Raw genomic sequence first — 56441 nt, 5'->3', positions numbered from 1 at the left:
GAAGCGCCGCCACAGCGCGCTGGTGGGCACTGGGCTGGATGTGTGGCTGACCGAGCGCGGCATTGGCCGCCTTATCGTCAGCGGCATCCGCACCGAGCAGTGCTGCGAAACCACCACGCGCCATGCGTCTGACTTGGGCTGGAGCGTGGACTACCTGCTAGATGCCACCCTCACCTTTGACATGCAGACCCCAGACGGGCGTCCTTTGAGCGCCAGCGATTTGGCCGAACGCACCGCTGCAGCCCTGCACCAGCGCTTTGCCCACGTGAGCGATGTGGCAACATGGTGCCAAACCCCACTGACCGAACGATCCAGCTACCTATGACACCGCGCCAATGCCTGATGGCCCTTGCCATCGTTCTCACCTGGGGGGTGAACTTCGTCGTCATCAAAGTGGGCCTGCAAGGCGGCATACCGCCCCTGCTGCTGGGGGCACTGCGCTTTGCGCTGGTGGCTTTTCCTGCGGCGCTGCTGGTGCCCCGCCCCCAAGTGCCGCTGCGCTGGCTGGTGGCCTATGGGTTGACCATTAGCCTGGGGCAGTTTGCCTTCTTGTTCTGGGGCATGGCCGTGGGCTTGCCGGCAGGGCTGGCCTCGGTGGTGCTGCAGTCGCAGGTGCTGTTCACCATTGGTTTGTCGGTGCTGCTGTTTGGCGAGCGGCTGCGCCTGCCCAATGTGGTGGGCGTGCTGGTGGCCATGGCGGGCTTGGGCCTGCTGGGCTGGCACAGCCTGAACCAATCGCAAACACCCAGCGGCACCGGCGCCCTGCTCGGCTTTGGCCTGTGCCTGCTGGCCGCGCTGTGCTGGGCCAGTGGCAACCTCATCAACAAACGCATGCAGGCCGCACCGACCGACCTGATGGGCGTAGTGGTGTGGAGCGCCATGGTGCCGGTGCTGCCCTTTGTCCTGCTGTCGTATGCGCTGGAGGGGCCAGAGCGCATCAACACCGCGCTCAGTGGCCTGCACTGGAGCGGTGTGCTTGCCGTGCTCTATTTGGCCTACGCCGCCACCATCTTGGGCTACACGCTGTGGGGCAAGCTGCTCACCCAACTGCCCACCAGCACCGTCGCCCCGCTCACCCTGCTGGTGCCCGTGGTAGGCCTGTCCAGCGCCTGGCTGCTGCTGGGTGAACAACTGGCTGCACTGCAATTGGCAGGGGCTGCCACCATCTTGCTGGGGCTTAGCATCCACGTGCTGGGCGGGCGGTGGATCAAACCATGATGCCAAGCCCCACCCACGTCCACTTCCTCCTGCTGCCCGGCAGCATCTTGCTGGACTGGGCGGGCCCGGCGGAGGCGCTGCGCATTGCCAACCAGTTGCACATGGCGCAGGGGCAGCCAGCGCTGTGGGAGCTGCATTTTTGCGGGGCCAGCGGCCAGGCCAGTAGCTCGGTGGGGGCTGTCATTCAGTCGCTGGAGCCGCTGCCCAGTGCGGCCACGCTGGCGTGGGGGGTGCACTGGCTGGTGCTGGTGGGCCAACCGGGTGGCAACGTGGTGCTAGACCACCCGGACGCGCAAACCCTGCTGCGCTGGCTGCGGGCACTGCCTGTGCCTTTGGCAGCAGGTCGCGTGGAGCTGCTGTGCGTGTGTGCGGGCGCGGTCATAGCGGCGCACGCCGGGCTGCTGCACCAGCGCCACGCCACCACGCACCACCAGCATTTGGACGAGTTGCGCACCGTGGCCCCCACCTGCCATGTGCAGGACAACCGGGTGTTTGTGCAAGACGATGGCATCTACACCAGCGCGGGCATGACGACGGGCATTGATTTGTTTTTGCACCGCATTGCCGCACAGGGCGGCGCGGCACTGGCGGCGCAGGTGGCGCAGACCATGGTGGTGGCGCTGCGGCGTGGCCCGCACGACCCGGAGCTGTCGCCGTTCCTGAGCTACCGCCAGCACATCCACCCCACGGTGCACCGACTGCAAGACGCCATCAGCCAGCAGCCGCACCTGAACTGGTCGCTGCCGCGCATGGCCGAGCTGGCGCACAGCTCTACCCGCCACGTGGCGCGCTTGTTCAATGTGCATGCAGGCATTTCGCCACTGGAGTATGTGCAACGCATCCGGCTGGCCACGGCACAAGCGGCGCTGCAGGCGGGCTACAGCGTGACCAAGGCGGCAGAGATAGCGGGCTTTAGCTCCGATGGGCAACTGCGCCGTAGCTGGCATGCGCTGGGCATGGCGGGCGCGCCGTCTAGCGTCACATCACACGCCAAAAGCAGCTAGCAAACGGGCCCGGTCTACTGGGCCGTTTTGCAGCAACAGCGTGAGCAATATCTTGGCTTTTTGCGGGCTCAAGTCCCCAGCCATCACGGCCCCAGCGTCAAACGTGGTTTTGCCACCGCCCTCAAAGGCGTACAGCGGGTAGGTGCGGCCATTGGGCACACGGCTGGCCACCACCACGGGCACGCCCTTGTCCAAGGCGTAGCGCACCGCCTCGAACATGGACACATTCATATTGCCCATGCCCACGGCCTGCACCACGATGCCCTGCGTGCCTGTGTCCACCGCGTGGCGGATGAACATGCCATCGGCCCCGGCGTACATGGGAAAAATGTGCACCACCGGGAACTGGCTGGCCGTGATGGGGATGTGCATGCGCCGCAGCGGGCTGCGCGAGAAAACCACCTTGTCGTCCCACACTTCACCGAGCCAGCCGTAGTTGCCACTTTGGAAGGTTTCCACATGGGCGGTGTGCATTTTGGTGACGCTGCGGGCGGCGTTGATTTGCCCATTCATGGCCACCACCACGCCCATGCCATGTGCTTGGGGCGCTACGGCAATGCGGATGGCGTTGAGCAGGTTGCGCGGGCCGTCAAAGTCGGGCGCAGAGGCATTGCGCTGCGCGCCCACCAGCACCACGGGTTTGTCGGACTGCACGGTCAAGTCCAGCCAGTAGGCGGTTTCTTCCATGGTGTCGGTGCCCTGGGCGATGACGACGCCCGCCACCTCGGGCCGGGCCAGCGCCGCTTGCACCGCTTGGGTGAGGCGCGCCCACCAGTCGTTGGTGATGTAGTTGGCACTGGTTTTGGAGAAGTTGTTCACCTCGATCTGCGCGTAGCGCGCTGCATCGGGCACGCTGTGCAGCAAGTCGTCGCCGGTGATGGCGGGCACTACGCCGCCAGTGTGGGGATCCACCTTCATGGCAATGGTGCCGCCGGTGGCAATGAAATGGACAACAGGGTGTGGAGCAGTCATACCCCAAGTATGTACCAGCTAAACCCGCTAGGACTGGGTAGAGGCTAGAGTGCGCCCAAGATTGGAGCTTGCGTCTGATGCCTGCACTAAGCCACTGGATTGCGAGGGGCTGCATCGCCCATCCCATCCCCATCGGGCAAGTCCATCAAATGGGCCAACACCAGCACGCGGTCGGGGGCATCGGGCATTTCGTGCAGGTAGCGCTCCCAGTCGGCCTTGGCTTGCGGGCTCTGCCCCAAGGCGGCGTAGACCTCGGCACGGTCGCGGTACTCTTCCCATGCTTGAGGCTGCAAGATGAGCAAGCGCTGCTGCACGGCCAAAGCCTTGCCCCAGCTATTGTTGCTGCGGTAAATCTCCTTGAGGTTGCGCAGCATGCGCACCAGCATGTCGCGTGCCGTAGCGGGTCGCAAATGCAACCCCAGCGAAGGCTCCTCGGGCTCAGGCAAGCCCATGCGCTTGCGCCAAGGCTCCAGCATTTCGTTGAGTTCTTCGGCGTTGAAGCTGTTGCCCGAGAGCGGATCCATCACCACCTGTCCCACAGGCAAGTACACCGTCACCATGAAATGCCCGGGAAAGCTCACGCCTTGCGCATCGAGTTTGATGGCGCGGGCCAAATCCAGCCAAATGACAGCCAGCGAGATAGGGATGCCGCGCCGCGTTTCCACCACACGGTGCAAAAAGCTGTTGTCCGGGTCGTAGTAGTTATTGGCATTGCCCGACATGCCCAGCTCCTGAAAAAAGAACTGGTTGAGCATGCGCAGGCGGTGCAGCACCGGGGCGTCGGCGGGCAAACGGCGTTTGATGGTGTCGGCCCAGCGGTCTATCTGGTACTGCACAGCCTGTATATCCACATCCTCGTACACGTCTTGGGCCAAGGAAATGGCGGCCTCGGTCAACGGTATGGCGTCATCCTCCAACACCAAACTGGCGAAATACTCCAGTGGTGAGGGCAAGTGGTATTGCAAGCTAGCCATGGCTTAACTCTTGCGCAAGAAGCGCCGCATGTCCATACCCGCAGCCCAGGCCGCGCCGAAATACAACAAGGCTGCGCCTGCCAGCATCAGTGCCATGTAGGCCACACGCAGCAGTTTTTGGCCATGCATGTGGGTCCAATCCACCAAGCCTTGCACCCACAGCAAATACACCACCAGCAAAGCCGATGCCGCCAATACCTGCAACACAAAGCGTCCCCAGCCTGGCAAGGGATGGTAAGCACCACGGCGCACCAGCCCCCACAGCAGCCAGCCCGCATTGAGCAAAGCCCCCAAGCCAATGGACAGCGACAGGCCCGCTTGCTTGAACACGGGAACCAACACCAGATTAAGCAACTGCGTTACCACCAGCACCACAATGGCAATGCGCACTGGGGTGCGGATGTCTTGACTGGCGTAGTAACCGGGTGCCAGCACCTTGACGGCGATGATGCCCAACAAGCCCACGCCCCAGCCCATGAGAGCCTGACTCGTTTCCAGCACATCGCGCTCGCTGAACGCGCCATAGTGGTACAGCACGGCCACCACTGGCTTGGCAAACACCAACAAACCGATGGCACACGGTATAGCCAGTAACACCACCAAACGCAGGCCCCAGTCGAGCAAGGAGCCGTAGCGATCCGTGTCTTTAGCGGCATTGGCGGCTGCCAGTTGCGGCATCAGCACCACACCCAAAGCCACCCCCAGCAGGGCGGTGGGGAACTCCATCAGGCGGTCGGCATAGGTGAGCCAACTCACACTCCCACTGGGCAGATGAGAAGCAATTTGGGTGTTGATGAGCAAGGATAGCTGCGACACGCTCACCCCCAACAAGGCTGGCAACATGAGTTTGGCGATATGGCGGGTTTCCGGGTCTGCCGACGCATTTTGCAAGGCTTTCCAAGTGAGTCCAATGCGCGGCAGCAGCCCCATGCGCAGCAAACTGGGCACTTGCACCAAGAGCTGCAGCACGCCACCGGCCATCACCCCCCCGGCCATGGCGTAAATGGGTTCGATGCCGTGCGCGCGCAGCCAAGGAACGCCCAGCCATGCCGCACCAATCATGCAGACATTGAGCATGACCGGCGTGGCTGCGGGTACGGCAAACTCTTTCCACGTATTGAGCACGCCCGACGTGAAAGCCACCAGCGACATGAAGCCGATGTAGGGGAACATCCAGCGCGTCATGACTACAGCAGCGTCGTAGCCCGCGGGGTTTTGCGCCAAACCACTGGCCATGGCCCACACCATGAGGGGGGCCGCCAGCATGCCGAGCACACAGGTAATCAAGAGCACCCATGCCAACACAGTGGCCACGTCGTCGATGAGCCGCTTGGTTGTTTCTTCGCTTTGCTTGGCCTTGCTGGCAGCCAGCACCGGCACAAAGGCTTGGCTGAACGCCCCTTCGGCAAACAAGCGCCGAAACAGGTTGGGAATGCGAAAAGCCACATTGAAGGCATCGGTCATGGCGCTGGCACCAAAAGCCGATGCCACCAACAACTCGCGTACCAAACCAGTCACGCGCGAGGCCAATGTCCACAAGGACACAGTAGATACAGATTTCAATAAGGTCACAGCCCAAGTGTAGTGCCTAGCGCAGCCATGGGTGCGGTGTTACAATGCTCGGCTTTGCTGACAACATCCTCAGACATTTAAGGACACTATCATGGCTTCTGGAAAACCAAAGAAAAAGAACCCCCGCCTGGCATCTGGCCGTAAACGCGCCCGCCAGGACGTGAAACTGAACGCAGCGAACTCTTCCCTGCGCTCCAAATACCGCACTGCGGTGAAAAACGTTGAAAAAGCTGTTTTGGCTGGCGACAAGTCCAAAGCAGGTGAACTGTTTGTGAAGATGCAAGCCATTGTGGACACAGTGGCTGACAAAGGCATCTTCCACAAGAACAAAGCAGCTCGCGACAAGAGCCGCTTGGCTTCCAAGGTCAAGGCCTTGGCACTGGCTGCGTAAGCAGTCATTACCCGCACAGCCTGTACCAACAGGCTGCCGTTTGTAACGGGTGCGCTGTCAGTAAAAGCAAAAAAGAGAAAGCCGCTTCAGTCGAAGCGGCTTTTTTCTTGGGCACTGCGCAGTACGCAGTGCTTTTATTGCATCCGATGCTCAGGCCTCGATCAAATCAAACCCTGTGGTGATCTCAGCGGTTTTGCCCATCATGATGCTGGCCGAGCAGTATTTTTCATGGCTCAGCGCAATAGCACGCTCTACCGCTGCGGCGGGAATGCCCTTGCCAGTGACCGTGAACTGCATGTGGATGCGGGTGAACACCTTGGGGTCGGCATCAGCACGCTCGGCGCTGAGTTTGACGGTGCAACCCCGCACGTCGTGGCGACCGCGTTTGAGGATGAGCACCACGTCGTAGGCCGTGCAGCCGCCCGTGCCCGCCAACACCATCTCCATCGGGCGTGGTGCCAGGTTTTGGCCGCCGTTTTCCGGCTTGGCGGCATCGGGCGCACCATCCATGGCAAAGGCATGGCCCGTGCCTGTTTCAGCGATAAATCCCATGTTCGACCGGGTGTTCAAGCCCCCCGTCCAGCTCACTGTGCATTCCATGTGCAGTCCTCAACAGCCCCGCGCGGGGCAAAAAAATAGGGTTAGAATGAACAAAATGCCCCGCGCGGGGCAAATTTCATTCACCCTAACAGTGTAGCCGCATGAACAAGACCACTTCGCCCTCCTCTGCATTAAGCCCTGCAGACTATCTGCAAAAGATACTCACTGCGCGCGTTTACGACGTAGCGCAAGAAACTGCACTGGAACCCGCGCGCAACCTGAGCCGCCGTTTGCACAACACCATTTTGTTCAAGCGCGAGGATCAGCAACCTGTGCGCAGCTTCAAACTGCGTGGGGCGTACAACAAGATGGCCCAGATGCCGGCCGAGCAAATCGCCAAGGGCGTGATTTGCGCTTCAGCAGGCAACCACGCACAGGGGGTAGCGCTGTCGGCCAACCGCATGGGGGTGCGCGCCGTGATCGTGATGCCCACCACCACACCGCAGGTGAAAGTGGATGCCGTGCGTGGTTTCGGCGGCGAAGTGGTGCTGCATGGGGAGAGCTATTCGGACGCCTACCAACACGCGGTCGCGCTGCAGGCAGAGCAAGGCCTGACCTTTGTGCACCCATTTGACGATCCGGATGTGATCGCCGGACAAGGCACGGTGGCCATGGAAATGATGCGCCAAGCCCAAACCTTGGGGGCCGACAAAGCAGCCAAATCGGGCAACAAAGGGGCCGACAAGTCCGGCCCCGTACTCGATGCGGTGTTTGTCGCCATCGGTGGTGGTGGCCTTATCTCGGGCGTGGCCAATTACATCAAGGCGGTGGATCCACGCATCAAGGTCATTGGTGTGCAAATGAGCGACTCCGACGCCATGATCCAGTCGGTGCAAGCACAAGAGCGCGTGACCTTGGCCGATGTCGGCTTGTTCTCCGATGGCACGGCCGTGAAATTGGTGGGCGAAGAAACTTTCCGCATCAGCAGCGCCTTGGTCGATGACTACATTCGCGTCGACACCGATGCGGTGTGCGCAGCCATCAAAGACATTTTTGCCGACACCCGTTCCATCGTCGAGCCAGCAGGCGCTTTGGCCGTGGCCGCCATCAAAGAGTACGTGCAGCAACACCGCTGTAAAGGACAGACTTTTGCCGCCATTTTGTGTGGCGCGAACATGAATTTTGACCGCCTGCGCTTTGTGGCCGAGCGGGCCGAAGTGGGCGAGGAGCGCGAAGCCCTGTTTGCCATCACCATGCCCGAAGAACGCGGCAGTTTCCGCCGTTTTTGCGAGTTGATTGGTCAATTGCCCGGCGGGCCGCGCAGCGTGACCGAGTTCAACTACCGCATCAGCGACGCCAAGCAAGCCCACGTGTTTGTGGGTTTGAGTACCCACAGCAAGGGCGAATCGGAAAAGCTAGCACGCCAGTTTGACAAGCAGGGCTTCAAAACCTTGGATTTAACCCACGATGAATTGGCCAAAGAGCACGTCCGCCACATGGTAGGCGGGATTTCCAGCCTAGCAGCCAACGAACGCTTACTGCGTTTTGTATTCCCCGAGCGCCCCGGTGCGCTGCTCAAATTCTTGAGCCTGCTGGATCCGGGCTGGAACATCAGCCTGTTCCACTACCGCAACCAAGGGGCCGACTATGGCCGTATTTTGATTGGCATCCAAGTGCCCGCCAGCGACGACGCCGCTTTTGAGCACTTTTTGCAAACGCTCAATTACCCGTACGTGGAGGAGACACAGAATCCTGTGTACCAACTCTTTCTGAAGACATGATGGGAGCCCCATTGGGGCTTTGCACCGCATTCATGGGAGCCGATGGCGGGGGTTGCATTGCCCCCTGCATACCCACATCGCGGGCGGGATATCCACTTGGCATGGAGGCTTGCTGCGGCGACAACAGTACCAACACGCTGTCTTGACCCGAGCGGGATAGCACCACCTTCCTCGATTCAACGGTTTTAACTGTCCAACCATCCATGACAGTCGCGCCAACACCATAGGTTTTGGCCATACCCGATGGCCCTGCGGCAATAAGAGCAGCCCCGCTTTGTCCTTGTCGCAACACACCTAGCAAACGCCAATCGGACAACGGGCTGCTCTCCACCCCCACTGGACTCTGCCCTCCTAGTCCCAATGCAGTAGCTACCTGCGCCGGATCGATAGCTGCACTGTTACTGCTAGCAGGCATCGCTGGCGGTGCAACAGAGAGACCTTGCATGGTCAGTCCCCAATACACTGCACTAGCGGCCGCCAAAGAAGCTACCGCAAATGTGGCCACCTTGGGCCATACTGTGGAAATGAAGGTTGGGCGAATTAACATCATTCAAACATTATGATGTAAAGTCAAACTTTCTTTACAAGATTACCAAATGCAAGTTCAGATGCTGCGAACCTTTACATCCTCAGCCCGAAGCCAGCAACGCGGTTTTACTTTAATCGAATTGATGGTGGTTCTGGTCATCATTGGTCTCTTGGCCGCTTTGATTGTGCCCAATGTGCTCAACCGGGCAGACGATGCCCGAGTTACCGCCGCCAAAACAGATATCGCCAACATTGGACAAGCACTCAAACTGTACAAGCTGGACAACATGCGCTACCCCACTTCGGAGCAAGGCTTGCTGGCATTGGTGAACAAACCGACCTCAGGCCCCATTCCCGGCAACTGGCGTCCTTATTTGGAGAAGCTGCCCAACGACCCCTGGGGCCATCCTTATCTGTACGTGCAACCCGGCATCCATGCCGAAGTAGACGTCATGTCACTGGGGGCAGATGGTCAGCCTGGTGGTGAAGGCAAAGATGCCGACATTGGCAACTAACACGAGCATTGGCTGCACATCGTCAGGTCGTCCTGTACCGAAGCGTAAGCAAGCCCTAGGTTTTTCATTGCTGGAAATGCTGCTGGTTGTCAGTATTGTGGGCTTCGCATCGACGCTGGTTGTACTGGCATTGCGAGATGCTGGACAAAACAGACTCAGCCAGCTTGGCCTGCAAGTGGCCGCCAGCATTGAAAAGGCGCGCGCGCAAAGCCGTGCGCAAAACACCCCATTGTGGTGGCGCACGACCAGCACGGGTTACGCCATCAGCGCTACTGCCAAGCCCGCCAACCGCTGGAACCAAGATAAAGATGCCGTGCCATGGCCTGACCCCGACTTACAAAGCGATAGCGAACCTGTGCTGCTAGGGCCAGAACCCGTTTTGCAGCCCACGCGCATACGCCTGTGGCTGCGCAGCGACCCTGCGCACAGCGTTGAACTCAGCACCGATGGATTGCTGCCGTTTGCACTGCAAAGCAACGCCCCCTGAGCCAACTGCCATGCCCAAATCCACCGGTTTTACGCTCATCGAAGTCTTAGTGGCGCTGGCAATTGTCAGCATTACCTTGATTGCGGGTCTGCAAGCCAGTGCGGCCCTGACTCGCAATGCGCAGCGGCAAAGCCAATTGCTATTGGCGCAAATTTGCGCAGACAACGTCATCAACACCTATCGACTGCGCAGAACCTTGCCCGATACGGGCAATAGCACCCAAACCTGCGAACAAGCTGGTCATGCATTGGCGGTGCAGTTGAACATCACCCGTTCCCCCAACCCCAACTTCAACCTGGTTCAAGTGCGCGTGCAAGATGACGGCATCGGCATCTTGCAACTGATCACTGTGATTGGGCGTTACTGATGCGCAAAGCGGCTGGCTTCACTCTGCTGGAAGTATTGGTAGCGCTCAGCATCATGGCGCTGCTCACGGCCATGGGCTGGCGCACCTTGAGCAACCTGTTTCAAACCCTCCAATACACACGCAGTCATGACCAATCTGCACAAGCACTGCACATGGGCTTTATGCAGTGGCGTGCTGACCTGCAAGCCATGAGTGGACAAAGCGGTTTATTGCCACTGGAGTGGAATGGCAAAACACTTTTCATTACCCGGCGCAGCGCCAACCAAAGCGGGTGGAACGTTGTCGCATGGAGCGCTCTCAACAGTCCTGAAGGCACGCGCTGGGAGCGCTGGAGCAGCCCCCCATTTAGCCAACATGCCGGCTGGCAAGCCGCATGGCAAGACGCCCATAGCTGGGCCAATGGCTCCAGTTCAGTCACGATACGGTCGGTCGCTATAGCGCCCCTAGTCAACTGGCAGGTGTACTTCTATCGTGGCAATAGCTGGAGTAATGCCATGTCCAGCATTGGGGATGAAAGCCTGATACCCGATGGCATACGCTTGCAACTGGATTTGCCAGCTCAGCAAGCCCTGCAAGGGGCCGTCACCCTGGACTGGGTGAGGCCACAAATCAACCCGGCCCTAACCGACACCACGCCATGATGCGCCGCACCATTTCTTTGCGATCACGCGTGCAAGGCGCAGCGCTATTGACTGCCATGCTACTGGTCATGCTGGTAGCCACCGTCACGGCCACAGCCATGTGGCAACAACGCCGCGCCATAGATGTAGAAAGCGCCGAGCGACAAGCGATACAAGCGCGCTGGCTGATGCTCGCTGCCACTGATTGGGCACGCCTCATCCTGCGTGAAGATGCTCGTGGCTCCAATTCAGACAACCTGACCGAGCCATGGGCCATCCCGCTCAAACCAGCACCACTGCACCAACTGCTGGCCAACTATCTGCCCAACCAGAAGGACATCAGCCTGCCGCCCGCCACGGTGGCAGGTTACATAGAGGATGCGCAGTCCAAGTTCAACTTATTCAACATCATCAAAGACAACAAGATCAACCCAGAGAACGTGCAAATCCTGCAAAGACTCTGGCGCTCGCTCGCTCTGTCGGGCAACGACTTGGGCATTGTTCTGCTCAAACTCAATCAAGCCATTAGCAGCGGTGACGACCAAGCACCACTCAAACCACTGCTGCCACAAAGACTGGATGACCTGCAAGCATGGGGTGTCAGTCAGAGCACACTAGAGACCTTGTCTCGCTATGCCATGTGGCTGCCAGAAGAGACCGTTCTCAATGTCAACACGGCAGCATCCGTTGTGCTGTCGGCGGTGCTGAATTTGGATGCCAGCAGAAGCATGCAAATCGTCGCCCAACGCAATCGCAAACCCTACAAAAGTCTTGCCGAACTCAAAGAGTTGGTGGGGGTGAACAACAGCCAGCTCAGCACCACTTACTGCGGGGTAGGCAGCCGTTATTTTTCCGTCCATGTGCAACTCATAATGGACGATCTGCGCACCGAGCAAATCACCCTAGTGCGCCGTGAAGGTGATTTAGTACGGGTTGTGCGCGTGGACTACCAGCCTCCCACAGCCCAAGCAACCGAATAACCACAGAGTGACCACCAGCCGTGCATCCAACCCAGGTACTCATACTCCCCCCCGCGCCTGCACCCACCGCTGCAGAAGCCAACAGCCCCATGCCTTGGAGCTGGATAGCGCTGCACCACCAAAGCGTGGTGTCACAGCAGCAAGGCGAACAACTCGCGCCAGCCCCCAAACTGCACACCCGCTGCACTGTGATGGTTCCTGCACCAGCGCTGTCCTGGCACTTGGTCAGCTTGCCGCCTAAAACACTGCTCAAAGGTGCGCCGTGGCTCAAAGGCCCCCAACCCCGCTTGCGCAACGTACTGGAAGGCTTGCTGGAAGACCATTTGCTAGAAGACCCTGCACAACTGCACTTTGCCCTCCAGCCCGACGCGCAAGATGGGCACCCGGTGTGGATAGCCGCCTGCCACAAAGAATGGTTGAGCGACACATTGGCACACATCCGCGCAGCGGGCTACACGGTGGATGCGGTAGTGCCAGAAATAGCGCCCGCAGCGACTGACGCCGCCAGCAAAGCATGGCTGTGTGGCACAGCGCAAGCGCCCTATTGGTTGTGGAGCGACACCAGCGGTGTGCACCAACGCCCTTGGCAAGCCCACCAATCTGCCCCGTGGACACGGGGGCTGCAAAGCCCCATCGCCAGTATCCAAGCCGAAGCCGCCGTTGCAGAGCAAGCAGCCACCTGCCTGGGCAACGCACCCGATGTGCAAAGCCATGCCCAGCGTTTGCAGGAACAAAGCCAAACCGATTGGACTTTGGCACAGCTGGACTTCGCACTAGACACCAACTGGGATCAGCGACTCCAAGCCCAGTTGCGCCTGTGGTGGCAAGCCCCCCAGTGGCGTCCGCTGCGCTGGTCACTAGTGGCCGTGCTGCTCATCCAGCTACTGGGCTTGCAGTTGTATGCATGGCGCAGCGAAAAAATCCTCGAACAACAGCGTGCAGCCATCAATCGCGTGCTGCTTGAGACCTTCCCCAAAACGGTGGTCATTGTCAATGCACCGGCACAAATGCAAAAAGCCGTGCAAGGCTTGCAGCAATCCTCTGGCCAAGCCAGCGCCAACGACTTCGAAAACCTGCTCAGTGTCTGGGGACAAGTGCTACAGCAAGTCCCCCAAGCCAAAGCCAATTACAGCCCTGTGGCGCTGCGCTTTACCAGCGGGCAGCTGGAAATCATCAACGGCAGACCGTGGGGCCCAGACACGCAAACCCAGTTGCAACAAATTCTGCGCAGCATGGGCATCAGCACCGAATTCCAAAACGCAGGCATTCGACTGCGCGCCGCCAAGACCTCTAACGCTTCAGCTCCATGAACACCACACGACTGCCTACCCTGCCTCCTGCTGTTCAGGAAGCCATCGCCAAAAGCCAAACTTGGTGGCGGCAACGCCCACCCCGTGAACGCCAATTGCTCAGCGCTGCAGCCCTCTTGTTGGTGTGTTGCATCGCTTGGTACGGTTTCTTGGCGCCCACGCTCAAGACACTGCGCACCTTCGAGACGCGCTACAACGCCCAGCAAGCCCAATGGCAAACCATGCTGTTGCTGCAAGAGCAAGCCCGCCAACTGCAGAAAAACCCTGCTATGGATAGCAACGCTAACCCGCAGCAATTTTTGCAAGCTCTGACGCAATCGGATTTGGGCGCTAGCGCCAACCTGACGCAACAAGGCTCCATGGCCGTGGTCACCCTCACAGGTACAGCCAACACCATGCTCTACACATGGCTGCGCGAGGTGCGAGAGCAAGCCCGCCTGCTACCACACGAAGTACAGATTCAGTACAGCCCCGAAGGATGGCACGGCCGCATCACTTTCGCGCTGAACGGAAACGGATAAGCCATGCGCCGCCCCTCCCCTTTACTGCAAAGCAGCGGCGATACACCGCCACACGCCCCATGGGCCTGGATGGTGGGGGGCTTGCTGTGCGGGGCCTTGTGCACCACGCTGTGGATGGCACCCGCACGCTGGTTGGCCTCTGGCGTAGCGCAAATCACGGCTGACCGCCTGCAGTTGCAAGCACCGCAAGGCTCCATCTGGCACGGCTCTGCCCAATGGGTATTGGGAGCGGGCAAAGACTCAGGCATCAGCGAAACCTTATCCCTTCCCGGTCGTATGGGGTGGGCATGGCAGTTGGGCTGGGCCGCTGGCCCCACAGTGGGGGTGACGCTGCACCCGGACTGCTGCCGACGTGCTCCCATTACGCTGCAAGTGGGCTGGAACAACGGCAAACCACGTCTGACCGTCCATGAAATTGCAGAAACAGACAGCTTGCGCATCCCCGCCAAGCTGCTCACCGCTTTGGGTGCTCCATGGAACTCTTTGCAGCTCAATGGAACGATCGCTTTCTCGGGCAGCACCTTGCAACTGCCCCTACAGCCCTCCAAGGTCCTGTGGGACGGCCGCTGGCAACTCGACATACTCAACCTCGAATCGAGTATTTCTACGCTGCGCCCTTTGGGCAGCTACCGCATCAGCAGTGACGGCAGCACCAGCAACCAAGTGCAAATCAATACCCTCAACGGTGCCTTGCTCATTGAAGGCCAAGGCCAGTTTGTATCCAACCGCCTGCGCTTTCGGGGCTATGCCGAAGCAGCTCCGGGCAATGAGGATGCACTCAACAATTTACTCAACATCATTGGTCGCCGCCAAGGCCCCCGTACCCTTCTCCAAATAGGTTGAATCCGCATGACTATTCCTACTCTGAGCCCCATTCCAGCCATGCACACCATGTTCAGAACCACCTGCACGCCACGCACATTGGCAGTGGCCATCAGCTTGGCTTTGAGCGCCTTGGCTGCCACAGCCCAAAACCAATCCACTGTGGGTGTTGTACCCATAGGTCCCAATGGGCCAAACGGCCCCGTGGGCCCAGCAGGCATGACCGCGCCGCCCCCACCCAATGTCACCATGCCCAGCTTCAAACGCGGCGAGTCCATCACCTTGAATTTTGTTGGCGCAGAAATCGATGCTGTGGCGCGGGCTATCTCCATCCTCACTGGCCGCAACGTGGTGCTAGACCCCCGCGTGCGCGGCACCATGACGCTCAACACCGAAGCCCCCGTTCCCCCCATGACGGCCTACAACCTGTTTTTGGGCCAATTGCGCTTGCAAGGCTTTGCCGTGGTGCAAACCGAAGGGCTGGACAAGGTTGTTCCAGAGGCCGATGCCAAGCTGCAAGGCGGCAACGTCACCAGCACCGACGCCAGTAACGGCAAAGGCACCAACGCCGCAGGCAACCAGATGCTCACGCAGATCATCCGCCTGCAGTACGAGAATGCCTCCAACCTGATCCCCATCCTGCGTCCGCTGATCAACCCCAACAACCCGATCAACGTCAACAGCGGCTCCAACGCGCTCATCATCACCGACTACGCCGACAACCTGCGCCGCATCAGCAAAATCATCGAATCGCTGGACACACCCAACGCCACTGATTTGGACATAGTGCCCCTGCAATACGGCAATGCCACCGAAATGCAAAGCCTGCTACAGCGCTTGGTGGACAACAGCGTCAGTGGCGGTGCGGCCAATCCAGCGGCAGGCAATGCGGCCACGGCCGACGGCGGCAAAACCACCATCTTGGCCGAAGCGCGCACCAACAGCATCATCCTGCGCGCCCCCAACCAAGCCAAACTGGCCTTGGCGCGCTCGCTCATCAAACGCCTAGACCAGCCCACCAACACCAGCAATGGCGCCATGGGCAACATCTATGTGGTTTATCTGAAAAACGCCAGCGCCGTGCAGCTAGCTGCCACCTTGCGCGCAGCCATTGCCGCCACAGCGGGAGGCGGTAGCGGTGCAGCTGCCGCCAGCGCGGGCGCTGGCAGTGGCGGTTCTGGCATGGCAAGCAATGGTCTGAGCGCCACCGCCAGCAGCGGATCGAGCACCAGCAGCGGCGCATCATCCGGCACCAGCAGCTCAGGGGGATCGAGCAGCGGAAGTGGCAACCAACCCAGCACGGGTGGGCAAATCCAGGCCGATCCCTCCACCAACTCCCTCATCATCACCGCCAGCGAACCGCAATACCGCCAGCTCAAAGCCGTGATCGACAAGCTCGACACCCGCCGAGCCCAGGTGTTTGTGGAGAGCTTGATTGCCGAAGTCAGCGATGAAAAAGCGGCTGAATTTGGTATCCAGTGGCAAGGCGGCATTGGCAACACAGGCGATGCGGCCGTGGGCATTTTGGGCACCAACTTTGGCAGTGGTGGCAGCAACATCGTGACACTGGCATCGGCCATCTCCTCCGGTTCGACCAGCACCACCGTGGGCAAAGGCCTCAACCTTGGTATCGGTCAAAAATACGGAGACACCTATGTGCTGGGCTTCTTGGGCCGCTTCTTGCAGACCAACGCTCTGGGCAACGTGCTCTCGACACCCAATTTGCTGACGCTGGACAACGAAGAGGCCAAGATCGTGGTCGGCCAAAACGTGCCCTTTGTGACTGGTCAATACACGGGCAGCTCCGGCTCTAGCAGCGCATTCCAAACCGTGGAGCGCAAAGACGTGGGCCTGACCCTCAAGGTCAAACCGCAGATCAGCGAAAACGGCAGCATCCGCATGGCCATCTACCAAGAGGTGTCGTCGGTGGACTCCACCACCCTGACCAATACCAACGGCCCCACCACCAACAAACGCACCATCGAATCGAGTGTGGTGGTGGAAGACGGTGCCATCATCGTGCTGGGTGGCTTGCTATCTGACACCTACAGCGGCAGCAAAGAAAGCGTGCCCGGCTTGGCCGACATTCCGCTACTGGGTGGCTTGTTCCGCAGCGAGAGCAAGAGTCGCAAAAAGACCAACCTGATGGTGTTCTTGCGTCCTGTTATCTTGCGCGATGCCGAAAGCAGCGAAAAACTCAGCTCAGAACGCTACGAAAGCATGCGCAGCCACCAAAAAGTCATCCAGCCCACACCCAGCACAGGCACCAACAGCGTGAGCGGTGCCCCCGCGCTGCCCAACAGGCCCACCGATGCCATGACGCTGCGTTGGACGGACATTGACAAATTGGAAGACGACAAAACCCCTGCCACCCCGGCCACACCTGCCGCCCCTGCGACCACAACCCCCTGATTGCCATGCGCTACCCCCTGCCCTACGCCTTTGCCCGCAGCCAGCAACTGCTGCTGCAGGATGACGGCACGCTCACGCTGTGGATACATGCGCAAACCGCGCCCTCTGCCATATCCGAGGTGATGCGCAAATACCGCGTCACCGAGGTGGAAACCGAAGCGCCCGACACCCTGGCCCAGCGCATCAGCGCGGCCTACGCGCAAGGCGAATCCAGCGCAGCGGCAGTGGTCAGTGAAGTGCAAGGCGAGGCCGATCTCTCGCGAATGCTGCAAGACCTGCCCGCCGTAGAAGACTTGCTGGAAACCGCCGACGATGCGCCCATCATCCGCATGCTCAACGCCTTGCTGACGCAAGCTGCACGCGATGGCGCCAGCGACATCCACATCGAGCCCTATGAGCGCAACAGCAGCGTGCGCTTTCGCGTCGATGGCTCGCTGCGCGAAGTGGTGCAAACCCCGCGCGCGCTGCATGCGGCGCTGATTTCGCGCCTGAAAATCATGGCCGATCTCGATATCTCCGAAAAACGCCTGCCCCAAGACGGCCGCATCAGCCTGCGCATGGGCACCCGCGCCGTGGACGTGCGCGTCTCCACCCTGCCCAACAACCACGGCGAGCGCGCCGTGCTGCGTTTGCTGGACAAGAGCCAAGACCAAAAAAGCCTCGAATCCGTGGGCATGCAAGGTGTGGTGCTCAAACAGTTCGTCGACCTGATTGCCCAACCCCACGGCATTTTGCTGGTCACCGGCCCCACCGGCTCGGGCAAGACCACCACGCTGTACGCAGCCCTGTCGCGCTTGGACTCCACGCAAAACAACATCCTCACCGTGGAAGACCCGATCGAATACGAGCTACCCGGCGTAGGCCAAACCCAGGTCAACGCCAAGATCGATCTGACCTTTGCCAAAGCCCTGCGCGCCATCCTGCGGCAAGACCCGGACGTGGTGATGATCGGGGAAATCCGCGACTTTGAAACCGCCCAAATCGCCATCCAAGCTTCGCTCACCGGCCACTTGGTGCTGGCCACCTTGCACACCAACGACGCCCCCAGCGCCGTCACGCGCTTGGTGGACATGGGCGTGGAGCCCTTCTTGCTCAGTTCCACCCTGCGCGGGGTGCTGGCCCAGCGCTTGGTGCGCAAGCTGTGCAGCCACTGCCACGGCAAAGGCTGCGACCACTGCGCCGACTTGGGCTACGCCGGGCGCACTGGCGTGTTCGAGCTGCTGACCGTGGACGAGCACATTGCCGACTTGGTGCACCGCAGCGCGCCCGAGGCCGAGATTCGCCAAGCGGCCATGGACAGGGGCATGCGCACCCTGCGCCAAGACGGCCAACGCCTGGTGGACTCAGGCCTGACAACGCTGGAAGAACTGCTGCGCGTGGTGCGCGACTAAAGCCCTCCCAGAATAAAGCCAGAGACACACCGCCATGCCCGCCTTTTCCTACCAAGCTGTAGACGCCGACGGCAAAACCCGCACTGGCACCCTGGAAGCCGACACCGCCCGCGCCGCCCGCAGCCAACTGCGTGCCCAGCAACTGGTGCCACTGCAGGTGGAGCCATTGGGGGCTGCCGTCAACCCACAAGCCCCCGTGAGCACGGCCCGGCGCGCTTTTCGCAGCAGCCAGCGTGCTGTATGGCTGCGCCAGCTCTCGGGCTTGGTCGCTGCGGGCCTGCCCATTGAGCGCGCCTTGGCCACGCTGGCCGAAGAAGCCGAGACCCCCGCCCAGCGCGCCGTGATCGCCACGCTGCGCGCCGAAGTCAATGGCGGCTCATCGCTGTCGCGCGCCATGGCCATGCACCCGCGCGAGTTCAGCGCGGTGTCCGTCGCCGTGGTGGGCGCGGGCGAGCACAGCGGCCAACTGGGCGCCGTGCTGCAGCGCTTGGCCGACGAGCAAGAGGAACAAGACAACCTGCGCTCCAAAATCGTGGGTGCCGCCCTCTACCCCATGATCGTCAGCGCCGTGGCCATCTGCATCGTGGTGTTTTTGCTGGCCTACGTGGTGCCACAGGTGGCCAATGTGTTTGCCAGCAGCAAACAAGCCCTGCCCCTGCTCACCCGCGTCATGCTGGGCCTGAGCAGCTTGGTGCGCGAAAACTGGTGGCTGCTCTTATCTGCTATAGGTTTGATAGCGGTCGCAGCTTATTCCATGCGCTCTAACGAGCAATTTCTTCTCAAAATTGACGAAACCCTGCTGCGCCTGCCCTTGGTTGGTAAGCTGGCCCGCCAGTACAACGCCGCCCGCTTTGCCAGCACGCTGGCCATGCTGGCAGCAGCGGGGGTGCCCATCCTCAAAGCCATCCAGGCCGCTGCTGAAACGCTGTCCAATCGTTCGCTGCGCGCCGCTGCGCTCAATGCGCTCACCCTGGTACGCGAGGGCGCGCCCTTGGCCAGCGCCTTGGCACACGAAAAATGCTTCCCCCCGCTGCTTACCATGTTCACGCGCTTGGGCGAACAAACCGGCCAGCTCAGCGACATGCTTGAGCGTGCCGCCACCCAACTGCGTGCCGAGGTACAGCGCCGCGCCATGAACTTGGCTACGCTGCTCGAACCGCTGCTCATCGTCGCCATGGGGGGCATCGTCATGCTCATCGTGCTGGCGGTTATGCTGCCCATCATCCAAATCAACCAACTGGTGAAATAAACGCCCATGGCACTTTCCTTGGACGACAAGCTGGTCGTGGCCATTTCCAGCCGTGCGCTGTTTGACTTTGAGGAAGAAAACCGCGTTTTCGAGCAGACCGATGACCGCGCCTACATGGAGCTGCAACGCCAGCGCCTGGACGTGCCCGCCAAACCCGGTGTGGCGTTTTCTTTGGTGAAAAAACTGCTGGCCTTCAACGATGCCAACTCGCAGCGCGTGGAGGTGGTCATCCTCTCGCGCAACGACCCGGTATCGGGCATGCGCGTGTTCCGCTCTGCAGCGCACTATGGCCTGAACCTGCAACGCGGCTGCTTTGTGCGCGGGCAGTCGCCATGGCGCTACCTGCAACCGCTGCGCGCCAACTTGTTCCTGAGCACCCACATGAGCGATGTGCGGGCTGCACTGGCCGCGGGTGTTCCGGCAGCCCAGGTCTACCCGCACAGCGCGCTGGCCAGCGACGCCCACCCCCACGAAGTGCGCATCGCGTTTGACGGTGACGCGGTGCTCTTTAGCGACGAGGCCGAGCGCGTGTACCAAGAAGGCGGCATCAAAGCCTTTCAGCAGCACGAAATGGAAAAGGTGCGCCAGCCCCTGCCCGACGGCCCGTTCAAACCCCTGCTCATGGCACTGCACCAGCTGCAGCAAGCGGGCAACGAGCGCATGCGCATCCACACCGCACTGGTAACAGCCCGCAGCGCTCCCTCCCACGAGCGCGCCATCCGCACCCTGATGGACTGGAACATCGAGGTCGATGAAGCCCTGTTCTTGGGTGGCTTGGATAAAGGCGAATTTCTGCGCGAGCTGGAACCAGATTTCTTTTTTGACGATCAAACCGGCCACATCGAATCGGCCGCGCGCCATGTGCCTTCGGGGCATGTGGCCAGCGGTGTGCGCAACTAAACCCTGTACAGCCAGTCCCCTATGAACGAGACCACATCTGCACCCCGCAGCCCGGGCGCCAAACTGCACGCGCTGGGCACTTTTCTGCGCCAAGCGTGGCACCTGACCAAACCCTATTTCTGGCACAGCCAAGACCGCTGGAAAGGCCGCGCCCTGCTCGTCGCCATTGTGGCGTTGAACCTCGCGCTGGTTTACATGTCGGTGCTGTTCAACGACTGGTATGGCGTGTTTTACAACGCACTGCAAGAGAAAAACGCCGAGGTGTTTTGGACCCAACTGGGGCGCTTTAGCTACCTGGCTTTCGGTGCCATCATCTTGGCGGTGTACAAGTTTTACCTGACCCAGTTGCTGGAAATGCGCTGGCGACAGTGGATGACCACCACCTACTTGCAGCGCTGGCTCACAGGTCACACCTTTTACCGGCTGGAGCTGGCCCGCTTTACCGGCCAGCAGCAAGCGGGCACCGACAACCCCGACCAGCGTATCCAAGACGACATCAATGGCTTTACCAGCCAGACCATTGGCCTGTCCATGGGCTTGCTCAACTCCTGCGTCACATTGGTCAGCTTTGTCGGCATTCTGTGGGGCTTGTCGGGCGACTTCAGCTTCCACCTAGGGGGCAGCGAATACTTTATTCCCGGCTTCATGGTCTGGATGGCCGTGCTTTACTGCGGCGTGGGCAGCGTGCTCACCCACTACATTGGCCGCCGCCAAATACCGCTCAACTTTGAGCAACAGCGCGTGGAGGCCGACTTTCGCCACCACATGGTGCGCGTGCGCGAGTACAGCGAATCCATCGCCTTGGACCAAGGCGAAACCGTGGCCCAGCGCCACTTGGGCCAACGCTTTGAGCGCGTGCTGGACAACACGCTGCGCCTGATCAAGGCGCAGAAAAACCTGGTCTGGTTCACCAGTTTCTTTGGCCAAGCGGCGGTGGTGTTTCCCTTCGTCGTAGCGGCACCACGCTTTTTCAGCGGTGCCATCCAAATGGGCACTTTGATGCAAATCGCCAGCGCCTTTGGCCGCGTGCAAGATGCTCTGAGCTGGTTTGTGGACAGTTACCAGAGCCTGGCCGCTTGGCGCGCCACGACTGACCGCTTGACCGGTTTTGAAGCATCTTTTCTGGCTGCAGAGCACGCCAGCATTGCTGAAGCAGCTATCAAAACTATAGCAAACACATCCCTAACCCGCACCGCTGGCGACACCCTGCAAGCGCAGCCACTGCAGGTGCACCTGCCCGATGGCAGCCTGCTGCTGGCAGTGGATGCACTCACCACCACTGCGGGCGAGCATGTGCTGCTGCAGGGCCCCTCGGGCTCGGGCAAGTCCACGCTGTTCAGAGCACTGAGCGGCATTTGGCCCCACGCCAGTGGCCAGGTGCAATGGCCTGCCCACGCCATGGTGCTGCCGCAAAAGCCCTACTTTCCCAACGGGGCACTGCGCGATGCACTGGCCTACCCCGAACTGCCTGAACGCTACACCGATGCCCAACTGCAAACCGCCCTGCGCGAAGCAGAACTAGGCCATCTGTGCGCCTCCTTGGACACACTGGATGCGTGGAACCAAAAGCTCTCTGGCGGCGAGCAGCAACGCTTGGCTATTGCCCGCGCCCTGCTGCACAAGCCGCAGTGGTTGCTGGCCGATGAGGCCACCAGCGCGCTGGACATCCAGACCGAAGAAACGCTGTACCAGCGCCTCTTGGACATGCTGCAAGCGCAAGGCGGCACGCTCATCTCCATTGCCCACCGGCCTACGCTGGCCCGTTTTCACCGCCGCACGTGGGAGCTGCAAGCCACGAACGACTCGACCAACGCAGCCTTTGCGCTGCACAGCCGCTTGCTGTAAACGGCTAGGGGACTGGTTGGCTGGGCTGATGGCTTAGGCCTTGGCGGCCACAAACTGCTGGTAGCCCTTGGCGCGCAACTCGCACGCCGGGCACGTGCCGCAGCCGTAGCCCCACGCATGGCGGTGCTCACGGTCCCCGGCGTAGCAGGTGTGGCTGTGCTCCAAAATCACCTCCACCAGTTTGTCGCCACCCAGCTCGTGGGCCAATGCCCAAGTTTGGGCTTTGTCTATCCACATCAGCGGGGTGCTGATGCGAAAGCGCTGCTCCATACCCAGGTTCAGCGCCACTTGCAGCGCCTTCATGGTGTCGTCGCGGCAGTCGGGGTAGCCCGAAAAATCGGTCTCGCACACGCCCGTGACCAGCACCTGCAAGCCACGGCGGTAGGCCAGTGCTGCCGCCAGCGTGATAAAGAGCAGATTGCGCCCGGGCACAAAGGTGTTGGGCAAGCCATTGGCCTGCATGGCAAAAGCCGTGTCGCGCGTGAGGGATGTCTCACTGACCTGCCCCAGCACACCCAAGTCCAGCATGTGGTCTTCGCCCAGTTTGGGCGCCCAATGGGGAAATTCGTCGCGGATGGCCTGCAGCACGTGCACGCGGGCTTGCAGCTCTATGGAGTGGCGTTGGCCGTAGTCAAAGCCCACCGTTTCCACGCGGTCGTAATGCGCCAGCGCGTGGGCCAAACAAGTGGTGGAATCTTGTCCACCGGAAAAAAGTACCAGTGCGGATGTATGCATGGCCGCAATGGTAGTGGCTTACCCGCTTGGGGATGCAAGCCTCACTCGGGTTTTTCGGTTTTGCGCACTTTCTGGATGTCGTAACCCTGGGGTTGTTGACCTGCTAAGCGACCATCATCCTTCTCAGGCTGCACCTGCACCGCCGCGGCACTGGCCATCCACACGATGCGCAAGTTTTCAATGAGCAGTTCAGCGATAGGTGGATCAGGCGGGTCTTTGGGTTTATCGCCAGCGGCGCGTTTGGTCGCCCAATCTCGCTCACCGGGCTCCCCATGCGGGCCTTTCATGGCACTGTGTTCGCTCGGGTTGGGGTAGGTCACATCCTCTCGCGGGGGCTGGCTGACCTTGATTTCATAGATCACACTGGGCTCTGGCGTGGATTGATTGACAGGCGCGACAGGGACTACCCGGTTGGCGCCGTGTGCAGCGGCATCTGCACTGGTGGGGCGCAGGGTCGAGTTCCGATCCAATGGTGTAAGTGGCATGGTCTCAAGGCTTGGGGCCCCCTCCGGTTACTTTGCGGGTTGAACGTACGTCCAATAACGGCAACTGTAGGCGTAACTTAAGCATTTTTTGCGCTGGCGCACCAGCAGCCCAAAAACCTCACGGACAATTTGGTCTATGGTTACCGCTCGCACGTCCACCCCCTCGGCTTCTACCGCCTCTCCCCGCCGCCCAGACGCCCACAGCGCTTGGGTGCGCATGCCTTCTGGGCGCTACATCAATTTGTTCGATCCCACGTTTGCCGACATCGACGACGAGGACGTGGCCATTGGCCTGTCACGCACCTTTCGCTGGGGTGGCCACTCCAAGTGGTCCTTACCCATGTCGGTCGCGCAGCATAGCCTGCTGGTACTGGAAATTCGCCGCAACCAAAGCACACTGGACACAGCCACTGCACTGCGTGAACTGCTGCACGATGCGGAAGAGGGCCTGGTTGGGTTCGATCCCATTTCCCCGCTCAAGCCCGTGCTGGGCACGGACTTTTTGCAGCTCATGGAGCGCATGCAAAAAATGCTGTTTGCCAAATATGGCATTAGCTGGTGGACCAGCAGCGGCAAAAGCCAACACAAAAAAGCCGACATCTTGGCCGCCGCCAGTGAAGCCATCCACATCGCAGGCTGGAGCGTGGAGGAAGTGCGGCGCATTTTGGGTATCACCGTCACACCATTGCAAGACGATCCTTTGACAGCCCGCTACGGTGGCACGCCGTGGGAACCGTGGCCCATGGAAGTGGCCGCACAACGCTTTTTGGAAACCCTGCACCAACTGCTGGATCAACACCACCAGCGCTAGAGCCCCCTTTAGTGCTTAAGACCATGGCCCACACCACCGTTTTACACCTGCGCCGCCAACTGTTTCACATCCTGCACAAACCATCGCCCGAGAACCCGATGGCGCGCTACGTCAACTACTTGCTGGCGCTGCTGATTGTGAGCAACGCCACTCTGGTAGCAGTGGAGTCCATGCCAGGGTGGTCAGCCAGTGCACGCATGCTGTTTCGCAGCTTCGAATGGGTATCCACCAGCATCTTCGCAGTGGAATACATCGCCCGCTTGTGGACTTGCGTGGAACAAGGGCATTTTTACCGCCCTGTGTGGGGGCGCGTGCGCTATGCCTTCACGCCACTGGCAGTACTGGATCTGATCGTCATCGCGACCATTTGGGGACGCGTAGACCTGCGCTTTTTGCGGGTGGCGCGCATGATCCGCCTGCTCAAAGTACTGCACCTCGAACATTTGCACGAAGCATTGGACAAAGTGGGCACCGCCTTGGCCCGACGCCGCGAGTTGCTGATAGTCTCCCTGCTCATGATGGTGCTGTGCATATACGTATCGGCGGCACTGCTCTACCTAGTGGAGCGCCAAGCGCAACCGACTGTGTTTTCCAGCATTCCTGCCACCTTGTGGTGGGCCATGACCACCCTCACCACCATCGGTTATGGCGACATGGTGCCCATCACGGTACTGGGTAAAGTGTGTGCAGGCATGGTCTCGGTTTTTGGCATTGGTGTGTTTGCACTGCCTGTAGCCATCGTTACAGCCGCCATCGTTGAAGCAGGTGCTAGCGATCCAACAACCGTTAGCCATTCGTCGCTTTGTACCCATTGCCAACAAAAAATACATACCCCAAATGAAAAACCATAAAAGCAAACATGGCGTGAAACTTCTACTAATGTGGCAGAATCCAACCCGCTATGCCGCAAAGGCATATTCCAGAATACGTTTCACACTCTCTACAAACTGCGAAGGAAGACGCATGACAAAGATGAACAAAGTTGCCATCATGGTTGCAGCCTTGGCCATGGCCACAGTGGCTGGCGCTCAAGAAATCCACAACTGGCGCAATGCTGGCGGCGAAGTCTGGAAAAACGCATCTGGCGAATGCTGGCGCGATGCCAGCTGGACTCCAGCCACTGCTGCTCCTGGTTGCGGTGGTGAAGCCACTGCTGCAGCGCCTGCTCCCGCTGCAACAGCCGCTGCCCCTGCCGCAGCAGCCGCTGCTCCTGCTGCCAAGCCCGCTGCAACAGCCGCTGCCCCTGCCGCAGCAGCCGCTGCTCCTGCCAACAAAGTCAGCTACAAAGCTGACACATTCTTTGACTTCGACAAGGCTGTTCTCAAGCCCGAAGGCAAGGCAGCACTGGACAAACTGGTTGCCGAAATCAAGAAAATTGAATTGGAAGTCGTTATCGCAGTGGGTCACACCGACTCCGTGGGTACTGACGAATACAACCAAAAACTGTCCATCCAGCGCGCTGAAGCCGTGAAGGCTTACTTGGTGTCCAAGGGCGTGGAAAAGAACCGCATCTACACCGAAGGCAAGGGCGAGAAGCAACCTGTTGCTGACAACAAAACTTCTGCTGGCCGTGCCAAGAACCGCCACGTAGAAGTGGAAGTGGTTGGCACCAGCAAGTAATTTGCACCCAACCGGCAAAACCCGCTTCGGCGGGTTTTTTTATGGATTTTGCAAACCGCCATGACCACACACGCTACCCACTCTGACGCCGCCACATCCAGCAACGCATCGCCTGCCGAGCTGGCCAAATTCGCCGCCCATGCCCATCACTGGTGGGATCCCCAAGGGCCGCTGCACACACTGCATGCCATCAATCCCTTGCGCTTGGGCTGGATTCAAAAAGTCAGCCAAGGGCTGCACGGCAAAACCGTGCTGGACATTGGTTGCGGTGGTGGTTTGCTCAGCGAAGCCATGGCCAAGGCTGGCGCAGCATCGGTTACGGGTATTGATCTGGCCCACAAATCCATTAAAGTGGCCCAACTGCATGCCATGGAAGCTGGGCTGAACCATCTGCACTTCCAAACTGTGGCTGCTGAAGACATGGCCCAGCAGCAGCCCGCTAGTTTTGACGTGGTGACTTGCATGGAAATGCTCGAGCACGTGCCCGATCCGCTATCCATCGTCAAAGCCTGCGCCGACTTGGTTCGCCCCGGTGGTTGGGTCTTCCTCTCCACCATCAACCAATCGCCCAAGGCATTTTTTCAAGCTGTTTTGGCAGCGGAATACATCATGGGCATGGTGCCCAGAGGCACCCACGACTACGGCAAATTCATCCAACCTACGGTGCTGGCTGCCATGTGCCGTCAAGCCGATTTGGACGTACAAGAATTCACTGGCTTGACCTACAACCCACTGACCCGCCGCTACAAACTCACCCCATCCGTGGACGTGAACTACTTCTTGGCGGCACGCAAACCAGGACTGGCTGCATGAGCACACACCACCCTATCCGCGCCGTCTTGTTCGACCTAGACGGCACCTTGGTGGACAGCGCCCCCGACTTAGCAGGGGCAGCCAATCAAATGCGCCTGAACCGGGGCCTGAGCGCCCTACCACTGGATGACTATCGCCACATGGCCGGAGCCGGGGCCCGCGGCCTGCTGGGCATTGCCTTTGGGGTCAAACCCGACGATGCCCACTTCATCGCCATGCGCGATGAGTTTTTGACCCTCTACCGGGCGCGCTTGTCCCTACTCACCCGCCCTTTTGACGGCATAGCCACCTTGCTAGCGGCATTGCAAACCCGCTCTATACCGTGGGGTATTGTCACCAACAAGGTGGAACGGCTCGCCGCCCCACTGGCGCAGCAAATAGACTGCCTGCGCCCCTGCCCCGTGGTAATTGGGGGCGACACCACCGGCTTTGCCAAACCGCACCCCCAACCCTTGCTGGAAGCGGCCAAACGCTTGGGCGTTGACCCCACGCACTGCCTGTATGTGGGCGACGACGAGCGCGACATCGTGGCCGGCAAAGCCGCAGGCATGCGTACTGCTGCAGCCACCTATGGCTACATAGGCCAATGCCACTGGCAAGAATGGAACGCCGACAGCGTGATTCATTCCCCTGCCGAACTGCTGGACATGCTCGATATCGCCTAGAATCCTTTCTTTCGGGGCTGCACTGGTTTCGACGAGGGTGCGGAATCGATGTGGTGCATGTCGAGCTGAATGTGCTCGTAAAACAGATTCAAACAAACTAACTGCAAACGACGAACGTTTCGCACTCGCTGCTTAATAACCAGTGAGCCTTACAACGGCAGGCCGATGGGCCGGGCAAGGGTGGCGCAAGCTGTCCAGGCTGTAAGGTCATTTTCATCGGCTGGCTCGCGTCCGGGTACCTTGGACGAGGGTGAGACAAAAGGGTACTGGCCCAATGTGCAGCGTGCGACTGCGCGGCACACTGGGTAAGACTCAAATCAGACCGCTACGCATGTAGATCCGCTCGAAGATGGCTTTCGGACGGGGGTTCAAATCCCCCCAGCTCCACCAAATCCACTAAACCAACCGCACGCGGTTGGTTTTTTTATGCCGTCACGCGGATGGACTAGCCCTGCGCGTGAACTGCTGCTCGATGACGGAACTACCCCACTGGCTACCCTGCTCCTCGTGCATGAGCACAAAGCCCCATTCCTCGTACAGCTTGCGTGCCGCATCGAGCCCCTTGAAAGTCCATAGCTGGGTAGCGGCAAAGCCTTGGCGGTCACAAAAAGCCAATGCCTCGGCCAGCAGGCGGCGTCCCACCCCTACACCGCGACAGCCATCCTCCACAATGAACCAGCGCAAATGGGCTTGCTGCTGGCCAAGGTCTTGTCCATCTATGGCCACCGCGCCCACCACTCTGTCATGGTATGTAGCCACCCAAATGCCATTGCATGGCTGATCCAGCCTAGCGACGAATTCGGCCATGCCGGTGGCCACCTGACTCTCAAAAAACTGTCCAAAGCCTGCGTGCTTGGCGTAAAAGCTGGCATGCATCTCGGTCACACGCCCCACCAAGCCAGGACGGTATCCCGCGCTCACCGCGATGGCATCGGGCTTCTTGGCTGGTGCGTCAGCACTGCGGCCTACTTGAAGGGCCTGGGCATAGGCTGCAAGGCCTTGCGCCACGGTCTGCTGCTGGACCCCATTTAGCTGTTGCATCGCACGGTGAACTTGGCTTTGCCCATAGGCATGAATAGCCTTCACGGTCCGCTCACCTTGACCGGTGAGTTGCAAGTGCTTGTACCGCCCATCAGCTTGCCCGGCTGACTCAGCCAACTCCCCTGCCTTGACCAGTTTTCCCAGCATGCGGCTGACACTGGATTTTTCCAAGCCCAGCACCTGCACCAGCTGGGCCGCCGTCATGCTGCCGTGGGCACTTATCTCCAACAAGGCATGCACTGCGGAGGGCGAGTAGTCGGTTCCTGCCAATGTGGGATGCATAAAACCCAGCTCGCGCACCATGGCGCGCGATGCGGCGCGTATCTCCTCAACCAATGACAGAGCAGCGTCCATCTGCAGTCCTTTCAAGCATATAGTTGTATAATACAACCATACACCAAAGAGATACCAATGGCTCTGCCAAAGAAAAAGGCCTCCAGCGCAGTGCTGGAGGCCTTTTACATAGCGTAACGCTGGGGTTTACGCAGCGTTGAGCTTGCGGGCCAGTTGGGCCAAGCGGGCGCTGTAGGCCTTGGCGTCAAAAGCGCGGCGGGCAATACCGCTCTCTACCGCAGCTTGCGCCACGCGCAGCGACACGGATTCGAGCAAGCGCTTGTCCAGCAAAGTGGGCAGCAGCTTGTTCTTGCCAAACGCTTCGTCAGCACGGGCCAAATCGGCCAGCGCCAGCACAGCGGCTTTTTTCATTTCTTCGTTGATCTGGGCAGCCCCCATGTCCAGCGCAGCGCGGAACAGGTAGGGGAAGCACAGGGCGTTGTTCACTTGGTTGGGGTAGTCGGAACGGCCAGTCGCGGTAATGGCTTCGGGCACAGCAGCTACCACCAACTCGGGGCGGATTTCGGGTTCGGGGTTGGCCAAGGCAAACACCACGGGCTTGGCAGCCATGCTGCGCACCATGTCTTGGTTGACCGCGCCGGGGCCAGACAGGCCCAAGAACACGTCGGCACCCACCAACGCATCACCCACGGTACGGGCAGCGGTGTCGCGCGCCCACAGGGCTTTCTCGCCGTCGTCGCCCTTGGCACCACGGCCGGTGTAAATCACGCCCTTGGAATCGCACACCACCACGTTGCGCTTGTCCAAGCCCAAGCTGACCAGCAACTCCAAGCAAGCGATAGCGGCAGCGCCCGCGCCGTTGCAGACCAGCTTGACGTTTTGCAGGGTCTTGCCTTGCAGTTGCAGGGCGTTGATCAAACCTGCAGCCACCACGATGGCGGTGCCGTGCTGGTCGTCGTGGAACACGGGGATAGACAAGCGCGAACGCAGCGCGCGCTCGATCTCAAAGCACTCAGGGGCTTTGATGTCTTCTAGGTTGATACCGCCAAATGTAGGGTGCAGGCTGGCGATGGTCTCGATCAGCTTGGCGGGGTCGGTTTCGTCGATCTCGATGTCAAACGCATCAATGCCCGCAAAGCGCTTGAACAGCACCGCCTTGCCTTCCATCACCGGCTTGCCAGCCAGCGCGCCGATATTGCCCAAGCCCAGCACGGCAGTGCCGTTGGTGATCACGGCCACCAAGTTGCCCTTGGCGGTGTATTGGTAGGCCAAAGCGGGATCGCGCTCGATCTCCAAGCAAGGCACGGCCACGCCGGGCGAGTAGGCCAAGGCCAAATCGTCTTGGCTGGCTACGGGCTTGGTGACGTGGATTTCAATCTTGCCGCCGATGTCATCGCTGTGTTGGGCGCGGTGGTAGGCCAGCGCCGCCTCTTGCAGATTGAACTCGGTTTGCGCAGGAGCCAACTGCTCTTGCTGGGTGGAAGTACTGCCTGAAGCGGCCTGCATTTGGGTTTGGTTGGACATGCTGATGGAAGTCATCAATTAGGGAAGTTGCGGATTCTGCGACTACGCAGCCCTCTTTTTCAGTCTCATGACAAAAACACCATGCATAAGTTTTATAGCTTTATGCATGCATATGTTTTTTTGCCTCATCCCTGTGCAGGGCGCACCGCCACGGTGCCCACCTAGAATCAACCGCATGCCCCACTCCCCCACCCTGCTCATCCTCATCATCTACTTGGCCTTTATCAGCTTGGGCTTGCCCGACGGGGTGTTGGGCGTGGCCTGGCCCTCTATCCGCGAGCAAATGGCCCAACCGCTGGACGCGCTGGGCCTTATCAGCATCACCCTCACGGCCTGCTCCGCCCTGGCCAGTACCCAGGCTGCCCGTTTGAGTGAGCGCTGGGGCACAGGCTTGGTGGTGGCCGCCAGCGGGCTGATGACAGCGCTGGGGCTGCTGGCATTTTCTTTTGCCCCCAGCTTTGCGGTAATGGTGGCGCTGGCCGTGCCACTGGGTTTGGGTGCTGGCGCGGTCGATGCCAGCCTGAACCACTTTGTGGGCAGCCACTATTCCCCCCGCCACATGAGCTGGCTGCACGGTTGCTGGGGCATAGGGGCCAGCGCAGGGCCATTCATCATGGGCTTGGCCTTGGCAGGCCAGCTAGGCAATGGCAACGGCGTAGGCCACTGGGACAGCGGCGTGCGCAGTATTGGTTTTATGCAACTGGCGTTTGCAGCTGTGCTGTTTGCTAGCTTGGCCCTGTGGCGGCACGCCCCGCAAAGCACTGCAGCACATATGCCCAGCGAAGCAGGCACAGAGCCAGCCCCCGCACGCGACTCCACCCTGCTGCGCTGGCTGGCCCCGCTGTGCTTCTTGTTCTACGTGGGGGGCGAATTGGGCACGGGCATCTGGGCCGCCAGCATCTTGATAGACAGGGGCCACAGCGCCAGCCAAGCCAGCTGGTGGGTATCGCTGTACTTTGGCTCCATCACCAGCGGGCGCTTTGTCATAGGGGCCATGGCCAACCGCATTGGCAACCGCCGCCTCATCCTGCTGGGCGGCGTGGTCGCCTTGCTGGGGACGGTGGTGTTCATGGCGCAGCCCGTGCTGGGCGCGTGGTCCAACGCAGGCCTCATCCTCATGGGCTGGGGCTGCGCGCCCATATTCCCGGCCATGATGCACGAGACCAACCGCCGCTTTAGCCCCCAGTGGGCGCAGCGCATGGTGGCACGGCAAATGATTTTTGCCTACGCTGGTTCCTCCCTCGTGCCCGCTGCTTTGGGTGTGCTGGCGCAGCACGCCGGGCTGGGTGCAGTCATGCCCGTGGTGGTGCTGTTCATGGCGCTGCTGCTGGCACTCAACGCATGGGTCAACCGCCTGCACGCGGGTCTCTACAATCGCTAAGCCATTCTCTTTTTCTGCCTGCAAAGCCATGCCACAAGCCCCCGCCCCCGCCACCACCACTTCCCCCAACACCAACCCACGCCCCGTGCGCAGCCAGTACGAAGACTTCATGCGCCACGTGTACACCACCGGGGTGCACAAAGGCGACCGCACCGGCACCGGCACCAAAAGCGTGTTTGGCCACCAAATGCGCTTTGACCTGAACGAAGGCTTCCCGCTCGTCACCACCAAGAAGGTGCACCTGAAAAGCATCATTTTGGAACTGCTGTGGTTTCTGCGTGGCGACAGCAACGTGCAGTGGCTGCAAGAACGCGGCTGCACCATTTGGGACGAATGGGCGCGCGCCGACGGCAGCTTGGGCCCCGTGTACGGCGTGCAGTGGCGCAGCTGGCCCACCCCGGACGGCGGGCACATAGACCAGATAGCCGACGTCATCCAAACCCTGAAAACCAACCCCGACAGCCGCCGCATCATCGTGAGCGCCTGGAACGTGGCCGAGCTGGACAAAATGGCCCTGATGCCCTGCCACGCGTTCTTTCAGTTTTACGTAGCGCCCGCTACCGAGCCCGGCGGCAAAGGCAAACTGAGCTGCCAGCTCTACCAGCGCAGCGCAGACATTTTCTTGGGCGTGCCGTTCAACATAGCCAGCTACGCCCTGCTGACGCACATGGTGGCGCAGCAGTGCGACCTGGACGTGGGCGACTTCATCTGGACCGGCGGCGACTGCCACATCTACAGCAACCACCACGAACAAGTGGAACTGCAACTAAGCCGCCAGCCATTTGCCTACCCCACGCTGAACATCAAGCGCAAGCCGGACAGCATCTTTGGCTACGAGTACGACGACTTTGAAGTGCTGAGCTACGAATGCCATCCCGGCATCAAAGCGCCGGTGGCGGTGTGAGGCAAGGCTGCGGCGACTTTGTCGTTTTTGTTATGCCTGTGCATTCAAACAGCAGCCAGCCGTAAGTGCTTGATATTGAAAATGAATAGGGAATTTTTCAAACCACGTTACCCGGCAGGCTGCCATGTTATCCCGCAGAATTGCGGGATATATCAAAGTTGGGCATCATGAACAATAGCACCGTGCCTGAATCGGAACCTCTCTTCGATGAAAGCGAAGCCGAAGGTTTTATCGGCAAGCATTTATTAGTTGGTGTCACACGCTGCACCCGAACCGGTGAAGTCATCGGGCATGAGCAATTCCATGGCGAAATCATTCGCGCCAGCCGAAAGGACGGAATCATCCTGCGTCTTCACTGAAGCAAGGAAGAGAGGTGGCTACCCCCAGATCTAAGCCGGCTGGAGCCTGCGTCACCAGGTGAGTACCGGCTCAAAGGATCTGGCGAGGTCGTCATAGATCCAGACTTTGTGTCTACCTGGACGGTCTATCCGTCTGAGAGGGTGTAGAAATGAAGCCGATGATGCCCAACCCATCATTCCACCGGACCGCCTTCGGCGGCCGGTGAATTCAAACGTTGGGCCGCTTGCAAAAAGAACTGTATTTATATACAGTAATGACCTTCAACAACAAAGGAAGCGTGATGCTGCAAGGAAGCTGCTGCTGTGGAACCGTGAAGTTCAAGCTCACAAGTCCCCCAACGATGATGGGCACCTGTCACTGCACACGGTGTCGCAAGAGCGGTGCGAGTACGTTCGTTTTCGTCAAGCGCGATGCCTTCGAACTTCTCTCTGGTGCCGAGTCCATAACCACGTACAAGCCAGAAGCACCATACAAGTACAACCGTTGCTTTTGCTCCAAGTGCGGTTCGTCGCTCGGTGAAGTCACATCGACCAACGAATCGTTTCCCGTGGCAGCAAACTGCTTCGACAACGAAATTCAACTAAAGAATCTCTTTCATGAGTTCGTTAAAGAGAAACCAAGTTGGTACGAAATCAGCGATGACGCTAAGCAGTTTATGGAACACCCACATCAATAGCACGCAATTCCAGCGGCCCAACCCGTCATTCCACCGGACCACCACCGGCGGTCGGTAAATTCAAACGTTAGGCATCTGAGAACAGCGAGTCCGCGAAGATGAACCGATGGAATATTCCTGAGTGGCTTGAGAATGAGGTGGTCGCCCGAGACTCTCGATGTGTTTATTGCGGAATCACATTGGGATCATGCGGCACCCGAAAATCAAAATCCTCATGGGAGCACATCGTCAACGATGAGCGAATCATCACAAGGGAGAATATTGCTTTGTGCTGCATGTCCTGCAACTCAAGCAAGGGCGCGAAACTGTTGGAGGTTTGGCTAACAAACTCCAAGTATTGCGAGCGCAAAGGCATCAACAAAAATACGGTTGCACAGATCGTTAAAAATGCACTTATTTCACCACCATCGCTTGCCTAACAATTCCGTCAAGAGGGACCGCCCACAAGCTGTGCTTGTGGGTTCCCTTCGCGGCTTCGCCGCTACGGCGGCCCCTTACGTCAAACGTTAGACCTCATGACCGCCTTCTCACTCCTTGCTGCGTCCGAGCATGATAAAGACTTCATTTTTGAAGCCTTCAAGGTCTCAATGCGAGAGTATGTTGAGTGGGCTTGGGGATGGAACGAAGAGTTGCAGCGCAATGGTTTCTGGACAAATTTTTCGGTTGAAAAATTCAAAATAATTTGTATTTCGGGGCAAAGTGCTGGAGCACTTTATGTCGAGGAGAGCGACCAACACCACTGGGTCCGAACGATCTTTCTGAGGCCAGAGTTCCAAGGGCTAGGAGTGGGGTCAGAATTGCTTGCTCAAGAAGCTAATCGAGCAAAAAGCGTCAGCAAGAATTTGGTGCTGAAGGTCATAAAGATCAATCCGGCAAAACGCCTCTATGACCGCTTAGGTTTCAAAGTCGTGAAAGAAGACGATGCTACATACCATATGCAATTGGTCTAACATGGCATATATGGACTCCCCCACAAGCGCAAGAAACTGATCGAGTGGGGGCCGTTGGGTAAAGCACCTGCTGCTCAATATATCCGGCATCTGAAGTGGACTCTGTTGTGGTCCGTGCCGACATGAAATCTGCGTCACCAACGCGCCAGCTTGTTGGCCAGCGCACACGCCGCCTTGTTGTGGTTGCTGCGTGCGCCCACAGGAATAGCAAGACCAAACTCACGGCAGAAGCCACGCAAGTCGTTGATGCGTGAAGTGCGTGTGCTAGGCCCTTCGTGCTCGGCTTAGTTTTTGCGTGCTTTGCAAAACAACTCTCGGAGCAAGTATGAGCAGCCAGCGCGTATTCAAATCAAGTGATCACATGCAAGTGAGCGATGGAGAGCCTATTCGTTCAGTTGTCCAAGAGTCCGTGCACTCGGTCAACGTCGCTTGGCATGTCGAACCGGGACAAACTATTGCCCCCCACACGCATCCGCAAGGCCAAGACACATGGACTATTCTCTCCGGTCACGGCGAGTATCAAATCGACGAACAGGGCAACACCGTTAAGGTTACGCTTGGCGACGTCGTCGTAGCAAAACAGGGGGAAGTGCACGGCGTCAAATGCACGAGCCTCGAACCATTGCGGTTCATTTCCGTAGTTGCCCCAATCGAAGCAGGTTATGTTCTTATTCCACCACGCACCTAACTGCAAGCGAGGTATTTGTGGCAGAAGTAAAAATGTGGATTAGCGCAAAAACCTAATAGTGCTGCTGCCACTCCTGCATTGGAGTAAGTTAACAGCAGCAATATTTTGCCTTTCGGCTCAAGTGCGGCGTTCGGGCAAATGTCATCCGAGCGGCTTCTCGGTGCATGAATGAAGTATTCAATCTGCAGACTGCTGCGCGGAAGCTGCGTACCAATTTTCCTTCTTCACAATCTTCTCCTGCGCAGGATCTGCTTGGTAGTGCGGAGACATAATCTGTATGCCGTATTCGTTGAACACATCCTGAATGTTGGCATGCAGTGCGCTGAGCACTTCGGCACGTGAGCGCGGCTGTGATGGAATAGCCTGACAAACAAGACGATATTCCGGGTAAAAATCCGATAGCGCTGTCTGAAAAACGCGTGGCTGTGGCTCATCCAGCACGTGTTCAGTGCGCCGTGCAGCCTCACATAGCATGGCTTGAACTTGACGCCAGGGCGTGTCATAGCCAATAGTCACTGTGGCGTCTATTACGAAGCCCTGCCCCTGCACTGTGCGCGAATAGTTTTTAGTAGCCGTACCAATGATGACGGAATTTGGCAGAGTTATTTCCTCTCCAAGCCCCGTGCGGATGCGCGTGGTGAACAAACCAATCTCGGTGATGGTGCCTTCGTGATCGCCAATGCGCACGTACTCCCCCATCTTGATGCTGCGCGTGTACATCAGTATCAAACCACCAGCAGCTTGCCCGACCATGCTGGAGGCACCAAGCGAAATCATCAGACCGACAAGCACCGACATCCCGCGAAACGCTTCTGTTTGTGCACCCGGCAGGTAAGGAAAGGCCATAGCCAATGCAAACAGCCAGATCAACACACTGGCCAAGCGCCGACTGATGACTGCAGTATCTTGATCAATCAGACCAAGATCCAGGTGGCCTGCCGCAACGCGATCGAACAACGGGCGCAGCATGCGAATGACCGTACGGGCAACCAAAAAGACCAACCCAGCAATGAAGAGATTGGGAATCGCTGAAGCAATGCCAGAAAAAATCAGCAGCACAGAATCCAGCAAGTACGCGTGGAGTTGCTCGCCCCAGGCACGCGTAAAGGGGAAACGGCTCAGTGAAAAACTCAGCCATTCATATACCAGCAGCAGTGTTGCGCTCCAATACAGCAAGGTCAGGAGCGCACTCACAACATGCAGCACTCGCTCACCAAGCATCAAGGCCGGGCCAGCAGGATCAAACGCATGCATTGCACGCCCCATGCGCTGCAGTGTCCAACTGGCGATGAAACGATACAAACGGTTCAGTCCCAGCCAGAGCAGGATGGCAATCAGTGTTGCAGCCAACACATAGCCCGCTTCCCGAAGCAGCGCTGACATATCACGGGTCTCTTGCTTCTCGCGCACCACTGTTTTCAAGGCTTGCACACTGGCTGCGAGCATGGCATCACGCGTTTGGCCGCTCACGGTGTCGACATCTTCTGGGCCAAAGGATAGGGCAGCGACATCGTCTAAGAGGATCAAACTCAATTCACCCTCGCTGCGCACACTGACCACGCCAGGGCCACCGCGATCCAACAGTTCAAGAACGTTGCGCTGGGTGCGGCGTGCACGCTCTTGCGCACCAACACCAAACAAGGTAGAACGAAAGGTGGCAAGCGGGCGATTGAAGATTGTGACCTGGGCTTCTTCGGCACTTGGAGCAGCAGTGGTTGTGCTGGCCCCCGATGTTGAAATGCACAAGTAGCACAGTGCAGTGCCTAGGCAGAAGCGCCACAGTACCCCGTAAAGTTTTTGTTGCCAACGCATAAGAAGTCTTGTACAGCCAAGTGATCTTGGAATATACCGCGCCACCAGACTGATTTTTGCCCCTAAGAAGGCTGCTTCGCACTGCAGCGAGAGACAGTCAGAGCGACTTTTACAATCCCAACCATGCTGACCGTCATTAACCTGAACGAACAAGCCGCCCAACTGGCATCCAGTTGGAAATCCAAAGTGCTGGGCAACCCTGCAGGCGTGAACTTCAAGGTGCTGCGCATGGACGGCAGCCCCTACCCCGACGAAGTGCACGACTTTGACGAAGCGCTGTTGGTCATCGATGGCTGCATGCGCCTGGACATACAAAGCCAAGTAACAGAGGTGCACACGGGCGAAGTGTGCATAGTGCCTGCGGGTATGCCGCATGGCGTGGCAGCGGGCAGCCACGGCACGCTGGTAATCATCGACCCGCGTGATTAACGCTGGACCGCTGCAGTGAACCCCACCACGCCCCTCCTCTACACCTACCGCCGCTGCCCCTACGCCATGCGCGCCCGCATGGCTTTGCTGGTGGCGGGGGTGGGGTTTGATGCGCACGAAATCGTGCTGCGAGACAAGCCAGCAGCCATGCTGCGCGCTTCGCCCAAGGGAACGGTGCCGGTGTTGGTGCTGCCAGACGGCGCGGTGCTGGAGCAAAGCTGGCACATAGTGCAGTGGGCTTTGATGCAACCCAACGCCACGGCAGACGTACAGCGCTGGTGGAGCGCGGCGCAGACTGCGGACAACGTGGCCCTGCTGCAGTGCAACGACGGGCCGTTCAAACACCACCTGGACCGCTACAAATACCCCGAGCGTTTCGCGGGCGAAGCGGGCAACACCCCGGCGCTAAGCCGTGAGGAACACCGCCAGAGAGCCGTGGAGTTACTGCTGCAGCCGCTAAACACACGCTTGGCCGCAGCCCCGTATTTGGGTGGTGATGCGCCCTGCGCTACGGACATTGGCCTATTCCCCTTCGTGCGGCAGTTTGCGGCGATAGACCCTGCTAGGTTTGACGCCCTGCCACTGCCCCACCTGCACCGCTGGCTGGCGGGGTGGGTGCACAGCCCGCTGTTTGCAGCGGTCATGCACAAGCTGCCCAGCAATGCAGTGTGCACCTGGCCGCATAATCACCGCCCTATGTCCAGCCCCAATCCCTCCAGCCAACCCCGCATCCACCTCATCTACGCCCGCGCCAGCAATGGCGTTATTGGCAAAGACGGCACCATGCCCTGGCATTTGCCCGAGGACTTGGCGCACTTCAAGCGCACCACGCTGGGCTGCCCGGTGGTGATGGGTCGCAAAACGTGGGATTCGCTGCCTGCGCGCTTTAGGCCGCTGCCGGGGCGTTTGAATGTGGTCATCAGCCGCCAAGCAGACTGGCTGGCCAGCACTGGATTTACCGATAAAAACAGCCTGCAGAGCGCATGCAGCTTGCTGGAGGCGCTACAAATTTGTGAGCAAACTACCTCACAGCAAGCGGTGTGGGTCATGGGGGGGGCGCAGATTTATGCCCAAGCCGAACCACTGGCCAGCCGCGCGGTGGTGACCGAGATAGACCAAGCGTATGACGGAGATGCCTACGCCCCCACGCTGGGGCCAGATTGGCGCGAAGTGGCCCGCGAGCGCCATGTGGCCGCCAGCGGACTGGGCTACAGCTTTGTGACTTACGAGCGCTAGTGCTAGGGCGGGCGCTAAGGCTCGGCCACCACGTGCAGCCCGCTGGGGGCTGACTTGGCCATGCGCTTGGCCACGGCGGCGTGGTTGGCGACGTCGTCCGCGTCACGGTACTGGGCGTGCTGCACCACCACCGCGCCCACGGACACCGTGGTGCACGGGAAAAAGCGCACCACGCCATCGCGCCCCTCGGCCTCTATGCCGCCCTGCTCTATGGCTGCGGGGTCAAACAGCGTGCGCGCCTCTTGGGCAAACTGGGCTATGAGCTGCTCGCAGCGCTGCTGCCAGTCCGCACTTTGGAACAAGATGAGAAAGTCGTCCCCGCCAATGTGTCCCACAAAGTCGCGCTGCGGGTCGGCGTACTGCACCGCCAAGCGGGCCAAGAGGCGAATCATCTCGTCGCCGCGCCAGTAGCCGTAGTGGTCGTTGAAGGGCTTGAAGTGGTTCAAGTCCAAATAGCAGGCCACAAAGCTGGATTCCTTGTCCAGCAAGCGGCGTATGTGCAGGGTGATGGGGATGTTGCCCGGTAAAAAGGTCAACGGGTTGGCGTGGCGGGCGGCTTCTAGGCGCAACTCGGTGACCGAGCGCACCAACTGGTCGCCCGTGCCCAGCCCCACGTAGCGGCCATTCTCGGTGACGATGAAGCCATCGCTCAGGTAGCGCTGGTCTTGCGAGGTGAGGATGCCCACCAGTTCCTCGATGTCGTGGCTGCGCTCGATCAGGCGCGGCTCCACGTTGGCATTCATGAGGCAGGGTTTGCGGCCGTACACCTCGCGAAAGTACAGCGTGGCATAGCGGTCCATGAACAGCTGGCGGTTGATGATGGCCTGCGGACGCTCCGCTTGCACCACTGCCAAAGCATGCAAACCGGGATGCTCTTGAAACAGTTTGGCTACATCGTCATTGGTGGTTTGTGGGCTGACCGCCGGGGCATAAATGACCGACAAATGCCGCAGTTGGCCCCGGTGTACCACCTGACGCTGCTGGGGCAGCACGGCCACTGCGGTGTCGTGCAGCACTTGTTGGGCTTGGGGCAGAACCTCGGCTTGCACCACGGTTGTGGGTTGGCCCAAAAAATAACCCTGACCATACGACAAGCCCAAGTCGCGGATGACACGCAAGTCCGCTTCGTTTTCTATGCCCTCCACCACCAAGGCGGTGTTGAAAACGTCGGCAATTTGCAGCAGTGCTTGCAAGGTCTTGAGTTTGTCCGCCTTGGTGCTGATGCTGTGGCTGAAATACTTGTCGATCTTCACGATGTCAGGCCGCAATTGGGACCACAGGCGCAAGCTGGAGTGACCATCGCCAAAATCGTCCAAGGCCAAAGACAAACCCACGGCATGCAGGGCGCGGGCGATCTCGACCATGGCATCCATGTCGCCCACGCGTTCGTGTTCGGTGATTTCCAGTACCACCATGCGCGGCAGCACCCGCAACTGGCGCATGGCTTGCGCCAGTGTTTGCGCCCCGCCCACGGCCACCAGTTGGGATAGCGCACCGGCGCTGATGTTGATGAACAAACGCCCCGGTTGTTGCAACAAACCCCAATGCCGCAAGGCGCAATAGATGCAGTACAGCTCAAGCTCGTAAAGCACGGCTTCCTCGTGAGCCGCAGCAAACAGGGCTGCGGGCGACTGCAGTGCATGGCTAGCAGGCCCGCGAATTAACGCTTCATGGGCGTAGACAGTCCCTGTATGCAAATCAGCAATGGGCTGAAATGCCACAGCAAGCGCATTGGCTCGCATCAACTGCGCTACGGGGCCCCGACCATTTTGTACTGCGGGCCAAAACTCGCGCGCGAGCAGGCCCATCTGGTCTATTACCGGGCTAGGTGTCCGTTCTGGATCCAACATGCCGGCAGTAGACTACAAATTAGTGACAAATACGTGACAAACCCCAAGCATCCGCCCCCTCGCTCAGGCGAGGATGGGCATTACCAGCTGACGTCGCGGTCGGGCGTAGCGCGGATGCGGTGGATGCTCAAATCCGCACCCTCAAACTCTTCTTCTTGCGACAAGCGCAAGCCCAGAACCAGTTTGATAAGGCCGTACACAACCAAACCACCCACTGCAGCCCACGCCACACCCAGCGCAGTGCCCAGCAGTTGCGAGACGAAGCTCACCCCACCCAAGCCACCCAAGGCGTGTTGGCCAAACAAGCCAGCGGCTATGCCGCCCCAGGTGCCGCACAGGCCGTGCAGCGGCCACACGCCCAGCACGTCGTCAATCTTCCAGCGGTTTTGCGTGGCGGTGAACATGGCCACAAACAGCAAACCTGCCACCACACCCACCACCAGTGCGCCCAGTGGGTGCATGAGGTCGGAGCCCGCGCAAACCGCTACCAAACCAGCCAAGGGGCCGTTGTGCACAAAGCCGGGGTCGTTCTTGCCTGCCAGCAACGCCGCCAGCGTGCCGCCCACCATGGCCATGAGGGAGTTGACCGCTACCAAGCCGGAAATTTTGTCGATGGTCTGCGCGCTCATAACGTTAAAGCCAAACCAGCCAACGCACAGAATCCACGCGCCCAAGCCCAAGAAGGGAATGTTCGATGGCGGGTGGGCCGAGATGCCGCCGTCTTTGCGGTAGCGGTTGGAACGCGCGCCCATCAGCACCACAGCGGGCAAGGCAATCCAGCCGCCCACCGCGTGCACCACCACAGAGCCTGCAAAGTCATGGAAAGGCGCACCAAAAGTCGCCTCCAACCACGCTTGCACGCCGAAATGGCCATTCCATGCGATGCCCTCAAAAAACGGATACACCAAGCCCACGATGATGGCCGTGGCCAAGAGCTGCGGCCAAAACTTGGCTCGCTCGGCAATGCCACCCGAAATAATGGCCGGAATGGCCGCTGCAAAGGTGAGCAAGAAGAAGAACTTCACCAGCTCGTAGCCATTCTTTTGCGCCAGCACATCGGCACCCACAAAGAAGCTGCTGCCATAGGCCACGCTGTAGCCCACCACAAAGTAGGCGATGGTGGAGACAGAAAAGTCCACCAAGATTTTGACCAGCGCATTGACTTGGTTTTTGTGCCGAACGGTACCCAGCTCCAAGAAAGCGAACCCAGCGTGCATGGCCAAGACCATGATGCCGCCCAACAAAATAAAGAGGGCGTCAGAGCCCTGTTTTAGTGCATCCATGAAATTTTCTAGTGCATTGAGGTTGATTTAAGTGCATCCGAAGGTTGAAAAACCTTGAATGCACCAAACTCAAGCAAAAAATGCGCCAGAACGGTGTATGCACCAAATTCGCCACGCGCACAGTGCAGCCACCGCCGCACTGGCCGAGCAGGCCCAGTAGATGCTGGACAGACCCCAATAGCCTTGCATCCACCCGCCCAAAAAGCCTGCCAGCATGCCTGGCACGCCATAGGCCAGCACCACGTACAGCGCCTGGCCACGCCCCAGCAATGCACCAGGGAAGAAACGGGCAATCAAGGCCATCGCTGCGCTGTGGTGGGCAGCAAATGTGAATGCATGCACGGCTTGTGCGATCACCATGACCCACAGCACCGTGGCCAACTCCGCCGTCACAGCCATGCGCACCGCCATGACCGCACTGCCCAGCAGCAACCACTGCGGCAAAGCCAGCAAGGGCATCCAACGGCTTTGGGTAAAGAACCACGCAATTTCCACCGTCACGCTGACCGACCAGTACACCCCGATCATGGTTTTGCTGTAGCCAAGACTATCGAGGTACAGCGAGAAAAAGGTGTACAGCCCCATGTGCGAGAGCACATGAAAAAACGCCCCGACAAAGAACCACTGCACCTCTTGGCGACGCAGCACAGAGGCCACTGGCATAGGGGCTTGCCCGGCACTGCTGCTGTAGAGCGTAGGCGTGCGCATAGCCGCCAACAGCAGCAAGACAGCACTGACCAGCACCACCCACACAAAGGTTTGCAAGCCTTGGCGTTCAAACCACCAGCCCGCAAACAGCACCGCCAGCATGAAACCAACCGATCCACACAAACGGATGCGTCCATACAAACGGCTGTCCAAATGCCCGTCTTGGCTGATGACTTGGCTCACCGCCGCATCGCTGAGTGGTTGTATGGCACTGAAGTGGGCATAAATACCCAGCAGCACCAAAGCCACCCACCATGCACCACCTTGCCACCAAAGGCCGAGTGAGCACAACAGCGTCATGGCCGATAGCCAGCGCAACACCTGCGTACGCTTATGGGTTTTGTCGGCCAAAGCGCCCCATGCGTAGGGCACAAACACACGGGTCAAGGGCTGAATAGCCATCAGGCTGCTGATAACCCCGACCGCCAAACCTTGTTGCTTGAGCCACAAGGGCAGATAGGTCGTAAAGAAAGCGCCGTATACGCAATAGGCAGCCGTCAGCCACGCAAACGCGACAACGGCTTTGCGCTGCGTAGGACTCATGCCTGCGCAGGGATCGCAGACAGGCTGGGATTCACATCCCCACACTGGGCGCGATGGCGCAGCACATGGTCCATGATGACCAAGGCCAGCAGCGCCTCGGCAATGGGCGCGGCACGGATGCCCACGCAGGGGTCGTGGCGGCCTTTGGTCACCACCTCGATGGGGTTGCCATGGATGTCGATGCTGGCGCGCGGCGTCAAGATAGAGCTGGTGGGCTTGATGGCGATGCTCACCTCAATATCCTGCCCGGTGGTGATACCGCCCAAAATGCCTCCGGCGTTGTTGCTGGCAAAGCCTTGCGGGGTGAGCGAGTCGCCATGCACGGTGCCGCGCTGGGCCACGCTGCCAAAGCCAGCGCCTATCTCGACGCCCTTGACGGCGTTCAGGCCCATCATGGCGTAGGCAATGTCGGCATCCATCTTGTCAAACAAGGGTTCACCCAAACCAGCGGGCACGCCACGCGCCACCACACGGATGCGGGCACCGCAGGAGTCATGCGCTTTGCGCAATTCGTCCATGTAGGTTTCCAGTGCAGACACATCGGCCACCGGGGCAAAGAAGGGGTTATGGGGCACATGCTCCCACGACTCGAAGGCGATGGGCAACTCGCCCAGTTGCGTCATGCAAGCGGCAAAAGTGCAGCCGATGTGTTCTTGCAGCCATTTCTTGGCCACGGCTCCAGCGGCCACAGTGGGCGCTGTCAGGCGGGCGCTGCTGCGGCCACCGCCACGCGGATCGCGCAGGCCATATTTCTGGAAGTAGGTGTAGTCCGCATGGCCGGGGCGGAAGGTTTCCAGAATGTTGCCGTAGTCTTTGCTGCGCTGGTCGGTGTTTTGGATCAGCAGCGCAATGGGGGTGCCGGTAGTGCGGCCTTCGTACACGCCACTGAGGATTTGCACCGCATCGGGTTCGTTGCGCTGCGTCACAAAGCGCGAGGTGCCGGGGCGGCGTCTGTCCAGTTCGACCTGAATGTCCGCCTCGCTCAAAGCCAACCCCGGGGGGCAGCCGTCAATAACGCAACCTATTGCAGGGCCGTGGGATTCACCAAAGTTGGTGACGGTAAAGAGATGTCCGAAAGTATTGCCGCTCATGCAGGCGATTATCGCCTGCATGGCCTGCCCTGCTGCGTTGCAGTGGCTTAGTCGGTAGCGGCTTGCTTGTCGTCGTCCGGCCAGCCGCGGATAAAGGCCTTGAGCATGGTGTTCTCAAAGTTTTGGCTATCGACCACGGCCTTGGCCACGTCGTAGAAGCTGATCACGCCCATGAGCATGCGGTTGTCCACCACGGGCATATAACGGGCATGGCGCTCTAGCATCATGCGGCGCACTTCGTCCATCTCGGTGTTCAGGGTGCAGATGAGTGGACCCGAATCCATGGCACGGTACACGGTGGTGGTGCCAAAGCTGCCGCCGTTTTTCACGATGGCTTGGATCACTTCACGGAAGGTAAGCATGCCCACCACCAAGCCGTGCGACATGACCACCAGCGAGCCCAAGTCGTTGTCGGCCATCAGCTTGGCCGCGTCGGCCAAACTGTCTTCTGGCGTGATGGTAAAGAGCGTGCTGCCCTTGAGCTTGAGGATGTCACTGACTTTCATGGTGCAAATGTATGGCTAGGTTGTAGCTGGGTATAGGTATGCAGACAATATAGCCCAGCCCCGCAGGATCTGGGTATCAGGAGCATTACCAGTGCAACTGGAAAGCGCCCCCATTAGGGCAGCTTATGCTCCTGTTTTTATAGCACGTCCCGCAGTGTTTGTGGACTCTGCAAGGCATTTTTCCACCAATTGAAGGTGATGCCATGCGGTTGCAACAAAAGCCGCTGTGCCAAGACTCCCAAATCAGCATGTTCGGGCTCGACCAGCAACACATGGCGCGAGAGTTCTATGGATGCATCCCCCTCATGCAACTGGCCCACCCAGTCCAGCTGCTGAAGGGCTTCCAGCACAGTTTCGAGGCGCTGTGTATCGACCTGCAGTTGGCGACAAAGTTCGGGCAGACTCAGGCCACGCTCGGGCAAGAGGCGCGCTTGGTAGAGCAACTGCAATGCTTCCAAGCCCAACTGGAACTGCCAGCCATTGCCCAGCTTGCGGCGTGGCACGTGGGACAACAGTGCCGGCAAATACGCGGTGAGTGCCGCACCCAGCAACACAATGACCCACGCGATGTACACCCACACCAGCAAGATAGGCACCGTGGCAAAAGCGCCGTACACCAGTGAATAGGTGGGTACTTTGGCAATGTAAAAGGCCAAGCCACGTCGCGCCAACTCCAATCCCGAGGCCACAAACCAGCCGCCCATCCACGCATGGCCCCAGCGCACTTCGGTGTTGGGGATGTAGTGAAACGTGCAGGCCATACCCGTTGCCACCAACACGAACTGCACCACGTCCAAGGCCAAACCCACCCCTCCGGGCAACCAACCTTTGGACGACGCCAAGGCATAAGACGTGAGCGCCAAACTCGCACCCAAGAGCAGTGGGCCCAAGGTGATAGCAGTCCAGTAAATGAGCAGCCGCTGCCCAAATGGGCGACGGCGGCGCACGCGCCAAATGCTATTGAGCGTGCGGTCTATGGTGAACACCAGTGCCAACGCCGAAATCAGCAATGCCGACAAACCGGCCATGCCCAGCTTGTTGGCTTGGCGGGCGAATGTGCTCAGGTAGCCCAGCACTTGGCGGGCGATGCTGTCGGGCACCAAACTCTGCACCAACCATTTTTGCAGCACGTCCTGAAATTTGGCGAACATGGGAAAGGCGGTGAAGATGGCCAGCGCCAAGGTGAACAGTGGCACCAAGGCAATGATGGTGGTGAAGGTCAGGCTGCTGGCGGTCAGCGCCAAGCGGTCTTCCCGAAAGCGCTCGCGCAGCGTCAGCAACGCATCGCGCCAAGGAATGCTGGCTACCTCCCGTAGCCACAGGCGCAAACGGTACAAAGCAGTTGGGGCAATAGTCATCCCGCTATGATGCCACCGCTATGCTGCCTTCCTCTTCTCCATCCCCGGCGGTTCGCCTGCTGCGCTGGGTCAATGTCTTGGTACTGCTGGCCTTGGTGCTGCTGTGCCTAGGCTGGGAGTTATGGTGGGCCCCCGTGCATCCTGGCGGTTCATGGCTGGCACTCAAGGTGCTGCCCCTGTGTCTGCCGCTGGCGGGCCTGCTGAAAAATCGCCTCTACACCTACCGCTGGCTGGCATTGCTGGTGTGGCTGTACTTTGCCGAGGGAGCCGTGCGCAGCACCAGCGATCCCAATAGCCTAAGCAGCCTGCTGGCCTTGGCCGAACTGGCGTTGAGCCTGCTGCTGTTTGTCGGCTGCACCATTTACATTCGCCTGCGCTTGGCCGCAGGTCAAGCACAAGACCGTTCTCCAAACCATGAGCACCCAACACCCCATTCTTGATACCTTGCGCGCTATCGTCGGCGCAACCCATGTACTGACCGATGCCGATGGCGACCTGACCGCCTACGAGCAAGACTGGCGCAAGCGCGAACGCGGCAAAGCCTTGGCTGTAGTGCGCCCCGCCAGCACTGACGAAGTAGCCGCCGTGGTACGCGCCTGCGTGGCCCACAAGGTGGCACTGGTTCCCCAAGGCGGTAACACCGGCATGGTGGTGGGCTCTACGCCCGATGCCAGTGGCACGCAGGTAGTGCTCAACCTCACGCGCCTGAACCGCATCCGCACTATCGATGCGGCCAACCTGACGGTGACTGTGGAAGCCGGCTGTGTGCTGCAAACCCTGCAAGAAGCCTGCGCCGCGCAGGGCTACTTGTTCCCACTGAGTTTGGCCGCCGAAGGCAGTTGCACCATAGGGGGCAACTTGGCCACCAATGCGGGCGGCACGCAGGTAGTGCGCTATGGCAATACGCGCGAGCTGTGCCTAGGGCTGGAAGTCGTGACCGCACAGGGCGAGGTCTGGCACGGCCTCACGGGCCTGCGCAAAGACAACACGGGTTACGACCTGCGCCATCTGTTTATTGGCTCCGAAGGCACGCTGGGCATCATCACCGCTGCCACGTTGCGCATTTATCCGCAGCCTGTGGCCCAGCTCACGGCCTTTGCTGCCCTGCCCTCACTCGATGCGGCGGTACAGCTACTGGGTTTGGCGCACCAGCATTTGCATGCAGGGCTGACGGGTTTTGAGGTCATGGCCGATTTTGCGGTGGGTTTGGTGCGCAAGCATTTTCCACAGCAGCGCATTCCTTTTGCTGCAGCCGCATCGCCTTGGTACGTGGTGTTGGAGAACTCGGATCTCGAATCCGAGACGCATGCCCGCACCCGCTTTGAGGCGCTGATGGAAGCCGCGTTTGAACAAGGCTGCATCACCGATGCGGTGATTGCGGAAAACATCGCCCAAGCGCACGCGCTGTGGCACATCCGCGAGAGCGTGCCACTGGCGCAAGCACAAGAGGGGCTGAACATCAAGCACGACATCTCACTGGCGGTGTCCCGCATCCCCGCCTTTGTGGCCGAGATGGACGCCCTGCTGGCCCAGCACTACCCCGGTGTGCGCTTGGTCAATTACGGCCACCTAGGCGATGGCAACCTGCACTACAACGTGCAAGCCCCCGAGGGCACCAATGGCGAAGCCTTCCTGCTCGAGCAAGAAGGCCAGGTCAACACCTTGGTGTACGACATGGTGCAGCGCTACAGCGGCTCTATCAGCGCCGAACACGGCATAGGCAGCATGAAGCGCGACAAACTAGCGCACTACAAAGAGCCCGCGGCGCTGGCACTGATGCGCAGTATCAAAGCCGCGCTAGACCCGCAGGGGCTGCTCAACCCGGGCAAGATGCTGTAAGCCATACCAACTCATGCCTTGGCCATCTGCGCCAAGGGTGACGGTTCGGCACAGTAAGCCACTTGGTTGCGGCCATTGCTCTTGGCTGCATACATCGCTTTGTCCGCAGCTGCCACCAGTTGCTCGGGCTTGATGGCATCAGAAGGAGTTAGCACCGCTACGCCAATGCTGACCGTGACATGCGATGACTGCGGTGAAGCGGGATGCTCCAACGCCTCCTTCACAACCGCCTCGCGCAGCATCTCGGCAGTCAGAATCGCTTGTTCAACGGTTCTGCCAGGCAGCAGCAATACGAACTCTTCGCCTCCATAACGGGCGACCAGATCGTTGGCTTCCACGGCAAATGGCTCACACACGCAGGCTAGTCTGCGCAGGCATTCATCACCGCGCAAATGACCTGCGGTGTCATTCAAAGCCTTGAAATAGTCGGCATCGGCCATCAGCAAGGCCAGTGGAGCGCCCTCGCGCATTTGCCGACCCCACACTTCTAGCAAGCGCACATCGAATAAGCGTCGATTGGCCAGCCCCGTCAAGGGATCGCGCATGGAGAGTTGGAGTAACTGGTGATTGAGTACCGTCAGTTGGTCTGCCATGCGTGCGAAATGGAGAGCACCAGCCACCAAATCGGCCACCGCATTGAATACAGCACAAGACTCCTCATCAAAAAAATCGGTACGTCCGCTTTCAAGGTTGAGGACACCGTGCAAGCTATGGCCATGGCGCACGGGAACCATGTATTCGGAGCGTGTAATGCTATTGCCCGGAACATAGTCCGGGTCGGTGGCCGTATCGCGCACCAAATGGGGTTGGCCCAGCGTCGCGCAGCGGCCAATAGCCCCCACGGTAATAGGCCAGCGCCCCGTTAGCGCCAAGGGTGACTGGGTAAAACTGCCGGAATAGACCTCGTGAACAAACTCGGTTTTGTCCTCATTGAGCAGCAAAACACTGGCGATGGAAACAGGCAGCTCTTGCACCAAGCAATTGCAAATGCCCTTCATGATCGAATCGACACTGCCCTCTTGCAACGCTTCTTTGGCGATGCGTATCAGAATCCGCGTGAGGGTTGCTTGGCGAGCGGGTGCATCTTGCTCACTCCATGCAATAGCAACTGGTTGAGCGTCATTGTTATCGATTGCAGTTGGCGACAACATTTGTTCACACATAGAAACAGTTTACCTGCTGCGGCCACTTCCCATCAGGGGATTTTCAGGAAAAACCCTCAAATACCTCTTGCAGCCGATGCATATAGCGCTGGCGCAGGCTGGCGTCGATGAAGCTGGCCTCAAAGCTATTGGCCGCTAAGGTGTAGGCATGCTGGGCATTGAGGCCCAGTGCGGCAAAGGTTTGGGTGAAGTTCTCGTTGATGTAGCCACCGAAGTAAGCCGGGTCGTCGGAGTTGATGGTGGCACAAATGCCAGCATCGAGCATGCGCCCGATGTTGTGCTGGGCCAGCGTGGGGAACACACACAACTTGAGGTTGGACAAGGGGCACACGGTCAGCGGCATCTTGTCTTGGGCCAAGCGCTGCATCAAGGCAGCGTCGTGAATAGCTTGCACGCCGTGGTCTATGCGCTCGACTTGGAGCACATCGAGCGCACTCCAGATGTAGGCTGGCGGAGCCTCTTCGCCCGCATGGGCCACCAACCGGAAGCCTAGCTGGCGCGCGCGCGCATATACGCGGGCAAATTTTTCTGGCGGGTGGCCTACTTCGCTGGAGGCCAAGCCAATGCCCACGATTTTGTCGCGGTGCGGCAGCGCTTGTTCCAGGCATTCAAAGGCTTCTTCTTCGCTCAAATGGCGCAAGAAGCACAGGATGAGCGAGGCGGTCATGCCGAACTTGGCTGGGGCATCGGCACAGGCTTGGTACAGGCCGTTGATGACGGTATCGGCACTCAGTCCATGGCCCGTGTGGGTTTGGGTATCGAAAAACAACTCGGTGTGCAGCACGTTGTCGGCCTGCGCCCGGGCCAAGTAGGCGCAGGCCATGTCATAAAAATCTTGCTCGGTTTTGAGCACCATGGTGCCGTCGTGGTAGATGTCCAAGAACTCTTGCAGGTTGTTGAACACATAAGCGTCTTTGAGGCTTTGCACGCTGGGGTATTTGAGCGCCACGCCATTGCGCGCAGCCAAGGCAAACATCTGCTCAGGCTCGAGAGAGCCTTCGATGTGCATGTGCAGTTCCGCCTTGGGCATGGCCCGCAGCAAATCGGGCAATCGCTCAGCGGCGATGGGAGGAACGGTATAGGCAGAACGGGTCATGGTTGTACTCCAAAGGTAATGTGTTGTTCTCGTAAATAGCGGCGATAAGCACTGGAGAGTTTGTCTGCAGCGCAATGCACTTCGTGTGCCAAGTTGAGCGGCAGCAACTGGGGTTGCTGGGACTCCAGCACCGGCTGGTCTTGGGTGAATATGGTGTGCTGAAACGCTTGCAAGTGCTCGTCACTGCTGTGCCAGTCCAGCATAGCCAGTCGGAACCAGACGCGGCTACGTGTGGGCTCCATGGGGCCAATGAACAAGGCGATGGATTCGCGAAAGCCTTGCACGGCCACGCTGTGCGCATCGGGCACTTTACTCAGTGCGGCGGTATAAGGGGCTAGCACTTCATAGTCGTAGGTGACCTCTGCTGGAGCGGTGGAGTGCACATTGCTTTGCGGCTGCCACGCTTTGCACTGGCTGGCACGCACGCCATGGGCGGCGCGCTCGACCACGTAGTCGGCCACCTCGGGCTGTTCGCGCACCCCCAACCAGCCTTCGTGCACAAAGCCAAAGTGGGCCATGTCCAAAAAATTCTCCACGATGCGCGGTGCACTGGTCGCCACGTCGTAGGGGCCACAGAGCACTTTGCGCAAGGCGGGGTCGTGCTCGGCAGCAAAGTGGGGAACGGCATGGGCCGCAGCTTGTGCGGGCTGCAAATTCACCCACACCAAACCATAGGCTTCATGGGCAGCATAAGGTTGCAGCGCATGGCTGGACGGTGGCTCAAAACTGTGCACCGCTGGCACACGCACACACTGGCCACGGGCATCGAACTGCCAACCGTGGTAGGGGCACTCCAGCCGATGGCCACAGTCATCTGTGCGCAGCACCCGGCCCAAGGACAACTGGGCACCCCGGTGTGGGCAACGGTCAGGCCATGCGTGTGCGCTGCCCTGCCCATCACGCCATAGCACCACGCGCTGCCCCAGTAGCTGCACCGCCAATGGCTGGTCTTGCAGGATATAGCTGCTTACTACCGGATGCCAGAGCTGTTCTTGCACAGTGCCCCTCCAACGAAAAAGGGCCGTGAGAACGGCCCTTGGTACTCACGCATGCACCGAGTGCTTACTTGGCACCGGGCACCTTGCCTTCCACGCCTTTGACGAAGAAGTTGATACCGCTCAGGAACTTGTCGTCGGCGGTTTCACCGTCTTTCAAGACTTCCTTGCCAGCGTTGTCTTTGATGGGGCCTTTCCAGATAGCGAAGCTACCGTCTTTCAGACCGGCCTTGATCTCGTCGATCTTGGTTTTGGTTTCGGCAGGCACATCTTCCGCGATGGACACGATGTCGATAGCGCCTTCCTTCACACCCCACCAGCTGGGCTCAGACTTCCATGTGCCAGCCAAGACGTCCTTGGTGGCTTTGATGTAGTAAGGCGTCCAGTTGATGATGGAAGAACCCAAGTGGGCTTTAGGACCGTAGGAGCTCATGTCAGAGTCCCAACCGAAAGCGCGCTTGCCCTTGGCTTCAGCGGTTTTGAGCACGGAAGCAGAGTCGGTGTTTTGGAACAGCACATCCGCACCGCCGTTGATCAGGCTGGTGGCGGCTTCGGTTTCTTTTGGTGGATCAAACCAAGCGTTCACCCACACCACCTTGACCTTGACCTTGGGGTTTTGGGTTTGGGCACCCAGTGTGAAGCTGTTGATGTTGCGCACCACTTCTGGAATTGGCACAGAAGCGACCACACCCAAGGTGCCAGACTTGCTCATCTTGCCTGCAATCACGCCAGCCATGTAAGCGCCTTCGTAGGTGCGGCTGTCGTAGGTGCGCATGTTGTCAGCGCTCTTGTAGCCGGTGGCGTGCTCGAACTTCACGTCCTTGAACTCAGGAGCGAGTTTGAGCATGGTTTCCATGTAGCCAAAAGTGGTGCCGAACACCAGCTTGTTGCCTTGGCTGGCCAAGTCACGGATCACGCGCTCAGCGTCCGCAGACTCGGGCACGTTTTCCACAAAAGAGGTTTGGATCTTGTCGCCGAATTCTTTTTCCAGTGCTTTGCGTGCGCTGTCATGGGCAAACGTCCAGCCGCCATCACCCACTGGGCCTACGTAAGCGAACGCAATTTTCAGCGGCTCTGGTTTGGCCGGTGCGGGGGCTGCCGCAGCGGGGGCTGGTGCAGGTGCGGGCTCTTCTTTTTTGCCGCAACCTACCAAAGCAGCACCAGCCACAGCGGTGAGCGCTGCCAACTGGAGCAAAGAACGTTTGTACAGATCAGTCATTGCACTTCCTTGTTAAAAAAACGGTATACCTAAACAATCAGGAACCGGGGTGGAAAGCCTTCCCTAGCGAAGCTGGCATATTAATGCGAATCCACTGCGGATTGCGCGAAATCAGCACCAACACAAGCACCGTAGCCACATAGGGCAACATGCTCAGGAACTGGCTAGGTATATCCACACCAATGCCTTGCAAGTGGAACTGCAGCATGGTGACCCCCCCAAAGAGATAAGCACCAAGCAATACACGTGCCGGACGCCATGTGGCAAAGGTCGTGAGAGCCAATGCAATCCAGCCCTTGCCAGCCACCATACCCTCCACCCACAGTGGGGTATAGATGACAGACAAATACGCCCCCGCCAAACCGCACAACGCGCCACCAAACAGCACCGCCAGCAAGCGGATGCGGCGCACCGGGTAACCCAAGCCGTGGGCAGCCTCAGGGTTCTCGCCCACGCTGCGCAAAATCAAACCCGAGCGGGTACGGTAGAGGAACCACACCATGGCTGCAGCCAACAGCACGGTGATGTACACCATGGGGTGGTGGCGAAACAAAGCAGGCCCCACGAATGGAATATCTGCCAAGCCGGGAATGGCGTAACTGGCACGCTCGGAAATTTTCTCTTGCACAAAGCCTGTGCCCACAAAAGCCGAGAAGCCAGCCCCAAACAGGCTCAGGGCCAGCCCCGTGGCGTACTGGTTGGTATTGAGCCAAATGACCAAGAGGCCAAACACCAGCGCCAGCAACACGCCAGCGCCCATGCCCGCCGCAAAGCCCACCAAGTCACTGCCAGAGCGCACCGCTGCGGCAAACCCGGCAATGGCGGCGCAGAGCATGATGCCCTCGGGGCCCAAGTTCACGATGCCTGATTTTTCGTTGATGAGCAGCCCCAAGGAGGCCATAGCCAGCACCGTGCCCGCGTTCAGTGTATCGCTCAGCGTAACGGCTAGCAGTAATGCGTTTGTGTCCATCTCAGCGCACCTTTTCCTGTTTGTCTAAATGGATGCGGTAATGCACCAGCGTGTCGCACGCCAGCAAGCAAAACAGCAGCAGGCCTTGGAACACGCCCGTGAGCGACTTGGGCAAGCCCAAACGGGACTGCGCCAACTCACCACCGATGTAAAACATGCTCATGAGCAGCGCCGACAGCACCATGCCCAACGGGTGCAAGCGCCCCACAAAGGCCACGATGATGGCCGCAAAGCCATAGCCTGCTGGCACATAGGGCGTGAGCTGCCCCAAGGGCCCAGCCACCTCCAGCGCCCCAGCCATACCCGCCAAACCGCCGGATATGAGCAGCGCCGTCCACAAGGCTCTGCGCGACGAAAAGCCTGCATAGCGCGCTGCCGCGGGCGCCAAGCCACCCACTTGCTGGGCAAAGCCAGCGCGGGTGCGGAACAAAAACACCCACACCGCCAGCACCGCCACCAGTGCCAGCAGCACACCGATGGTGACGCGCGATCCGCTGAACAGCTTAGGGATGTGTGTGGCCGCTTCAAAGGTTTTGGTCTGTGGGAAGTTAAAACCCATGGGGTCTTTCCACGGCCCATAGACCAAGTAGCCCAGCCACTGAATGGCCACGTACACCAGCATCAGGCTGACCAAGATCTCGTTGGCGCTGAAGCGGTCACGCAAGAAAGCCACGACGCCTGCCCACAACAAGCCTGCCAAGGCCCCCGCCAGCAAGACTGGCACCACAATCCAGCCCCCGGTGGTGGGAGTGGCCAAAAGGGCTACCCCACTGGCGGCCACCGCCCCCATGATGTACTGCCCTTCGGCCCCGATATTCCACACATTGGAGCGGAAACACACACCCAACCCGAGTGCGATAAGCAGCAAAGGTGTGCCTTTTACAAGCAACTCGCCCCAGCCATAAGCGCTGCGAATAGGCTCCCAAAAGAACACACCCAAGCCCTTGACGGGATCTTTGTCCAAGGCCAGAAACAAGAGTACGCCCAGCACCACCGTGAGCAATAAAGCCAACACGGGGGATGCATAGACCCAAAACGCCGACACTTGCGGCCGCGCTTGCCAACGCAATTTAGCCATGGGCCACCTCCTGCTTCTCAGGAGTTGTTTGCCACAAACCACTCATCCATTCCCCCACTTTTTCTACCGTTGCTTCGGCCACCGGCAACGAGGGGGACAAGCGCCCACGTGCCAGCACGTGCAGGCGGTCACTCACTTCAAACAACTCGTCCAGCTCTTCGCTCACCACCAGCACGGCGCAGCCGGCATCGCGCAGGGCCAAGATGGATTCGCGGATTTGCGCCGCAGCGCCCACATCCACCCCCCAAGTCGGCTGGGAAACGATGAACAGGCGCGGTTTGGCATCGATCTCGCGGCCGACGATGAATTTTTGCAAGTTGCCGCCCGAGAGCGATTTGGCCGCCGCCCCCGCCCCATGGGCCTTGACGCGAAAGGTGTCGATGATGCGGCTGGCATGCTCACGCAGTTGGCCCAGCCGAATCCACCCCCCCGCCACCCGGCTGCCATGAATGGCTTCGCTGCGGGTCAGCAACATGTTTTGCGCCAAACTCAGCGTGGGCACGGCCCCTCGGCCCAAACGCTCCTCGGGCACAAAGTGCAGGCCCAAGGCACGGCGCTGGCCGGGGTGCAGTTGCGACACGTCTTGTCCATCGACCAACACAGTGCCTCTGGCAGCCCGCGTGTCTTCGCCTGACAAGGCGTACAGCAACTCGCGCTGACCATTGCCCGACACGCCCGCTATGCCGACCACTTCGCCCGAACGCACCTCCAAGCCAATGCCTTGCAGCGGCACACCAAACTGGTCTTCACTGGGCAGGCTCAAATTACGCACCGTCAACACCACCGCACCTTGCTGGGGCGCACGGCGCTGCAGCGCTGGGGGTTCGGCACCAATCATGAGGCGCGAGAGCGAGGCATTGCTTTCCTCGGCAGGTTTGCACGTGCCCGTGACCTTGCCGCCACGCAGCACGGTGCAGGCCGAGCACAGGGCGCGGATTTCGTGCAGCTTGTGGCTGATGTACAGAATGCTGCAGCCCTCGCTGGCCAGCTTGCGCAGCACCACAAAGAGCTTCTCAACCGCTTGCGGGGTTAGCACCGAAGTGGGCTCGTCCAAGATGAGCAACTTGGGTTCGGTGAGCAACGCACGAATGATTTCCACCCGCTGCATCTCGCCCACGCTCAGGGTGTGCACCGGGCGCAGTGGGTCGATGTCCAGCCCATAGTCTTGGGCTTTTTGGCGGATGCGCTCGGTCACTTGCGCCAGGGTCTCGCCCGTGTCCAGCCCGAGCCACACGTTCTCGGCCACGCTCACGGTGTCAAACAGGTTGAAGTGCTGGAACACCATGCTGATGCCCAAAGCGCGGGCTTCTTGCGGGTTGCGCACCGCCACTTCGCGCCCATTGAACTCGATGGTGCCGGCATCGGGCTTGACCGAGCCGTAAATGATTTTCATGAGCGTGGATTTACCCGCTCCGTTTTCACCCAACACAGCGTGGATCTCGCCGGGCAGCACCCTCAGCGACACGCCGCTGTTGGCCACCACACCAGGGTAGGCCTTGGTAATACCCGTGAGCTGCAGCCGGGGTATGGTTGGTACAGACATTCAAAGACTTCCTTCAGGCAGTTTTTTCAGATCACCTGCCACGGTTTTGATGCAATCGCGCAGCCAGCGGCTGGCAGCACTGGTGTGCGAACGTTTGTGCCACAACTGGTAATACATCATGCGGGGAAACTCCACCGGGCTTGGCAAGATGACCAAGCCATTGCGCTGCACAAAGCGTTCGCAGTACTGACGCCCGGTGGTCAGCACAAGCAAAGTGGATGCCACCATGCTGGGTATGAGCGCGAAATACGGTGTGCGCACGGTGATATTGCGCTGCAAACCCAGTCCTTCCAAATGCTCGTCGATCATGCCCAAACTGCCGGGGTAATACGGCACTGGGGCCACGTGCTCGGCCTTGAGCCAAGCGTCTTGATCC

At 59.5% G+C, this 56441-nt stretch carries 57 protein-coding genes, 1 other RNA gene and 1 pseudogene (2 of these 59 only partly in view); 35 read left to right on the top strand and 24 right to left on the bottom strand.

What is annotated here, in order from left to right; all coding sequences use genetic code 11:
• The 3 genes in view from KIK84_RS02400 to KIK84_RS02390 are tightly spaced (each overlapping or abutting the next) and all read left to right on the top strand, a layout consistent with a single transcriptional unit that may run on beyond the window.
• Window positions 1–325 carry the 3' portion of a cysteine hydrolase family protein gene (locus KIK84_RS02400; RefSeq protein ID WP_214121370.1) on the top strand. It extends 254 nt beyond the left edge of the window, so the window shows 325 of its 579 coding nt (coding positions 255–579); its start codon lies off the left edge, out of view; its stop codon occupies window positions 323–325.
• Window positions 322–1218, top strand: a complete 897-nt coding sequence (locus KIK84_RS02395) for an EamA family transporter (RefSeq protein ID WP_214121369.1) — start codon at window positions 322–324, stop codon at window positions 1216–1218. Before KIK84_RS02400 ends, KIK84_RS02395 begins: the two co-directional genes overlap by 4 nt.
• Window positions 1215–2222, top strand: coding sequence for a GlxA family transcriptional regulator (locus KIK84_RS02390; RefSeq protein ID WP_214121368.1), 1008 nt, complete (start codon window positions 1215–1217; stop codon window positions 2220–2222). Before KIK84_RS02395 ends, KIK84_RS02390 begins: the two co-directional genes overlap by 4 nt.
• Here KIK84_RS02390 and KIK84_RS02385 read toward each other — a convergent pair.
• From KIK84_RS02385 to murJ, 3 genes are all read right to left on the bottom strand, one after another.
• Window positions 2202–3194 (bottom strand): asparaginase, encoded by a 993-nt coding sequence (locus KIK84_RS02385; RefSeq protein WP_214121367.1) that lies wholly within the window; start codon window positions 3192–3194, stop codon window positions 2202–2204. The genes KIK84_RS02390 and KIK84_RS02385 overlap by 21 nt on opposite strands.
• Window positions 3195–3280: 86 nt before the next feature.
• The gene (locus KIK84_RS02380) at window positions 3281–4168 is read right to left on the bottom strand and encodes a SirB1 family protein (protein WP_214121366.1); all 888 of its coding nucleotides are present in this window, start codon (window positions 4166–4168) and stop codon (window positions 3281–3283) included.
• A gap of 3 nt (window positions 4169–4171) precedes the next feature.
• The gene (gene murJ, locus KIK84_RS02375; protein WP_214121365.1) at window positions 4172–5740 is read right to left on the bottom strand and encodes a murein biosynthesis integral membrane protein MurJ; all 1569 of its coding nucleotides are present in this window, start codon (window positions 5738–5740) and stop codon (window positions 4172–4174) included.
• Between the two features lie 91 nt (window positions 5741–5831).
• On the opposite strand from murJ, the gene rpsT reads away from it, so the two are divergent.
• A complete protein-coding gene (gene rpsT / locus KIK84_RS02370; protein ID WP_214121364.1) occupies window positions 5832–6131 on the top strand; it encodes a 30S ribosomal protein S20 in 300 nt (99 codons plus the stop codon).
• A gap of 150 nt (window positions 6132–6281) precedes the next feature.
• On the opposite strand, the gene KIK84_RS02365 is transcribed toward rpsT, so the two are convergent.
• Window positions 6282–6731 (bottom strand): OsmC family protein, encoded by a 450-nt coding sequence (locus KIK84_RS02365; protein WP_214121363.1) that lies wholly within the window; start codon window positions 6729–6731, stop codon window positions 6282–6284.
• 101 nt (window positions 6732–6832) lie between these two features.
• Between KIK84_RS02365 and ilvA the strand changes: the two genes are divergently transcribed.
• Window positions 6833–8452 (top strand): threonine ammonia-lyase, biosynthetic, encoded by a 1620-nt coding sequence (ilvA, locus tag KIK84_RS02360; RefSeq protein WP_214121362.1) that lies wholly within the window; start codon window positions 6833–6835, stop codon window positions 8450–8452.
• Here the strand turns inward: ilvA and KIK84_RS02355 are convergent.
• Window positions 8391–8897 carry a SctD/MshK family protein gene (locus KIK84_RS02355; RefSeq protein ID WP_214121361.1) on the bottom strand — a complete coding sequence of 169 codons (507 nt, stop codon included), beginning with the start codon at window positions 8895–8897 and terminating at the stop codon, window positions 8391–8393. The genes ilvA and KIK84_RS02355 overlap by 62 nt on opposite strands.
• 151 nt (window positions 8898–9048) lie before the next feature.
• Here KIK84_RS02355 and gspG point away from each other — a divergent pair, with 151 nt between their 5' ends.
• From gspG to KIK84_RS02290, 13 genes are read left to right on the top strand one after another with little or no spacing between them, the layout of a single operon-like run.
• On the top strand, window positions 9049–9495 hold the full coding sequence (gene gspG, locus KIK84_RS02350) for a type II secretion system major pseudopilin GspG (protein WP_284150452.1): 447 nt from the start codon (window positions 9049–9051) through the stop codon (window positions 9493–9495).
• Window positions 9485–9982: a hypothetical protein gene (locus KIK84_RS02345; RefSeq protein ID WP_214121360.1), complete on the top strand. Its 498-nt coding sequence runs from the start codon at window positions 9485–9487 to the stop codon at window positions 9980–9982. The genes gspG and KIK84_RS02345 overlap by 11 nt, the downstream gene beginning before the upstream one ends.
• 10 nt (window positions 9983–9992) lie before the next feature.
• Complete coding sequence (gspI, locus tag KIK84_RS02340) at window positions 9993–10349, top strand: type II secretion system minor pseudopilin GspI (RefSeq protein WP_214121359.1); 357 nt, start codon at window positions 9993–9995, stop codon at window positions 10347–10349.
• Window positions 10349–10990: a PulJ/GspJ family protein gene (locus KIK84_RS02335; RefSeq protein WP_214121358.1), complete on the top strand. Its 642-nt coding sequence runs from the start codon at window positions 10349–10351 to the stop codon at window positions 10988–10990. Before gspI ends, KIK84_RS02335 begins: the two co-directional genes overlap by 1 nt.
• On the top strand, window positions 10990–11949 hold the full coding sequence (gspK, locus tag KIK84_RS02330; RefSeq protein WP_214121357.1) for a type II secretion system minor pseudopilin GspK: 960 nt from the start codon (window positions 10990–10992) through the stop codon (window positions 11947–11949). The genes KIK84_RS02335 and gspK overlap by 1 nt, the downstream gene beginning before the upstream one ends.
• A 20-nt stretch (window positions 11950–11969) precedes the next feature.
• The gene (gene gspL, locus KIK84_RS02325) at window positions 11970–13259 is read left to right on the top strand and encodes a type II secretion system protein GspL (protein WP_214121356.1); all 1290 of its coding nucleotides are present in this window, start codon (window positions 11970–11972) and stop codon (window positions 13257–13259) included.
• Window positions 13256–13780, top strand: a complete 525-nt coding sequence (locus KIK84_RS02320) for a type II secretion system protein M (protein WP_214121355.1) — start codon at window positions 13256–13258, stop codon at window positions 13778–13780. The genes gspL and KIK84_RS02320 overlap by 4 nt, the downstream gene beginning before the upstream one ends.
• A 3-nt stretch (window positions 13781–13783) precedes the next feature.
• Window positions 13784–14623 (top strand): type II secretion system protein N, encoded by an 840-nt coding sequence (gene gspN / locus KIK84_RS02315; protein ID WP_214121354.1) that lies wholly within the window; start codon window positions 13784–13786, stop codon window positions 14621–14623.
• Window positions 14624–14629: 6 nt separating this feature from the next.
• On the top strand, window positions 14630–17014 hold the full coding sequence (gspD, locus tag KIK84_RS02310; protein ID WP_250207684.1) for a type II secretion system secretin GspD: 2385 nt from the start codon (window positions 14630–14632) through the stop codon (window positions 17012–17014).
• A 5-nt stretch (window positions 17015–17019) separates the two neighbouring features.
• Window positions 17020–18405 carry a GspE/PulE family protein gene (locus KIK84_RS02305; protein WP_214121353.1) on the top strand — a complete coding sequence of 462 codons (1386 nt, stop codon included), beginning with the start codon at window positions 17020–17022 and terminating at the stop codon, window positions 18403–18405.
• Window positions 18406–18439: 34 nt separating this feature from the next.
• Complete coding sequence (gene gspF / locus KIK84_RS02300; RefSeq protein WP_214121352.1) at window positions 18440–19654, top strand: type II secretion system inner membrane protein GspF; 1215 nt, start codon at window positions 18440–18442, stop codon at window positions 19652–19654.
• A gap of 6 nt (window positions 19655–19660) precedes the next feature.
• Window positions 19661–20554 (top strand): 5'-nucleotidase, encoded by an 894-nt coding sequence (locus tag KIK84_RS02295; RefSeq protein ID WP_214121351.1) that lies wholly within the window; start codon window positions 19661–19663, stop codon window positions 20552–20554.
• 21 nt (window positions 20555–20575) lie between these two features.
• Window positions 20576–22399: an ABC transporter ATP-binding protein/permease gene (locus KIK84_RS02290; protein WP_214121350.1), complete on the top strand. Its 1824-nt coding sequence runs from the start codon at window positions 20576–20578 to the stop codon at window positions 22397–22399.
• Between the two features lie 33 nt (window positions 22400–22432).
• Here the strand turns inward: KIK84_RS02290 and queC are convergent, their stop codons facing one another.
• Together queC and KIK84_RS02280 are read right to left on the bottom strand one after the other, a co-directional pair.
• Window positions 22433–23134, bottom strand: a complete 702-nt coding sequence (queC, locus tag KIK84_RS02285) for a 7-cyano-7-deazaguanine synthase QueC (RefSeq protein WP_214121349.1) — start codon at window positions 23132–23134, stop codon at window positions 22433–22435.
• A gap of 41 nt (window positions 23135–23175) precedes the next feature.
• Window positions 23176–23619, bottom strand: a complete 444-nt coding sequence (locus KIK84_RS02280) for a hypothetical protein (RefSeq protein ID WP_214121348.1) — start codon at window positions 23617–23619, stop codon at window positions 23176–23178.
• Window positions 23620–23755: 136 nt separating this feature from the next.
• Between KIK84_RS02280 and KIK84_RS02275 the strand changes: the two genes are divergently transcribed.
• The 6 genes from KIK84_RS02275 to ssrA all read left to right on the top strand — a co-directional run bounded on the left by KIK84_RS02275 (window position 23756) and on the right by ssrA (window position 27918).
• Window positions 23756–24430: a phosphohydrolase gene (locus KIK84_RS02275; RefSeq protein WP_250207683.1), complete on the top strand. Its 675-nt coding sequence runs from the start codon at window positions 23756–23758 to the stop codon at window positions 24428–24430.
• A 23-nt stretch (window positions 24431–24453) separates the two neighbouring features.
• Complete coding sequence (locus KIK84_RS02270; protein WP_214121347.1) at window positions 24454–25281, top strand: ion transporter; 828 nt, start codon at window positions 24454–24456, stop codon at window positions 25279–25281.
• 112 nt (window positions 25282–25393) lie between these two features.
• Window positions 25394–26050 carry an outer membrane protein OmpA gene (ompA, locus tag KIK84_RS02265; protein ID WP_214121346.1) on the top strand — a complete coding sequence of 219 codons (657 nt, stop codon included), beginning with the start codon at window positions 25394–25396 and terminating at the stop codon, window positions 26048–26050.
• Between the two features lie 60 nt (window positions 26051–26110).
• A complete protein-coding gene (gene ubiG / locus KIK84_RS02260; RefSeq protein ID WP_214121345.1) occupies window positions 26111–26863 on the top strand; it encodes a bifunctional 2-polyprenyl-6-hydroxyphenol methylase/3-demethylubiquinol 3-O-methyltransferase UbiG in 753 nt (250 codons plus the stop codon).
• On the top strand, window positions 26860–27528 hold the full coding sequence (gph, locus tag KIK84_RS02255; protein ID WP_214121344.1) for a phosphoglycolate phosphatase: 669 nt from the start codon (window positions 26860–26862) through the stop codon (window positions 27526–27528). Before ubiG ends, gph begins: the two co-directional genes overlap by 4 nt.
• Window positions 27529–27541: 13 nt before the next feature.
• Window positions 27542–27918: a transfer-messenger RNA gene (gene ssrA / locus KIK84_RS02250) on the top strand.
• Window positions 27919–27960: 42 nt separating this feature from the next.
• Here the strand turns inward: ssrA and KIK84_RS02245 are convergent.
• Window positions 27961–28923: a bifunctional helix-turn-helix transcriptional regulator/GNAT family N-acetyltransferase gene (locus tag KIK84_RS02245; RefSeq protein WP_214121343.1), complete on the bottom strand. Its 963-nt coding sequence runs from the start codon at window positions 28921–28923 to the stop codon at window positions 27961–27963.
• 126 nt (window positions 28924–29049) lie between these two features.
• On the bottom strand, window positions 29050–30402 hold the full coding sequence (locus KIK84_RS02240) for a malic enzyme-like NAD(P)-binding protein (protein WP_349815887.1): 1353 nt from the start codon (window positions 30400–30402) through the stop codon (window positions 29050–29052).
• A 160-nt stretch (window positions 30403–30562) separates the two neighbouring features.
• On the opposite strand from KIK84_RS02240, the gene KIK84_RS02235 reads away from it, so the two are divergent.
• The 6 genes from KIK84_RS02235 (at window position 30563) to KIK84_RS02210 (ending at window position 35346) form a co-directional block, all read left to right on the top strand.
• Entirely contained in the window at window positions 30563–31768 is a 1206-nt protein-coding gene (locus KIK84_RS02235) for an MFS transporter (protein WP_214121342.1), read from the top strand.
• Window positions 31769–31796: 28 nt separating this feature from the next.
• The gene (locus KIK84_RS02230; protein WP_214121341.1) at window positions 31797–32672 is read left to right on the top strand and encodes a thymidylate synthase; all 876 of its coding nucleotides are present in this window, start codon (window positions 31797–31799) and stop codon (window positions 32670–32672) included.
• Window positions 32673–32839: 167 nt separating this feature from the next.
• Window positions 32840–33031: a hypothetical protein gene (locus KIK84_RS02225; RefSeq protein ID WP_214121340.1), complete on the top strand. Its 192-nt coding sequence runs from the start codon at window positions 32840–32842 to the stop codon at window positions 33029–33031.
• A gap of 254 nt (window positions 33032–33285) precedes the next feature.
• A complete protein-coding gene (locus tag KIK84_RS02220; protein WP_250207682.1) occupies window positions 33286–33708 on the top strand; it encodes a GFA family protein in 423 nt (140 codons plus the stop codon).
• Window positions 33709–34223: 515 nt separating this feature from the next.
• Complete coding sequence (locus KIK84_RS02215) at window positions 34224–34658, top strand: GNAT family N-acetyltransferase (RefSeq protein WP_214121339.1); 435 nt, start codon at window positions 34224–34226, stop codon at window positions 34656–34658.
• Window positions 34659–34983: 325 nt separating this feature from the next.
• Window positions 34984–35346: a cupin domain-containing protein gene (locus KIK84_RS02210; RefSeq protein WP_214121338.1), complete on the top strand. Its 363-nt coding sequence runs from the start codon at window positions 34984–34986 to the stop codon at window positions 35344–35346.
• Between the two features lie 177 nt (window positions 35347–35523).
• On the opposite strand, the gene KIK84_RS02205 is transcribed toward KIK84_RS02210, so the two are convergent.
• Window positions 35524–37320: a mechanosensitive ion channel family protein gene (locus KIK84_RS02205; RefSeq protein WP_214121337.1), complete on the bottom strand. Its 1797-nt coding sequence runs from the start codon at window positions 37318–37320 to the stop codon at window positions 35524–35526.
• Here KIK84_RS02205 and KIK84_RS02200 point away from each other — a divergent pair.
• From KIK84_RS02200 to KIK84_RS02190, 3 genes and pseudogenes are all read left to right on the top strand, one after another.
• Window positions 37285–37587 (top strand): cupin domain-containing protein, encoded by a 303-nt coding sequence (locus KIK84_RS02200; protein WP_214121581.1) that lies wholly within the window; start codon window positions 37285–37287, stop codon window positions 37585–37587. The genes KIK84_RS02205 and KIK84_RS02200 overlap by 36 nt on opposite strands.
• Before the next feature lie 15 nt (window positions 37588–37602).
• A pseudogene (locus KIK84_RS02195) lies at window positions 37603–38184 on the top strand (glutathione S-transferase N-terminal domain-containing protein); the annotation flags it as partial.
• A 99-nt stretch (window positions 38185–38283) separates the two neighbouring features.
• Window positions 38284–38823: a dihydrofolate reductase gene (locus KIK84_RS02190; RefSeq protein ID WP_214121580.1), complete on the top strand. Its 540-nt coding sequence runs from the start codon at window positions 38284–38286 to the stop codon at window positions 38821–38823.
• Between the two features lie 14 nt (window positions 38824–38837).
• Here the strand turns inward: KIK84_RS02190 and KIK84_RS02185 are convergent, their stop codons facing one another.
• The 6 genes from KIK84_RS02185 to KIK84_RS02160 form a co-directional block, all read right to left on the bottom strand.
• On the bottom strand, window positions 38838–40673 hold the full coding sequence (locus KIK84_RS02185; RefSeq protein WP_250207681.1) for a GGDEF domain-containing protein: 1836 nt from the start codon (window positions 40671–40673) through the stop codon (window positions 38838–38840).
• Window positions 40674–40753: 80 nt separating this feature from the next.
• Window positions 40754–41956, bottom strand: coding sequence for an ammonium transporter (locus tag KIK84_RS02180; RefSeq protein ID WP_214121336.1), 1203 nt, complete (start codon window positions 41954–41956; stop codon window positions 40754–40756).
• Between the two features lie 69 nt (window positions 41957–42025).
• Window positions 42026–43207 (bottom strand): MFS transporter, encoded by a 1182-nt coding sequence (locus KIK84_RS02175; RefSeq protein ID WP_214121335.1) that lies wholly within the window; start codon window positions 43205–43207, stop codon window positions 42026–42028.
• A complete protein-coding gene (gene aroC, locus KIK84_RS02170) occupies window positions 43204–44298 on the bottom strand; it encodes a chorismate synthase (protein WP_214121578.1) in 1095 nt (364 codons plus the stop codon). Before aroC ends, KIK84_RS02175 begins: the two co-directional genes overlap by 4 nt.
• A gap of 47 nt (window positions 44299–44345) precedes the next feature.
• On the bottom strand, window positions 44346–44804 hold the full coding sequence (locus tag KIK84_RS02165) for a CBS domain-containing protein (protein WP_214121334.1): 459 nt from the start codon (window positions 44802–44804) through the stop codon (window positions 44346–44348).
• Window positions 44805–44941: 137 nt separating this feature from the next.
• The gene (locus KIK84_RS02160) at window positions 44942–46162 is read right to left on the bottom strand and encodes a YihY family inner membrane protein (protein WP_214121333.1); all 1221 of its coding nucleotides are present in this window, start codon (window positions 46160–46162) and stop codon (window positions 44942–44944) included.
• Between the two features lie 20 nt (window positions 46163–46182).
• Here KIK84_RS02160 and KIK84_RS02155 point away from each other — a divergent pair, with 20 nt between their 5' ends.
• Complete coding sequence (locus tag KIK84_RS02155; RefSeq protein ID WP_214121332.1) at window positions 46183–46602, top strand: DUF2069 domain-containing protein; 420 nt, start codon at window positions 46183–46185, stop codon at window positions 46600–46602.
• Window positions 46577–48001 carry an FAD-binding oxidoreductase gene (locus KIK84_RS02150; RefSeq protein WP_214121331.1) on the top strand — a complete coding sequence of 475 codons (1425 nt, stop codon included), beginning with the start codon at window positions 46577–46579 and terminating at the stop codon, window positions 47999–48001. Before KIK84_RS02155 ends, KIK84_RS02150 begins: the two co-directional genes overlap by 26 nt.
• Window positions 48002–48012: 11 nt before the next feature.
• Here the strand turns inward: KIK84_RS02150 and KIK84_RS02145 are convergent, their stop codons facing one another.
• The 8 genes from KIK84_RS02145 to KIK84_RS02110 all read right to left on the bottom strand — a co-directional run.
• A complete protein-coding gene (locus KIK84_RS02145; protein ID WP_214121330.1) occupies window positions 48013–49152 on the bottom strand; it encodes a sensor domain-containing diguanylate cyclase in 1140 nt (379 codons plus the stop codon).
• 55 nt (window positions 49153–49207) lie between these two features.
• On the bottom strand, window positions 49208–50260 hold the full coding sequence (locus KIK84_RS02140; protein WP_214121329.1) for an adenosine deaminase: 1053 nt from the start codon (window positions 50258–50260) through the stop codon (window positions 49208–49210).
• A complete protein-coding gene (locus tag KIK84_RS02135) occupies window positions 50257–51258 on the bottom strand; it encodes a Rieske 2Fe-2S domain-containing protein (protein ID WP_214121328.1) in 1002 nt (333 codons plus the stop codon). Before KIK84_RS02135 ends, KIK84_RS02140 begins: the two co-directional genes overlap by 4 nt.
• Window positions 51259–51322: 64 nt before the next feature.
• Entirely contained in the window at window positions 51323–52474 is a 1152-nt protein-coding gene (locus KIK84_RS02130; protein WP_214121327.1) for a BMP family ABC transporter substrate-binding protein, read from the bottom strand.
• Window positions 52475–52511: 37 nt separating this feature from the next.
• Window positions 52512–53444 (bottom strand): ABC transporter permease, encoded by a 933-nt coding sequence (locus KIK84_RS02125; protein ID WP_214121326.1) that lies wholly within the window; start codon window positions 53442–53444, stop codon window positions 52512–52514.
• 1 nt (window position 53445) lies between these two features.
• The gene (locus KIK84_RS02120; protein WP_214121325.1) at window positions 53446–54522 is read right to left on the bottom strand and encodes an ABC transporter permease; all 1077 of its coding nucleotides are present in this window, start codon (window positions 54520–54522) and stop codon (window positions 53446–53448) included.
• A complete protein-coding gene (locus KIK84_RS02115) occupies window positions 54515–56065 on the bottom strand; it encodes an ABC transporter ATP-binding protein (RefSeq protein ID WP_214121324.1) in 1551 nt (516 codons plus the stop codon). Before KIK84_RS02115 ends, KIK84_RS02120 begins: the two co-directional genes overlap by 8 nt.
• Window positions 56066–56441, bottom strand: partial view of a LysR family transcriptional regulator gene (locus KIK84_RS02110; protein WP_214121323.1) — the final stretch only. The gene runs 572 nt beyond the window's last position; only the last 376 of its 948 coding nucleotides appear in the window; its start codon lies off the right edge, out of view; it ends in the stop codon at window positions 56066–56068.

The sequence above is a fragment of the Curvibacter sp. CHRR-16 genome (assembly GCF_018474005.1).
Taxonomy (GTDB): Bacteria; Pseudomonadota; Gammaproteobacteria; order Burkholderiales; family Burkholderiaceae_C; genus Allorhodoferax.
This window is presented reverse-complemented; position numbering and strand designations above follow the sequence as displayed.

Bases quoted from the DNA above. Each gene is read 5' to 3' on its own strand.
- KIK84_RS02395 (WP_214121369.1), top strand. From the start codon at position 322: ATGACACCGCGCCAATGCCTGATGGCCCTTGCCATCGTTCTCACCTGG.
- KIK84_RS02390 (WP_214121368.1), top strand. From the start codon at position 1,215: ATGATGCCAAGCCCCACCCACGTCCACTTCCTCCTGCTGCCCGGCAGC.
- KIK84_RS02385 (WP_214121367.1), bottom strand. From the start codon at position 3,194: ATGACTGCTCCACACCCTGTTGTCCATTTCATTGCCACCGGCGGCACC.
- KIK84_RS02380 (WP_214121366.1), bottom strand. From the start codon at position 4,168: ATGGCTAGCTTGCAATACCACTTGCCCTCACCACTGGAGTATTTCGCC.
- rpsT (WP_214121364.1), top strand. From the start codon at position 5,832: ATGGCTTCTGGAAAACCAAAGAAAAAGAACCCCCGCCTGGCATCTGGC.
- KIK84_RS02365 (WP_214121363.1), bottom strand. From the start codon at position 6,731: ATGGAATGCACAGTGAGCTGGACGGGGGGCTTGAACACCCGGTCGAAC.
- ilvA (WP_214121362.1), top strand. From the start codon at position 6,833: ATGAACAAGACCACTTCGCCCTCCTCTGCATTAAGCCCTGCAGACTAT.
- KIK84_RS02355 (WP_214121361.1), bottom strand. From the start codon at position 8,897: ATGCAAGGTCTCTCTGTTGCACCGCCAGCGATGCCTGCTAGCAGTAAC.
- gspG (WP_284150452.1), top strand. From the start codon at position 9,049: ATGCAAGTTCAGATGCTGCGAACCTTTACATCCTCAGCCCGAAGCCAG.
- gspI (WP_214121359.1), top strand. From the start codon at position 9,993: ATGCCCAAATCCACCGGTTTTACGCTCATCGAAGTCTTAGTGGCGCTG.
- KIK84_RS02335 (WP_214121358.1), top strand. From the start codon at position 10,349: ATGCGCAAAGCGGCTGGCTTCACTCTGCTGGAAGTATTGGTAGCGCTC.
- gspK (WP_214121357.1), top strand. From the start codon at position 10,990: ATGCGCCGCACCATTTCTTTGCGATCACGCGTGCAAGGCGCAGCGCTA.
- KIK84_RS02320 (WP_214121355.1), top strand. From the start codon at position 13,256: ATGAACACCACACGACTGCCTACCCTGCCTCCTGCTGTTCAGGAAGCC.
- gspN (WP_214121354.1), top strand. From the start codon at position 13,784: ATGCGCCGCCCCTCCCCTTTACTGCAAAGCAGCGGCGATACACCGCCA.
- gspD (WP_250207684.1), top strand. From the start codon at position 14,630: ATGACTATTCCTACTCTGAGCCCCATTCCAGCCATGCACACCATGTTC.
- KIK84_RS02305 (WP_214121353.1), top strand. From the start codon at position 17,020: ATGCGCTACCCCCTGCCCTACGCCTTTGCCCGCAGCCAGCAACTGCTG.
- gspF (WP_214121352.1), top strand. From the start codon at position 18,440: ATGCCCGCCTTTTCCTACCAAGCTGTAGACGCCGACGGCAAAACCCGC.
- KIK84_RS02295 (WP_214121351.1), top strand. From the start codon at position 19,661: ATGGCACTTTCCTTGGACGACAAGCTGGTCGTGGCCATTTCCAGCCGT.
- KIK84_RS02290 (WP_214121350.1), top strand. From the start codon at position 20,576: ATGAACGAGACCACATCTGCACCCCGCAGCCCGGGCGCCAAACTGCAC.
- queC (WP_214121349.1), bottom strand. From the start codon at position 23,134: ATGCATACATCCGCACTGGTACTTTTTTCCGGTGGACAAGATTCCACC.
- KIK84_RS02280 (WP_214121348.1), bottom strand. From the start codon at position 23,619: ATGCCACTTACACCATTGGATCGGAACTCGACCCTGCGCCCCACCAGT.
- KIK84_RS02275 (WP_250207683.1), top strand. From the start codon at position 23,756: ATGGTTACCGCTCGCACGTCCACCCCCTCGGCTTCTACCGCCTCTCCC.
- KIK84_RS02270 (WP_214121347.1), top strand. From the start codon at position 24,454: ATGGCCCACACCACCGTTTTACACCTGCGCCGCCAACTGTTTCACATC.
- ompA (WP_214121346.1), top strand. From the start codon at position 25,394: ATGACAAAGATGAACAAAGTTGCCATCATGGTTGCAGCCTTGGCCATG.
- ubiG (WP_214121345.1), top strand. From the start codon at position 26,111: ATGACCACACACGCTACCCACTCTGACGCCGCCACATCCAGCAACGCA.
- gph (WP_214121344.1), top strand. From the start codon at position 26,860: ATGAGCACACACCACCCTATCCGCGCCGTCTTGTTCGACCTAGACGGC.
- KIK84_RS02245 (WP_214121343.1), bottom strand. From the start codon at position 28,923: ATGGACGCTGCTCTGTCATTGGTTGAGGAGATACGCGCCGCATCGCGC.
- KIK84_RS02240 (WP_349815887.1), bottom strand. From the start codon at position 30,402: ATGACTTCCATCAGCATGTCCAACCAAACCCAAATGCAGGCCGCTTCA.
- KIK84_RS02235 (WP_214121342.1), top strand. From the start codon at position 30,563: ATGCCCCACTCCCCCACCCTGCTCATCCTCATCATCTACTTGGCCTTT.
- KIK84_RS02230 (WP_214121341.1), top strand. From the start codon at position 31,797: ATGCCACAAGCCCCCGCCCCCGCCACCACCACTTCCCCCAACACCAAC.
- KIK84_RS02225 (WP_214121340.1), top strand. From the start codon at position 32,840: ATGAACAATAGCACCGTGCCTGAATCGGAACCTCTCTTCGATGAAAGC.
- KIK84_RS02220 (WP_250207682.1), top strand. From the start codon at position 33,286: ATGACCTTCAACAACAAAGGAAGCGTGATGCTGCAAGGAAGCTGCTGC.
- KIK84_RS02215 (WP_214121339.1), top strand. From the start codon at position 34,224: ATGACCGCCTTCTCACTCCTTGCTGCGTCCGAGCATGATAAAGACTTC.
- KIK84_RS02210 (WP_214121338.1), top strand. From the start codon at position 34,984: ATGAGCAGCCAGCGCGTATTCAAATCAAGTGATCACATGCAAGTGAGC.
- KIK84_RS02190 (WP_214121580.1), top strand. From the start codon at position 38,284: ATGTCCAGCCCCAATCCCTCCAGCCAACCCCGCATCCACCTCATCTAC.
- KIK84_RS02185 (WP_250207681.1), bottom strand. From the start codon at position 40,673: ATGTTGGATCCAGAACGGACACCTAGCCCGGTAATAGACCAGATGGGC.
- KIK84_RS02180 (WP_214121336.1), bottom strand. From the start codon at position 41,956: ATGGATGCACTAAAACAGGGCTCTGACGCCCTCTTTATTTTGTTGGGC.
- KIK84_RS02175 (WP_214121335.1), bottom strand. From the start codon at position 43,207: ATGAGTCCTACGCAGCGCAAAGCCGTTGTCGCGTTTGCGTGGCTGACG.
- aroC (WP_214121578.1), bottom strand. From the start codon at position 44,298: ATGAGCGGCAATACTTTCGGACATCTCTTTACCGTCACCAACTTTGGT.
- KIK84_RS02165 (WP_214121334.1), bottom strand. From the start codon at position 44,804: ATGAAAGTCAGTGACATCCTCAAGCTCAAGGGCAGCACGCTCTTTACC.
- KIK84_RS02160 (WP_214121333.1), bottom strand. From the start codon at position 46,162: ATGACTATTGCCCCAACTGCTTTGTACCGTTTGCGCCTGTGGCTACGG.
- KIK84_RS02155 (WP_214121332.1), top strand. From the start codon at position 46,183: ATGCTGCCTTCCTCTTCTCCATCCCCGGCGGTTCGCCTGCTGCGCTGG.
- KIK84_RS02150 (WP_214121331.1), top strand. From the start codon at position 46,577: ATGAGCACCCAACACCCCATTCTTGATACCTTGCGCGCTATCGTCGGC.
- KIK84_RS02145 (WP_214121330.1), bottom strand. From the start codon at position 49,152: ATGTTGTCGCCAACTGCAATCGATAACAATGACGCTCAACCAGTTGCT.
- KIK84_RS02140 (WP_214121329.1), bottom strand. From the start codon at position 50,260: ATGACCCGTTCTGCCTATACCGTTCCTCCCATCGCCGCTGAGCGATTG.
- KIK84_RS02130 (WP_214121327.1), bottom strand. From the start codon at position 52,474: ATGACTGATCTGTACAAACGTTCTTTGCTCCAGTTGGCAGCGCTCACC.
- KIK84_RS02125 (WP_214121326.1), bottom strand. From the start codon at position 53,444: ATGGACACAAACGCATTACTGCTAGCCGTTACGCTGAGCGATACACTG.
- KIK84_RS02120 (WP_214121325.1), bottom strand. From the start codon at position 54,522: ATGGCTAAATTGCGTTGGCAAGCGCGGCCGCAAGTGTCGGCGTTTTGG.
- KIK84_RS02115 (WP_214121324.1), bottom strand. From the start codon at position 56,065: ATGTCTGTACCAACCATACCCCGGCTGCAGCTCACGGGTATTACCAAG.